60 protein-coding genes and 2 pseudogenes are annotated in these 46,145 nt (G+C 63.5%); 29 read left to right on the top strand and 33 right to left on the bottom strand.

Translation table 11 applies throughout. The features are described from left to right. From KYX69_RS19870 to KYX69_RS19790, 18 genes and pseudogenes are all read left to right on the top strand, one after another. Positions 1 to 411, top strand: a pseudogene (locus tag KYX69_RS19870) (hypothetical protein); the annotation flags it as partial. Positions 412 to 470: 59 nt separating this feature from the next. Further along, positions 471 to 776, top strand: a complete 306-nt coding sequence (locus tag KYX69_RS19865; RefSeq protein WP_300500706.1) for a hypothetical protein — start codon at positions 471 to 473, stop codon at positions 774 to 776. 109 nt (positions 777 to 885) lie between these two features. Then, complete coding sequence (locus KYX69_RS19860; protein WP_300500704.1) at positions 886 to 1,167, top strand: hypothetical protein; 282 nt, start codon at positions 886 to 888, stop codon at positions 1,165 to 1,167. Then, on the top strand, positions 1,164 to 1,391 hold the full coding sequence (locus KYX69_RS19855) for a hypothetical protein (RefSeq protein ID WP_300500702.1): 228 nt from the start codon (positions 1,164 to 1,166) through the stop codon (positions 1,389 to 1,391). Before KYX69_RS19860 ends, KYX69_RS19855 begins: the two co-directional genes overlap by 4 nt. Continuing rightward, the gene (locus KYX69_RS19850) at positions 1,388 to 2,098 is read left to right on the top strand and encodes an exonuclease domain-containing protein (protein WP_300500700.1); all 711 of its coding nucleotides are present in this window, start codon (positions 1,388 to 1,390) and stop codon (positions 2,096 to 2,098) included. The genes KYX69_RS19855 and KYX69_RS19850 overlap by 4 nt, the downstream gene beginning before the upstream one ends. Beyond that, positions 2,095 to 2,316 carry a hypothetical protein gene (locus KYX69_RS19845; RefSeq protein WP_300500698.1) on the top strand — a complete coding sequence of 74 codons (222 nt, stop codon included), beginning with the start codon at positions 2,095 to 2,097 and terminating at the stop codon, positions 2,314 to 2,316. Before KYX69_RS19850 ends, KYX69_RS19845 begins: the two co-directional genes overlap by 4 nt. Continuing rightward, positions 2,313 to 2,777, top strand: a complete 465-nt coding sequence (locus KYX69_RS19840) for a hypothetical protein (RefSeq protein ID WP_300500695.1) — start codon at positions 2,313 to 2,315, stop codon at positions 2,775 to 2,777. Before KYX69_RS19845 ends, KYX69_RS19840 begins: the two co-directional genes overlap by 4 nt. Continuing rightward, positions 2,774 to 3,067 carry a hypothetical protein gene (locus KYX69_RS19835; protein ID WP_300500692.1) on the top strand — a complete coding sequence of 98 codons (294 nt, stop codon included), beginning with the start codon at positions 2,774 to 2,776 and terminating at the stop codon, positions 3,065 to 3,067. Before KYX69_RS19840 ends, KYX69_RS19835 begins: the two co-directional genes overlap by 4 nt. A gap of 233 nt (positions 3,068 to 3,300) precedes the next feature. Beyond that, positions 3,301 to 3,492, top strand: a complete 192-nt coding sequence (locus tag KYX69_RS19830; protein WP_300500689.1) for a hypothetical protein — start codon at positions 3,301 to 3,303, stop codon at positions 3,490 to 3,492. A 151-nt stretch (positions 3,493 to 3,643) separates the two neighbouring features. Further along, positions 3,644 to 3,889 (top strand): hypothetical protein, encoded by a 246-nt coding sequence (locus KYX69_RS19825; protein WP_300500686.1) that lies wholly within the window; start codon positions 3,644 to 3,646, stop codon positions 3,887 to 3,889. 10 nt (positions 3,890 to 3,899) lie between these two features. Then, positions 3,900 to 5,033, top strand: a complete 1,134-nt coding sequence (gene dnaN / locus KYX69_RS19820) for a DNA polymerase III subunit beta (protein ID WP_300500683.1) — start codon at positions 3,900 to 3,902, stop codon at positions 5,031 to 5,033. A gap of 1 nt (position 5,034) precedes the next feature. Beyond that, on the top strand, positions 5,035 to 5,517 hold the full coding sequence (locus tag KYX69_RS23230) for a GcrA family cell cycle regulator (RefSeq protein WP_367280216.1): 483 nt from the start codon (positions 5,035 to 5,037) through the stop codon (positions 5,515 to 5,517). Then, complete coding sequence (locus KYX69_RS19815; protein WP_300500680.1) at positions 5,514 to 5,885, top strand: hypothetical protein; 372 nt, start codon at positions 5,514 to 5,516, stop codon at positions 5,883 to 5,885. Before KYX69_RS23230 ends, KYX69_RS19815 begins: the two co-directional genes overlap by 4 nt. Next, positions 5,882 to 6,289, top strand: coding sequence for an ASCH domain-containing protein (locus KYX69_RS19810; protein ID WP_300500677.1), 408 nt, complete (start codon positions 5,882 to 5,884; stop codon positions 6,287 to 6,289). The genes KYX69_RS19815 and KYX69_RS19810 overlap by 4 nt, the downstream gene beginning before the upstream one ends. Next, positions 6,286 to 6,558 (top strand): hypothetical protein, encoded by a 273-nt coding sequence (locus KYX69_RS19805; RefSeq protein WP_300500674.1) that lies wholly within the window; start codon positions 6,286 to 6,288, stop codon positions 6,556 to 6,558. The genes KYX69_RS19810 and KYX69_RS19805 overlap by 4 nt, the downstream gene beginning before the upstream one ends. After that, positions 6,555 to 6,833, top strand: coding sequence for a hypothetical protein (locus KYX69_RS19800; RefSeq protein WP_300500672.1), 279 nt, complete (start codon positions 6,555 to 6,557; stop codon positions 6,831 to 6,833). The genes KYX69_RS19805 and KYX69_RS19800 overlap by 4 nt, the downstream gene beginning before the upstream one ends. Then, a complete protein-coding gene (locus KYX69_RS19795) occupies positions 6,830 to 7,096 on the top strand; it encodes a pyocin activator PrtN family protein (protein WP_300500669.1) in 267 nt (88 codons plus the stop codon). Before KYX69_RS19800 ends, KYX69_RS19795 begins: the two co-directional genes overlap by 4 nt. Positions 7,097 to 7,356: 260 nt before the next feature. Then, on the top strand, positions 7,357 to 8,511 hold the full coding sequence (locus KYX69_RS19790; RefSeq protein ID WP_300500666.1) for a site-specific integrase: 1,155 nt from the start codon (positions 7,357 to 7,359) through the stop codon (positions 8,509 to 8,511). Here KYX69_RS19790 and KYX69_RS19785 read toward each other — a convergent pair. From KYX69_RS19785 to KYX69_RS19745, 9 genes are all read right to left on the bottom strand, one after another. Next, the gene (locus KYX69_RS19785; protein WP_300500663.1) at positions 8,420 to 9,217 is read right to left on the bottom strand and encodes a glycosyl hydrolase 108 family protein; all 798 of its coding nucleotides are present in this window, start codon (positions 9,215 to 9,217) and stop codon (positions 8,420 to 8,422) included. The genes KYX69_RS19790 and KYX69_RS19785 overlap by 92 nt on opposite strands. A 475-nt stretch (positions 9,218 to 9,692) precedes the next feature. Further along, a complete protein-coding gene (locus tag KYX69_RS19780) occupies positions 9,693 to 11,009 on the bottom strand; it encodes a virulence-associated E family protein (RefSeq protein WP_300500660.1) in 1,317 nt (438 codons plus the stop codon). Between the two features lie 227 nt (positions 11,010 to 11,236). After that, positions 11,237 to 12,118 (bottom strand): CHC2 zinc finger domain-containing protein, encoded by an 882-nt coding sequence (locus KYX69_RS19775; protein WP_300500657.1) that lies wholly within the window; start codon positions 12,116 to 12,118, stop codon positions 11,237 to 11,239. A gap of 76 nt (positions 12,119 to 12,194) precedes the next feature. Then, on the bottom strand, positions 12,195 to 12,602 hold the full coding sequence (locus tag KYX69_RS19770) for a VRR-NUC domain-containing protein (protein ID WP_300500654.1): 408 nt from the start codon (positions 12,600 to 12,602) through the stop codon (positions 12,195 to 12,197). Further along, complete coding sequence (gene ssb / locus KYX69_RS19765; protein WP_300500651.1) at positions 12,602 to 13,120, bottom strand: single-stranded DNA-binding protein; 519 nt, start codon at positions 13,118 to 13,120, stop codon at positions 12,602 to 12,604. The genes KYX69_RS19770 and ssb overlap by 1 nt, the downstream gene beginning before the upstream one ends. Before the next feature lies 1 nt (position 13,121). Beyond that, on the bottom strand, positions 13,122 to 13,613 hold the full coding sequence (locus tag KYX69_RS19760) for a hypothetical protein (protein ID WP_300500648.1): 492 nt from the start codon (positions 13,611 to 13,613) through the stop codon (positions 13,122 to 13,124). After that, the gene (locus tag KYX69_RS19755) at positions 13,610 to 15,028 is read right to left on the bottom strand and encodes a DEAD/DEAH box helicase family protein (RefSeq protein WP_300500645.1); all 1,419 of its coding nucleotides are present in this window, start codon (positions 15,026 to 15,028) and stop codon (positions 13,610 to 13,612) included. The genes KYX69_RS19760 and KYX69_RS19755 overlap by 4 nt, the downstream gene beginning before the upstream one ends. Continuing rightward, the gene (locus KYX69_RS19750) at positions 15,025 to 15,249 is read right to left on the bottom strand and encodes a hypothetical protein (protein ID WP_300500642.1); all 225 of its coding nucleotides are present in this window, start codon (positions 15,247 to 15,249) and stop codon (positions 15,025 to 15,027) included. The genes KYX69_RS19755 and KYX69_RS19750 overlap by 4 nt, the downstream gene beginning before the upstream one ends. 4 nt (positions 15,250 to 15,253) lie before the next feature. Continuing rightward, positions 15,254 to 15,484 carry a hypothetical protein gene (locus KYX69_RS19745; protein ID WP_300500638.1) on the bottom strand — a complete coding sequence of 77 codons (231 nt, stop codon included), beginning with the start codon at positions 15,482 to 15,484 and terminating at the stop codon, positions 15,254 to 15,256. A 185-nt stretch (positions 15,485 to 15,669) separates the two neighbouring features. Between KYX69_RS19745 and KYX69_RS19740 the strand changes: the two genes are divergently transcribed. From KYX69_RS19740 to KYX69_RS19710, 7 genes are all read left to right on the top strand, one after another. After that, positions 15,670 to 16,281 (top strand): helix-turn-helix transcriptional regulator, encoded by a 612-nt coding sequence (locus tag KYX69_RS19740; protein WP_300500635.1) that lies wholly within the window; start codon positions 15,670 to 15,672, stop codon positions 16,279 to 16,281. Positions 16,282 to 16,491: 210 nt separating this feature from the next. Further along, the gene (locus KYX69_RS19735) at positions 16,492 to 17,352 is read left to right on the top strand and encodes a PD-(D/E)XK nuclease-like domain-containing protein (RefSeq protein WP_300500632.1); all 861 of its coding nucleotides are present in this window, start codon (positions 16,492 to 16,494) and stop codon (positions 17,350 to 17,352) included. Next, complete coding sequence (locus tag KYX69_RS19730) at positions 17,352 to 17,579, top strand: hypothetical protein (protein ID WP_300500629.1); 228 nt, start codon at positions 17,352 to 17,354, stop codon at positions 17,577 to 17,579. The genes KYX69_RS19735 and KYX69_RS19730 overlap by 1 nt, the downstream gene beginning before the upstream one ends. Beyond that, entirely contained in the window at positions 17,548 to 18,477 is a 930-nt protein-coding gene (locus KYX69_RS19725; RefSeq protein WP_300500626.1) for a recombinase RecT, read from the top strand. The genes KYX69_RS19730 and KYX69_RS19725 overlap by 32 nt, the downstream gene beginning before the upstream one ends. Beyond that, positions 18,477 to 18,686, top strand: a complete 210-nt coding sequence (locus tag KYX69_RS19720; protein WP_300500623.1) for a hypothetical protein — start codon at positions 18,477 to 18,479, stop codon at positions 18,684 to 18,686. Before KYX69_RS19725 ends, KYX69_RS19720 begins: the two co-directional genes overlap by 1 nt. 34 nt (positions 18,687 to 18,720) lie before the next feature. After that, positions 18,721 to 19,110 carry a hypothetical protein gene (locus KYX69_RS19715; protein ID WP_300500621.1) on the top strand — a complete coding sequence of 130 codons (390 nt, stop codon included), beginning with the start codon at positions 18,721 to 18,723 and terminating at the stop codon, positions 19,108 to 19,110. Positions 19,111 to 19,201: 91 nt separating this feature from the next. Beyond that, entirely contained in the window at positions 19,202 to 19,570 is a 369-nt protein-coding gene (locus KYX69_RS19710) for a hypothetical protein (RefSeq protein WP_300500618.1), read from the top strand. Here KYX69_RS19710 and KYX69_RS19705 read toward each other — a convergent pair. The 7 genes from KYX69_RS19705 to KYX69_RS19675 all read right to left on the bottom strand — a co-directional run bounded on the left by KYX69_RS19705 (position 19,545) and on the right by KYX69_RS19675 (position 29,209). Further along, positions 19,545 to 19,940 (bottom strand): hypothetical protein, encoded by a 396-nt coding sequence (locus KYX69_RS19705; RefSeq protein WP_300500617.1) that lies wholly within the window; start codon positions 19,938 to 19,940, stop codon positions 19,545 to 19,547. The genes KYX69_RS19710 and KYX69_RS19705 overlap by 26 nt on opposite strands. Next, positions 19,937 to 20,140 (bottom strand): hypothetical protein, encoded by a 204-nt coding sequence (locus tag KYX69_RS19700; protein ID WP_300500614.1) that lies wholly within the window; start codon positions 20,138 to 20,140, stop codon positions 19,937 to 19,939. Before KYX69_RS19700 ends, KYX69_RS19705 begins: the two co-directional genes overlap by 4 nt. Positions 20,141 to 20,191: 51 nt before the next feature. After that, positions 20,192 to 20,380, bottom strand: a complete 189-nt coding sequence (locus KYX69_RS19695) for a hypothetical protein (RefSeq protein WP_300500613.1) — start codon at positions 20,378 to 20,380, stop codon at positions 20,192 to 20,194. A gap of 138 nt (positions 20,381 to 20,518) precedes the next feature. Continuing rightward, positions 20,519 to 21,028 carry a hypothetical protein gene (locus KYX69_RS19690; protein ID WP_300500611.1) on the bottom strand — a complete coding sequence of 170 codons (510 nt, stop codon included), beginning with the start codon at positions 21,026 to 21,028 and terminating at the stop codon, positions 20,519 to 20,521. Positions 21,029 to 21,037: 9 nt separating this feature from the next. Beyond that, positions 21,038 to 21,748 carry a hypothetical protein gene (locus KYX69_RS19685; RefSeq protein WP_300500608.1) on the bottom strand — a complete coding sequence of 237 codons (711 nt, stop codon included), beginning with the start codon at positions 21,746 to 21,748 and terminating at the stop codon, positions 21,038 to 21,040. Continuing rightward, positions 21,748 to 22,497 (bottom strand): hypothetical protein, encoded by a 750-nt coding sequence (locus KYX69_RS19680; RefSeq protein WP_300500606.1) that lies wholly within the window; start codon positions 22,495 to 22,497, stop codon positions 21,748 to 21,750. Before KYX69_RS19680 ends, KYX69_RS19685 begins: the two co-directional genes overlap by 1 nt. Before the next feature lie 46 nt (positions 22,498 to 22,543). Continuing rightward, positions 22,544 to 29,209, bottom strand: coding sequence for a hypothetical protein (locus KYX69_RS19675; RefSeq protein WP_300500708.1), 6,666 nt, complete (start codon positions 29,207 to 29,209; stop codon positions 22,544 to 22,546). Positions 29,210 to 29,283: 74 nt separating this feature from the next. Here KYX69_RS19675 and KYX69_RS19670 point away from each other — a divergent pair, with 74 nt between their 5' ends. Further along, entirely contained in the window at positions 29,284 to 29,637 is a 354-nt protein-coding gene (locus KYX69_RS19670; RefSeq protein WP_300500603.1) for a hypothetical protein, read from the top strand. Positions 29,638 to 29,893: 256 nt separating this feature from the next. Beyond that, the gene (locus KYX69_RS19665) at positions 29,894 to 30,490 is read left to right on the top strand and encodes a Rha family transcriptional regulator (protein ID WP_300500600.1); all 597 of its coding nucleotides are present in this window, start codon (positions 29,894 to 29,896) and stop codon (positions 30,488 to 30,490) included. 29 nt (positions 30,491 to 30,519) lie between these two features. On the opposite strand, the gene KYX69_RS19660 is transcribed toward KYX69_RS19665, so the two are convergent. The 14 genes from KYX69_RS19660 to KYX69_RS19595 all read right to left on the bottom strand — a co-directional run bounded on the left by KYX69_RS19660 (position 30,520) and on the right by KYX69_RS19595 (position 42,468). Next, positions 30,520 to 32,712, bottom strand: a complete 2,193-nt coding sequence (locus KYX69_RS19660) for a hypothetical protein (protein ID WP_300500597.1) — start codon at positions 32,710 to 32,712, stop codon at positions 30,520 to 30,522. Between the two features lie 9 nt (positions 32,713 to 32,721). Next, positions 32,722 to 33,228, bottom strand: coding sequence for a hypothetical protein (locus KYX69_RS19655; protein WP_300500595.1), 507 nt, complete (start codon positions 33,226 to 33,228; stop codon positions 32,722 to 32,724). A 4-nt stretch (positions 33,229 to 33,232) separates the two neighbouring features. Then, positions 33,233 to 33,709, bottom strand: coding sequence for a hypothetical protein (locus KYX69_RS19650; protein ID WP_300500593.1), 477 nt, complete (start codon positions 33,707 to 33,709; stop codon positions 33,233 to 33,235). After that, positions 33,690 to 35,780: a hypothetical protein gene (locus KYX69_RS19645; RefSeq protein ID WP_300500590.1), complete on the bottom strand. Its 2,091-nt coding sequence runs from the start codon at positions 35,778 to 35,780 to the stop codon at positions 33,690 to 33,692. The genes KYX69_RS19650 and KYX69_RS19645 overlap by 20 nt, the downstream gene beginning before the upstream one ends. Beyond that, positions 35,780 to 36,388 carry a hypothetical protein gene (locus KYX69_RS19640; RefSeq protein ID WP_300500587.1) on the bottom strand — a complete coding sequence of 203 codons (609 nt, stop codon included), beginning with the start codon at positions 36,386 to 36,388 and terminating at the stop codon, positions 35,780 to 35,782. Before KYX69_RS19640 ends, KYX69_RS19645 begins: the two co-directional genes overlap by 1 nt. A 56-nt stretch (positions 36,389 to 36,444) precedes the next feature. Further along, a complete protein-coding gene (locus KYX69_RS19635; protein ID WP_300500584.1) occupies positions 36,445 to 36,588 on the bottom strand; it encodes a hypothetical protein in 144 nt (47 codons plus the stop codon). Between the two features lie 19 nt (positions 36,589 to 36,607). Then, positions 36,608 to 37,084 carry a hypothetical protein gene (locus tag KYX69_RS19630; RefSeq protein WP_300500581.1) on the bottom strand — a complete coding sequence of 159 codons (477 nt, stop codon included), beginning with the start codon at positions 37,082 to 37,084 and terminating at the stop codon, positions 36,608 to 36,610. Positions 37,085 to 37,342: 258 nt separating this feature from the next. Further along, positions 37,343 to 37,834: a hypothetical protein gene (locus KYX69_RS19625; RefSeq protein ID WP_300500578.1), complete on the bottom strand. Its 492-nt coding sequence runs from the start codon at positions 37,832 to 37,834 to the stop codon at positions 37,343 to 37,345. A gap of 68 nt (positions 37,835 to 37,902) precedes the next feature. After that, positions 37,903 to 38,316 carry a Bbp16 family capsid cement protein gene (locus tag KYX69_RS19620; RefSeq protein ID WP_300500575.1) on the bottom strand — a complete coding sequence of 138 codons (414 nt, stop codon included), beginning with the start codon at positions 38,314 to 38,316 and terminating at the stop codon, positions 37,903 to 37,905. Positions 38,317 to 38,383: 67 nt separating this feature from the next. Next, a complete protein-coding gene (locus KYX69_RS19615) occupies positions 38,384 to 39,421 on the bottom strand; it encodes a major capsid protein (protein WP_300500572.1) in 1,038 nt (345 codons plus the stop codon). 3 nt (positions 39,422 to 39,424) lie between these two features. Beyond that, positions 39,425 to 40,249, bottom strand: a complete 825-nt coding sequence (locus KYX69_RS19610; protein WP_300500570.1) for a hypothetical protein — start codon at positions 40,247 to 40,249, stop codon at positions 39,425 to 39,427. Then, positions 40,227 to 40,568 carry a hypothetical protein gene (locus tag KYX69_RS19605; RefSeq protein WP_300500567.1) on the bottom strand — a complete coding sequence of 114 codons (342 nt, stop codon included), beginning with the start codon at positions 40,566 to 40,568 and terminating at the stop codon, positions 40,227 to 40,229. Before KYX69_RS19605 ends, KYX69_RS19610 begins: the two co-directional genes overlap by 23 nt. After that, complete coding sequence (locus KYX69_RS19600; RefSeq protein WP_300500565.1) at positions 40,568 to 42,256, bottom strand: portal protein; 1,689 nt, start codon at positions 42,254 to 42,256, stop codon at positions 40,568 to 40,570. The genes KYX69_RS19605 and KYX69_RS19600 overlap by 1 nt, the downstream gene beginning before the upstream one ends. Next, positions 42,256 to 42,468 (bottom strand): hypothetical protein, encoded by a 213-nt coding sequence (locus KYX69_RS19595; RefSeq protein WP_300500561.1) that lies wholly within the window; start codon positions 42,466 to 42,468, stop codon positions 42,256 to 42,258. The genes KYX69_RS19600 and KYX69_RS19595 overlap by 1 nt, the downstream gene beginning before the upstream one ends. 81 nt (positions 42,469 to 42,549) lie before the next feature. Between KYX69_RS19595 and KYX69_RS19590 the strand changes: the two genes are divergently transcribed. Then, positions 42,550 to 42,687 (top strand): hypothetical protein, encoded by a 138-nt coding sequence (locus tag KYX69_RS19590; RefSeq protein WP_300500559.1) that lies wholly within the window; start codon positions 42,550 to 42,552, stop codon positions 42,685 to 42,687. A 60-nt stretch (positions 42,688 to 42,747) separates the two neighbouring features. Here the strand turns inward: KYX69_RS19590 and KYX69_RS19585 are convergent, their stop codons facing one another. The 3 genes from KYX69_RS19585 to KYX69_RS19575 all read right to left on the bottom strand — a co-directional run bounded on the left by KYX69_RS19585 (position 42,748) and on the right by KYX69_RS19575 (position 45,234). After that, the gene (locus tag KYX69_RS19585) at positions 42,748 to 43,077 is read right to left on the bottom strand and encodes a hypothetical protein (protein WP_300500556.1); all 330 of its coding nucleotides are present in this window, start codon (positions 43,075 to 43,077) and stop codon (positions 42,748 to 42,750) included. A gap of 77 nt (positions 43,078 to 43,154) precedes the next feature. Then, complete coding sequence (locus KYX69_RS19580; RefSeq protein WP_300500554.1) at positions 43,155 to 44,678, bottom strand: terminase; 1,524 nt, start codon at positions 44,676 to 44,678, stop codon at positions 43,155 to 43,157. Beyond that, positions 44,632 to 45,234, bottom strand: a complete 603-nt coding sequence (locus KYX69_RS19575) for a terminase small subunit (RefSeq protein ID WP_300500551.1) — start codon at positions 45,232 to 45,234, stop codon at positions 44,632 to 44,634. Before KYX69_RS19575 ends, KYX69_RS19580 begins: the two co-directional genes overlap by 47 nt. A 349-nt stretch (positions 45,235 to 45,583) precedes the next feature. On the opposite strand from KYX69_RS19575, the pseudogene KYX69_RS19570 reads away from it, so the two are divergent. Next, positions 45,584 to 46,145 (top strand): annotated as a pseudogene (locus KYX69_RS19570) (hypothetical protein); the annotation flags it as partial.

Below are 46,145 nucleotides of genomic sequence, written 5' to 3'. Positions count from 1 at the left end.
GGCTATCAGGGCGCGGCTTCGGCGACCGGCACTCGGGGCGCGGCTTCGGCGACCGGCTATCAGCGCGCGGCTTCGGCGACCGGCTATCAGGGCGCGGCTTCGGCGACCGGCACTCGGGGCGCGGCTTCGGCGACCGGCTATCAGGGCGCGGCTTCGGCGACCGGCGAGCAGGGCGCGGCTTCGGCGACCGGCTATCAGGGCGCGGCTTCGGCGACCGGCGAGCAGGGCGCGGCTTTCTCAACTGGCATCTACGGCAAAGCCTTAGCTGCCGAGGGCAACTCCATCCACCTTGACGAGCGCGACCCTTACACCGGGGCAATCTTGCACGTCTGGGCAGGCATCGCGGGGCGCGACGGCATCAGGCCTGGCGTTTTCTATACCCTTCGCGACGGCAAGCCGGTCGAGGCCTGACGCTGATCTCTGCCGCCTTCGCGGGCGGCAGCATTGAGCGCCAGGATGAGGACCCGACGATGCAGCTCGAACATACGATTTACATGAAGCTAGGATCAGCCGAGCTCGCTATCGCCGTCGATTTTACGGTGACGCGAGGACGGCCGGCGAGCGGTCCAACCTACGACTGCGGCGGCGAACCCGCCGAGCCCGCCGAAGCGCAGATCGTCGCCGCTCAGGCTGTGATCGTCGAGCCGGCGGTTCCGGCCCTGCGCCGGCCGGAGAAGCGGGAGCTTAAGCCCGTGCCCGATTGGATGCTCGCCCTGATCCGAAACGATCCCGACATCAACGCCGATTTGCTCGAAGCGGCTGGAGCGGACGCATGATCGCCGATCTCGCGCTGATCGCCATCACGATCGCCATCGTCATCGGCGTGGCGATCCATGGCACGCGCCCGCTGCCGAACCGCAATGACGACTGGACAGGGGAAGACGAATGATGATCGACACCGCGCCCCAGGCGAGAGCCGCCCAAGAGGCCCCGCGCTGGATTTGCTCCGACGAGATCGAAGCCTTGCTGATCCGCGTATCGCGGTTCGCCGAGAACAACGGCGCGCGGAAGATGGTCGGGTTCCGCCGCTGCATCTCCAGCCTCAACACTGCGCTTGCCGCCCGAGGCCGCACGAGCAGGAGCATATCGGTCGCGATGGCCTTGCGCCATTTCCACAGCTTGAATCGGTCGATCATCGAGCGCAATGCGCGGAGGCGGAAGTCATGAACGGGAAGGTAGCCGCGCCGCTCAGCGCGAGAGCACAGAAGCTCTATGCTCGCGTCCAACAGGGCCACTTCTATCGCGCCTACGAAGATCGTCTCCCGAAGGCGATGAAAGAGCTTGAGGCGCACGGCCTCGTCTCCATCGCGGGGCGGGTTGTTGTCACCGCTGCTTGCTACGTCCCTACGTCCGGTTACACGCCGCACGTCAACGAGAAGTTCGACCGATGAACGGTGCAGCACCGATAATGTGCCGCGTCATCGACCTTGAGACGACGGGCCTGCCTGAGAACGAAGCTGCCGAGATCATCGAGTTCGGCCGGTACGATGTGCGCGAGGCTGCGCTTGGCGATCCTTGGGTGACGCTGATCCGGCCGCGTGGCCCGATCCCGCCCGAGACGAAGGCCGTCCATCACATTACGGAAGACGACGTGAAGAACGCGCCCGAGGCCCGCGACGTGTGGGGCTCGTTTTTCGAAGGCATGGCCGATGGCGATATCCTCGTCGCGCACAATGCCAAGTTCGAGATGCATTTCCTGGGCGAAACCGGCTCGCGCTGGCGCTGGATCGACACGTTCAAGGTCGCGCGTGTCGTCTGGCCTGATGCACCGGGGCACGGAAATCAGACGCTGCGCTACTGGCTGGAGCTACCCTGCGATCGTGACGAGGCGTGGCCGCCGCACCGGGCTTTGCCTGACGCCTATGTGACGGCGCATCTCCTGATCCGGCTGATGTCGGAAAAGACGATCGAGGAGATGGTCAAGATCAGCCTGTATCCGGCGCTCGCGCACAAGATCACGTTCGGCAAGAAGCATAAGGGCTGGCTCTACGCCGACACGCCGACCGATTACCTCCAGTGGATTCGCGACCAGTCCGACATGGACGAAGATACGAAGTTCTCGGCCGGCTACTGGCTTAAGAAGCGGGGTGCGCGATGAGCACCGCCGCAACCACAGCCCGCGCCGTCATGATCGGCGATCGGTTCTTCTGCGGCTTCAACCGCTCTGGGGCAGTCCGCACCGCGTGGTGCATCGCGGGCGCTCGCCTCTTCCAGGCGCGCGGCACAGACCACGAGATAGACCCCGTTCTGTCTCGACTGGAGAAGGCCAGGAAGCGGCCCGCTATCGTCACCGTCACCGTCGAGGGCGCGCGATGACCCAATCCGCCCGCATGGCCCGCGAAGACGCCCTGACGGAAGCACTTCGCGTCGCAGATACGGCGATCGGCAGCGAGCGCCCAGAGCCCCAAGCTTTCCGCATCATCGCTGCGATTCGCGAGCTGCGCGACGCTGCGCCGGCCCGCGTCACCAGCCTGAGCCGGATCGACTATCTGGAGCGCGTGCAGCGTGACGCACGGATTGCCTGGGGCGGGCGCTGGCAGGGAAACCGCACCGGCCCGGAGCATGACGCCACTGCCGGCGTGGACACGCCTCTAGGCCGCCTCCGCGTCGTTGTGTGGCGCAGGCCGTGGAAGGGCGAGAGGCGCGGCCAGCGCATCGCCTGGGCCGGCGAATACTACCTGAACGACGAACCTATCACCGTCGCCGAGATCAAAGCCGCTGGGCTTGCGCAACGGCCCACGACGCGACGCCGGCAGAGGAAGGATGGAAAGCCATGACCGAGGAGACCACTGCCCCGCTGACGCCCGCCGAGTGGGGCATCGCTGCCGCTTGCCTTGAAACCTGCGATCTGAACGATTGGGCCGGCTGCGCGACTTGGACGTTCCTGCCCGAGATCACAAAGGCGCAGCGTCAGATGATCCGCAGCCTGGTCGCACGCGGCCATATGGCGATGACGCGCGGCGGCACCGATGAGGACGGCCAGCTTATCGGGGGCACATTTTACCATGTGACCAGCCAAGGCCGCGCCGCCCTTGCTTGGACCCCGCAGCGGGAGCTTCCCCTGTGAAAAAGCGCCCGATCTCCGAACAGGAGCGCGAACGCGAGCGCTGGCGTCTGCGAATGCCCCGGCGATGGGGCAAGAAGAACACCCGGCCTCGCTCGCTCTGGCTTTTTGAGGTTCACCGGACGAGGTGGCGCAATCGAGATTTACCACTCGACCGGCGCATCGCTCGCGCCGCCCGATACCAGACTTAACCATCTGTAAACCATCCTACCCCGCACAGAACGGAGAGGATCAACATGGACATCGTCAGCACCCTTCGCGCCTGGAACGATATGAAAGCCCTGTTCTTGCACCGCGAGGATCGAGAGCGCCGCGAGCGCGGGTTGCCGCCACTGGAAACCGAGTTCGAGCAGGAGGCGCAGCGCTTCCGCGAAGCCTTCGACCCGCCCGCCCGGCCCATCACCATCGCGCACTTGACAGCGGTTTAAACTCGCCCATAGTGTTGTGATATTCACAACGGACGCATCACATGGCAACGCCCGATATCGTCATCGTCCTCACCCCGTTCGCGCTTCTTTTTCTCGCGATGTTCGGCGGCTTCACCTGGGATCACGTCGTCGCCGCGAGGCGTGTCCGCTGATGTCCGCGCACATCACCGTAAACCCGGCGTTCGAGTCGCTGAGCGCCGCGGTGAAATCGTTGCCGCTCGGGAACTGTCATCTCGAAATCGAGATCGCCGACACGCGCATCACGATTTTCGGCGACGAGCGGCACGCGGCCGGCCTGGGCCAGATTGCCGCGCTCCTCAAACAGACATTCGCCCCGCGCCCGGTTTCGGAGATGCCGCCGCGCGAGCCCGCAAACCCCGACGACATTTCGTTCTAGGAGAGCCCTGATGGATTTCGTGACCGTTGAGGGCCGCACCCTCAAGCATGCCCTGCGCCCAATCGTTGACGTGATCGAACGCCGCGACACGATCCCGATCCTGGGCTATCTGCGGCTCTCGCTCAGCGGCAGCACGCTTAAGATCGAGGGGACCGATCTCGACATCACGGTCATCACATGGATCGACGTGATCGACGGAAAGGGTGAATGGACGATCTGCCTCGACTCTCGCACGCTGGACGGCATCGCGGGCGTGGCCGGCGTCATGCCCGTTCGCATCGAGCGCCCCGCCGAAGACAAGGCAGGCGAGAACGCCAACATCATCCTTGGCGACGGCGACGCCTCCTATGAGCTGCCGACGCTCCCGGTCTCGGATTTCCCCGACATCCTCTCGTCGGGATTTGACAGCGCGATCGACAAGTTCACCAACGGCCAGCTAGCCGCTTGCCTTAACAAGGTCGATTGGTGCATCTCGACCGAAGAGACGCGATACTATCTCAACGGCGTGTTCTGGGAAATCGGATCGTCAGGACGGCGCTTCGTCGCCACGGACGGACACCGCCTGTCAACCTGCTGCTACAGCCCCGACCCAGGCAATAACCCCGGCTACATCATCCCCCGGAAGACGGTCGCGATCCTGACCAAGCACCTTGCCGGCAAGGATGTGGAAGTCTTCGGCGACCTGGGCAAACCGACCGCGCTGGAGTTCCGAGGCGGCGGCTTCGTGATCCGATCGAAGATGATCGACGGGACGTATCCCGACTGGCGGCGCGTCGTTCCGAAGACATCGGAGTTCACCTTCGCCATGAAGCGCGTCGAGCTGATCGACGCGATCAATCGCTCGGCCGTCATCAGCAGCAAGGAGCGCGGCCGGGCGATCCGCTTCCACAACCACGAGGGCCGCATCGCGATCGAGCGGAAGAGCCCTGACTACGGGACTGCGAAGGTGAAGACCTCTGCCGCGTGGCCGACCGTCGATAAACGAGCCGCCCCCGATTTCGGCTTCAACGGCGGCTATTTTCTCGACATCGCGCGGAACTGTGAAGGCGATCTCTCTGTCGAGATGACAGACGCCGGCTCTCCTTTCAAGATTAAGGATGCGGACCCGACGATGACGCGCATCATCATGCCGATGCGGGTTTGAAATGCCGCTCCCCGACTGGAGAAAGATGACCCCCGCCGAGCGGACGCAGGCCGTGTCGCCTCTCCGTGCTGAGGGGTTGACCGCAACCGAGATTGCGGCCCGCTTCCAATTCGTGACGCGGAGCGCTGTTCTTGGGCTGCTTCACAGGAACCGCGCAACGATCGCAGCCGCACCCGAGCGGAAGGCCAAGCCGAAGCCGCCACCGAAACCCAAACCAAAGCCGCAAAGAGTGAGCCCGGCCGAAGGCCCGCGAGAGCTGCCGCCCGAGCCGGCTGGGCAGAACGCCAAGCCGTTTCTGGCGGATGGCGGCGGCTGTAAATGGCCGCTCTGGGATCGGCCCGATGCGGTCTCCAAGCTCCTCGTCTGCGGCGAGGCGCGCGCGGCCGGTCAAGTCTATTGCGCGCACCACCACATGCGCGCCAGGGGCTCCGGGTCGCAGGGCGAGCGCTCTGCCGTCCGTGCGGCTATGAAGGCTCGGCTATGACCCCCTTCGCCTCCGTCGCCCTCTTCCGCCGGAACGGCTCCGTCGTGTTCAAGGCCCCGCGCAAGGAATCGAGCGCGGAGAAGACCCAGGCGCGGAAATCGGCGTCGCGGTTTTGGAGCGGGTCGATCGTTGAGCCCGACAAGCTCACCAAGCTCGTCGTGCTCGCGGTGGGCGGCGGCCTCGTCCTGATCGGCGAGCGCCAGCCCGGCCGAGCGTGGATGGAATACCGCATGACGCCCGCCGAGGCGGCCAAGCAACCGCACCTTGCCGCCTGCCTCTCAGAGCTAGGCGTTGACGCTGATCAGGCCCCGCCGCCGCTGCCTGACACGCTGGAGATCAATGGGGCGATCTACAGGAGGGAGATATGATCCACCCGGATTTGCCGCTGAAAGCCCTGAGCATCATGCAGCCGTGGCCGTGGCTGATCGCTCACGGCTTCAAGGACATCGAGAACCGCTCGCGCCGCACCCACTATCGCGGCCCGGTCGCGCTGCACGCCGGCAAGAAGGCGGATCAGGAAGCTTGGGACGATTTCGTCGCCGGCATCCACCCCGTCACCGGCGAGCCAGCACCGCATTTCGACCATGACAAGACGGTCGACCTTCGCGGCGGGATCGTCGGCGTCGCCGATATCATCGACTGCGTCGAGCAGAGCGCGAGCGAATGGTTTGTCGGCCGCTATGGCTACGTCCTCGCCAACGCGCGGCCGGTTCCGTTCGTCCCCTGCCGTGGCGAGCTTGGCTTTTTCGACTGGAGGCGGAACCTGTCATGACCGAGATACCGGCAGACGTTTTGCAGTCGGCTCGCGAGGCCATCGCCGCGCGCGTGCATGAACCATCGCGCGGCCAGTACCTTTCGGGTCAGCACGACAGCTTCGCCGTCATCCAGGCATGCGCCGCCGCCATCCTCGCCGAGCGCCAGCGCGCCGCCCGCGTGGTGGCGAACCACAACCGCAAGGGCCGGGAGTGGATACCGGACAGCCTATGGGGCTCGCTTACACGCGAGGCCGTCAGGCGGATCGAATCGGGAGAGCCCGCATGAGCGAGATACCGGCAGACATCACCGAAACGGCAAAGCGCATCGCCGGCTTGGAATGCCGTTGCACAGAAGGATGCGGCGATTGCGCCGATGGCCGCGCTGAGATTATCGCTGCTGCCATTTTTGCCGAGCGCGAACGCTGCCGGAGAATTGCGAAGTTCCACTCCCATCACGCGCTTTGGGCTGGCCTGCTGCCTTATCCTTGGGACGTGGACACGGAGAAATTTGGGATCGGCCTCGCACAGAGAATCAGCAAATCGATCGGGGGCAAGCCATGAACACAGCCTTCCTTCTCATGGCGCAGTACGACGGCCGGGCCGTAATCCCCGTCGAGGACGTGTGTCGCGACTATTTTAGCCACATGACGCCCAAGCAGCTCCTGCACAAGACGACGGCCGGCGAGATCGATTTGCCCGTCATCCGAATCGAGGCAAGCCAGAAATCCGCGAAGGGCGTCCACCTCCAAGACCTCGCCTCATACATCGATCGCATGCGGGCTATCGCCCAGAAGGAATGCGATCAGCTCCACAATCGGCGTTGAACATCCCTATAACATCGCGAGATCGCAACGCCGCCAGCCCCGTGTTTGGCGGCGTTTTCGCGCTGTTCGGCACCATCCATCATGGGTGCAGTCGAGAATCGCCATGACGACCAAGCGCCTGTCATCGTTGTCTTTCCTTAGAAATATCGTTGCGAACCTGCTGCGCTATCGTGTGATAATCGCCACGTTTAGAAACGTATGGCGTTATAAGGCCGCATCTCTTATAACCATGTGAGATCGGCAACAAGGTTGTTATAAGCATGGGCACCATCGTTGAGCGAGCCAGGGCGAATGGCTCGACCGCATTCCTCGCCAAGATCAGCATCACGCGCAACGGCAAGATAGCCCACCGCGAGAACAAGACCTTCGATCGCCGGGCAGCCGCCGCCGCATGGATCGCCAAGCGGGAGGAAGAGCTACGCGCACCCGGAGAGATCGAGCGAGCGAAAACCGCTCACATCACCCTAGCGGATGCGATCGACAAATACACCACCGAGAGCCGAGGCAGCATCGGGAGGACCAAGACGCAGGTTCTCAACGCAATCAAGGCGCACCCGATCGCCGACATGCCATGCGGCAAAATCTCCAGCCCGGACATCGTCTCATTTGCCCGCGACCTCTCGGACGGCCGGAAGCCCCAGACCGTTGCGAACTACCTGTCGCACCTCTCTGCCGTCTTCACCATTGCCGGGCCGGCATGGGGCTACGCGCTCGACCCGAAAGCCATGTCCGACGCCTTCATTGTCGCGAAGCGCCTCCGCTACACCAAGAAGTCAGCCGAGCGGAACCGCAGGCCGACGCTCGATGAACTCGACCGGATCATGACGCACTACGAGGACAGGCAGCGGCGGCGGCCATCCATGGCCCCCATGCTCAAGATCGTCGCGTTCGCGCTGTTCTCGACCCGGCGGCAGGAGGAGATCACACGGATCGCCTGGGCCGATCTCGATGAGGCCAACAGCCGTGTCCTCGTGCGCGACATGAAGAACCCCGGCGACAAGAGCGGGAACCATGTTTGGTGCGATCTGCCGCCCGAGGCGCTGGAGATCATTCAGGGCATGCCGAAGGCTGGACCGCTGATCTTCCCCTATACGGCCGACGCCATATCCGCGAGCTTCACTAGGGCGACGGCCTTTCTCGGCATCGCCGATCTCACGTTCCATGACCTGAGACACGAAGGCGTGACGCGGCTGTTCGAGATGGGCCGCACGATCCCGCAGGTGGCCTCCGTTTCCGGCCACCGATCTTGGCAGAATTTGAAGCGCTACACGCACATCCGCCAAGCCGGCGACAAATACGCCGGCTGGAAATGGTTCGACCTCGTCAATCGGCCGATGCCGATACCGATTCGTATGCTTCCGAGCGCGCCTTGTTATGGCGGGCCTTCACCAGAAGAGCAGCCGCCAGCGCGGTGACGACAACGATGATCGAGACGATGAGCAGCCAGTTCGGTTCGGCGCTGACCATCGCCTCACCGCCAGCCGCGCCGCCGCCGCCGGCCGCCGACAGACCAACGCCCTTGTTCTGGGCCTTCGCTGTGTCGCCGGCCTTCTTGCCTTCCAATTCGAGTTCACGCCGAGCCGGGGCCGAGAGACTGCCGCCGCGCGCCAGATACATCGCGACCGCCTTGGCCTCGACATCCGCGATGCGCCGGCCCCAGCCCTTGCCGAAGGTCGCCCAGGTCTTGAGCGAGCGCACGAAGCCGAGGCGCGAGGCGCACAGCTTCTGAATCGTCGCCTTCCCGTTCGCCAGCACCGCCGCCTTGACCGTATCCGACCCGATCCGGCCATCGGCCGAGACACCGAGAACAAATTGCAGTGCCTTCGCCGAGCGGCTGATGCCCGAGTTCACACCATAGTCGAACGTCGCGAGATCGACGCCGAAGGGCAAATCCTCGCAGCGCAGCGGGTTCCAGTAGTTCGCGCCATAGATGGCTTCGGCCTCTACCTTCGTCAGCGCCTTGACCTCGGCTTTTGTCACCGGACGCTTACGCCAAGCCGAGAGCGTCGCGAGCGTGATCCCGAGATTGGTTGCGCCGCCGGGGTCTTTCGGATGATCGACATATCCGCCCTCGTGCGGGAACGTCACCGCCAGACATGCAGCCCGATTGCCCTTCGCCATTTGCTTCGCTCCTTGGTTGGGAGCGACAACCATCCCGGCAGAAGGTTGGTGCAGGCGAACCCCCGAAGCGGGACACTCCTGCCAATCTCGCCGGACTGGATTGGTGAAAAATGGCTTTGATCGACCGGGAAGACCGGCGCTGGACCGCTTAGGGGATTGGGCTCACAGCCAGCGAAATCAAGGCAAGTCGGGGATGAGGGGCCGCACCGGAATGAGCCGGGCGCGGCCCTTCTACCGTTTGAAGACCAACACGGGCGGGATCGCCGAGCGCACGACAGGGCCGACGAGCATGAACGATATGCCGTGCGTCCCGAGATCACGCCGAGCCGCTTCATAAGCCGCCGCGTGCTCCTCCATCTCCCGCGACAACGCCCTCTCAGCAAGACGCCGCCACCGACTGGCCGAGCGCCACTCTTCGCGCGTCATGGTTCGAGGCAGCGCCCCAGGCTGGAAAGAGAGCGTCGCTATCTTCATGTCACCAATCCGCTGCGGCATCGGCCGGCTTCTCTGGGTCAAAATCAGGATGATAGAACGTCGTCTGATCGTCGCCGCCGCTGCGATCCCGGCGGGCCGTCCAACCCAGCTTCTTCATGATCCGGCCGACGCGCCCAGCGTGCCGCCAATCGACATCCTTATGCGCGATGCCGAGTTCCTTGAAAATCTGGAGCTGCGTCATCTTGCGTTCGGCGCGGAGGATCGGCGCGATGATATCAACCCAAACGTCAACATCGCTGCGCTTCTCCTGTTCGGCCTCGACCGCGCCTCGCTCGTCTTCCTGCATCCACCACGGGACGCGGTTTTTGTATAGTTCGACAGCTTCCGCCCAGAGCTGATCGCGATCCTTCTCTATCGCCTCGATATCGATGCTCCCGACCGTCAGAGGCCAGAACCGACGAGCGCCCGTCACGTCCTTGAGATAGGCGTTGCCCTCCGGGTTGATCGTCCCGAGCAGCACGACCCGCCGAGGCGCTTCAATGATCGAGCGCCCGTAGGGCGGCCGGAAGCGATCGTTCTGGCTGGAGAGGAACTTCTTGACGGCGCTGGTTTCAGCCGCGCCGAACCGATGCATTTCGCCGACCTCAAGTCCCCAGACGCCTTGCATTTCCATCTTGGCATCTTTCGAGCCAATGTCGGACAGCTCGTCGGTGAAAAACTCGTCGCTGTAGAGTTTCCGCAGCGCGGTCGATTTCAGCGCGCCTTGCGGCCCCTCAAGGATCGGCATCGTGTCTACCTTGCAGCCCGGCTCCAGGCCGCGCGCGACGCTGGAGATCAGCCACCTCTTGCCGACCGCCCGCGCGTGAACGCCGTCCGCGACCCCCATGTAATAGGTCAGCCAGCCATCAAGCCGCTTCACGCCGTCCCATTTCAGGCCTTCCAGATACTCGCGCAGCCGATCAAAACTCGAATGCTCCGCGACCGTCTGAATCACCGCGGCGATATTCGAGGCCTTCGGCGTCATGTGCATGCCCTCAAGCCACATGACGGCCTCGCTATAGTCGCGATCTTGTAGCGTGCGCGGCTTCCATGATGCCGACCGCTCTTCCCAGGGCGGTCGGCGCTGGAGAACGACGCGGAGCTTGAAGGCATCCCAGGCCAGGACGCCGAGCATCGCCGGATGATTTTCGAGGAACAGCGCCCAATTCTTCGTGACGCCAGGCTTCGTCTTGCCCTCCTCATTCGTCACAAGCCCGAGCTGCCAGCTATCGTCCGCAACGACCGTCTTGCGCGTCTGAATGTGGGTGACGGTCGCGCTCTCAGGTTGCTCTTGCTGCGTCGTCCGGGCCTCGCGCACGGGCTGCGACTGGCTCTGGGCTACCGGAGGGCCGGCAGGAGACGACGGGCGCTCCTGTGGCTCCTCTGCCGGCTTCCCGCCCTTGGGCGGCGTCCATGGGCGCACGGTTGACCGCATGAAGGTATCGAGATCGGCTTTCGACCAGCCGTCCGCAATCGCGTCTGCCGCGTCCCAGCCCTTCGGCGGGATCGCGCCGGCCTGCCAATCCGAAAATGGATACGGGGTTCTCACGCCTGCACGCTCGCCATGCCGACGACGCGCGCCGTCGCATCGAGCTTCACCAACAGAGCCGCGATCTCGTCAGCGGTGGCGAGGCCCGGCGCGTCGGCGTCAGGCCAGATCACGACGTTGCGGCGTGCCAGCGGGCTCCAGTCGGAATGCTTCACGCCCTGCGTTCCGCCCGCCCACGACACGACCGTTCGGCCCGTGGCCTGCCTCAGCGCGTCACAGCACTTCTCCCCCTCGACCACGATGACCTGTCTCGTATCGCCAAGCAGCTCGACGCCGTAGAGCGGGCGCGGCTTAGGGAACGGAAACCGCGACCAGCACTCCTTGCCGTTCGGCAGGCGAACCCACATCACCATGGGCGTCTCTTTCCCGCCGTCAGGCAGATCGTGCCGCAGCACATAGCCGAGGGGCTTGCCATCCGCCGTCCGATACGGATGCACCATCGACGGCGAGAACGAGCCCCATTCCCGATCGCTGTCCGCGCGCTTGGGATTGTAGAGCGTGACCTTGCGGCCAACGGCGATGCCGCTCGTGGGCTCAAGCGGCGTGATGCCCGCATAAGCATCCCGCGCCTCGATCTGACGCGGCGCGACGTTCGGCCCGGCCTTGCCGCCGCCCAGAATGCGGATCGCCTCCTTGACTTCGACGCCCTTGATCCGGCCAACGAAATCGAGCACGTCGCCGCGCTCGCCGCAGCCGAAGCAATGGAAACGCTCGACCTTGTCCTTGCCCGTGAAGATCGTAAACGATCCGGTTTCTTCGGCATGGAACGGGCAGCAGCCGACATGCTCGGTCCCGTCCTTCGACAGTCTCACGCCGAACTGAGCGGCAATACCGGGCAGAGACACTTCGCCTCTGATGCGCTCGATATCCGAAGCCATAGCCCGCGCTGCCCTTCATAGAGTGTTGCGTTAATCACAACACATCACATCGATTCTTACAAGGCTGGCGCGCGACTTATCCGCAGTCGCCGTTCAGGATTTTCGCAAGGTCTTCGTCGGATCGAGCGACGCCCGCCCGGCCGCCAGCAGAGTTGACGGCCTTGACCCAAGCGATCTGTTCAGGCGTCGTCCGTCCGTCTTCCTTGACCTCAACTTGGGCGTACAGGGCGATGGTTGAGCCGACCATGTCAGCCGTCACCACGACAGGAGCCCAACCGCCAAGATCGGACATGCCCTTGAACCCCGCCTTGAAAGGGCGGGCGTTCCTGATCAGCACGTCGCCCTTGCCGACGCGCATCATGCGCGGCGCATGGAATTGCTCGGCTTTCCCGACCCAGGCGAGCCCGGTGTTCTGGCGGAACAGCCGCGCCCCGAGTTGAGAGGCGCGGATTTGCAGCCGCCGCATGAGATCGGATTCAGACATCAGAACGGGATATCGTCATCGAGCCGCGACGAACCGCCGCCGAATCCGCGTTCGCCGCCCGAGCCACTGGAGACGGGCGCGCGCTCCCCAGACTTCGCGCTGCTGTTGCCCGGCCGGCTGGCGTTGTCGTTAGGGTCGCGCGCCGCGCCGCCGCCTGGGCTCCCGAGCATGATCAGCCTGCCATTGAAGCCTGTCAGGACGATCTTGGTGGTGTACCGCGCGTTCTCCTGGGTTTCCTCGTCGCCGCGCTTGAACCACTTTTCGGTCTGCATCTCGCCTTCGATGAGAACCTTGTCGCCCTTCTTGACGTACTTCTCGACCACATCGACCAGCTTGTCATTCCAGATGACGACGCGATGCCATTCTGTGCGCTCGCGCTTTTCGCCGTCTTTCGCGGTCCAGCTCTCAGTCGTTGCGACCGAGAAATTCGCGACACGCGATCCGCCCGATACGTCGCGGATTTCGGGATCGCCGCCGAGATGCCCGATGACGGTTGCCCTGTTGAGTGACCCTGCCATTTTAATGCTTCCCCAAAACGAGACGATATCCTTGGCGATACCCGGTGTTTTCGATGGAGACGCCGGAGCCGGCCAAGCGGCACCGGAGGTTGTGAAGACAGGCCTTGAATGCCGCGTACATGCGGCCAGGAGCGGGGCCGCCATCGGGGTCATCCGCGTACATCGCATCGAAGATGCGCTCAGTCGGGACAGGCCGCCCCTTGGCCTTCCAGACGGTTCGAAGAATGGCCTGTTCAGTCGGCGGCACGCGGTAGTGATCGACCACGATCTCAAGCGTCGGCGTCGAAACCATCGCGTTGCAGCACGGGCAGGCGATCGGCTGGAAATATTCCGGCCTGGGCATCTTGCTAGGCGGCAGCTCTTTCCGAGTGATCTGCTTCCGCCGCTCTTTCTTGACCGGGCGAGCGGGCTTAGGTGCGCCGTTGAACAGATCAGCGACATGGACTTGCGCCATCTGCTCATAGCGAGCCGCGCCCTTTTTTGAGGCTGTCATCGCTGCCCCCGCTGTTCGGCGCGTAGCTTCGACTGTCGCGCCGTGAAGATATGGGCCGCCCATTTCTCGGGACTGCGATAGCCGCGTGCCGTCGCCAGATTGACCAGATCGTCAAGCGACTTCGCCAAGCCCTGTTCGCGCAGCCTGTTGCGGCGAACCGCGTCAAGATCGACCTCCTCAAGATCGCCCTCGACTTCATCGAGCAGGCGGCCTTGCCCCGAGGCCTCGCGCCCCTTGACCGGGTAGACGAGTTTGCATTCTGGGCATTTTGGCGCAGGTGGATGCGTCGCAAAGCATGACGGGCACGTCATCGCCTCAACCTCGCGATCAGCTTTCTTGCGCCCATCGAGCGACCATTCGCGCTCGTCGTCAGGGAAGCCATGGCGCGAGAAGCCGCCAACGAGATCGAGGAGAACGGCCGGCTCGTCTTTCTTGCGGAGACCCCTGCCCCACTTCTGGAGCACGCGCGCCAGCGACTGCGAGGGCGCATAGTCAAGCACTGCCTCGATCGTCACGTCGCGATCCACCTGGGCCGCGAGATCGAAGCCCTCGCAGAACAGGCCGCAATTCACGATCAGATCGATTTGCCGATCTGCGAATCCGACGAACGCCGAGCGCCGATCCGCCTGGGGTGTGTTCCCATCGAGCGCGACGGCCACGATGCCGTTCGCGCGGAACTCCTCCGCGAGCTGTTCGCATCGGGCGATCGACGGCGCGAACGCTATCGTCCGCTTGCCCTGGGCATATTTCCGCCAGTGCCGCACGGCTCCAGCCAGCACCGCCTTGCCGGCCATGATCTCGTCAATCTCGGAGGAGACAAACTCCCCATTGCGCGAGTGGACCCCAGACAGATCGAGCCCGGCAGGCGAGAACGCGCGATATTTCGAAAGATGGCCGTTGTCGATTAACCATCGGACGGACGGCCCCATGACCATCGTGTCCCAAACATCGCCGAGCGGCTTGCCATCCAGGCGCTCAGGCGAGCCCGTGTAACCGATCAGCCGCGCGCCCGTTTCCTTGTAGTGCAGCGCAACAGTCGCCCAGCCCGTAGCCGCGCTGAGGTGCGCTTCGTCCACCATCACATAGTCGGCAGGTATCTTGCCGAGGCGGTTTCGCAGCGTTGCGATCGAGGCGATGTAGACCCGATGGTAGGGGTTATAGTGATGCCCGGCCGCGATGTACGAAAACGGAATTTGGAACCGTTCAAAAGTCTTTGCCGTCTGCACGATGAGATCGACGCGGTGGACGCAGAAAATGACACGCTTGCCTGCCGCAAAGATCAATTTGATCAGAGCCGCTGCGAGCACAGTCTTGCCGAACCCCGTTGGCGCGAATGCCAGGACGGAGGTTGACGACCGTAGTGCCACGCGGAGCTTTGCCCGCACATCCTCTTGGTCAGGGCGTAGCGTGATCATCGCTGCGTCACGATCTTTCTGATGCGGTCCTCGAATGGGGCCATGCGATGGAGACGACTGGCGATGAATTGCAGTTCCTGCACATCATCAGCAGTGAACAGGTGCATCGTGCTCGCCGCGATCGTGCCGTCGCGGCTTGTGCAATGCGAAACAATGTAGTCGATGAAATCGGCCTGCTCCGCGATGGTAGCCGGCCGTCTTGCTTCAACCGGCCCACCCATAGCGTCACCGCTGCGTTGGCAGAAGATCAGATGCGGTAAGCTTAATATTCAGCTTTACCGCCGCATCGATAAGAAGCGCTTGATCGTCGCCGTTGATGAAGCCCTTATCATCTTTCAGAGCACGACTTACCTTGGAGCGATGCTTCCCGATGGTCCGCGCAAACTCGGATTGCGACATCCCGAAGCGGTCGAACGCCCGCCGCCATGGCGTCTTGCTCTGCTCTGCTTTCGTCATCTGCGAAGCTTCCCGTGGTGCGTGATTCGCAACGCTACGTTGCGATTTTCACATCGTCAATAACGAGGTGCGGCCATTTACCAGATTTCCGCTTCGACTAAGCCCCGCTCATTGCGACTTGTTGCGGAATATGCAACAAGCGCGGCCTTATTCACGACTAGGCTGAGGAAATGGCCGCTACAGAGATGGATGGTGAGTGGTTCCGCAAACTCCTGCGGGACCGCAACAAATCAACGCGCGGCTTGGCCCGACACTTGGACATCGACGGTTCCGCCGTTTCCCGCATGTTCTCCGGTCAACGGAGAATGAAGATGGAAGAAGCAAACGCAATCGCCAGCTTCCTCGCCGTCCCCGTCAGCGAGGTTTTGAAGCACGCGGGCGTGTCGATGGACCTTGACGGCCTCCCGACGCGCATCCTGCTCGCCGCGATCATCGGCGAAACCGGAAACATCGAGCGGCTGAAAGACCCTCGGCCGCTGCCTCAATCGGTCATCGACCGGGCGCATGCGGCGATCTCTGGGCATCGGAACGGAAGCATCGTCGCTGCCCAGGTCCGAGCGCCGAACGGCCCTCTTGCCGTATTTGACGATGCGGTCGCCCTTTTCGCCCACACGGACGAAGTCGAGGCCGCCGCGATCGGCGCGCTCTCGATCTGCCGAACACATGACGGCGAGCAAATCCTTGCCCGGATCGAGCGCGCCAGAAAGACCGGCGAAGCCAAGATCGTGCTGACATCCGGCAAGGTCATAGAAGTGATTCTGCATACTGCGACGCCAGTTCTCGCTATCATTCCATAAGCGCCGACCAGCCCGACGCGAAGGCAAGGGGCTGGTCACGCCAGCCCCGATCGCTAAAATTTAAATCAAATTGTTGCGATATTGTCAACAGCGATGCGGATGGCGCATCGCAATTTCCTTAGCTGAATTTCTGAAATCCTGACTTGACGAGCGCACCATGTTGCGCTTAGCGTTGTGCTTACCGCAACGCAACACAGCAGGACCGCAGCAATGACCGTCGCGCCAAAGGTCGATCCCAACATCAAGCCCGGCATCTATCTGGGCACGCCGAACGAAAGCTACCACGCCGGGCCGGGCATTTCGAAATCCGGCCTCTGGACGATCCAGACACAGTCGCCGGCTCATTACAAATTCGGCGAGCGGGAGGAGAGCCATGCGTTCGACTTCGGCGAAGCCTGCCACCTCGCCATTCTCCAGCCCGACGAGTTCGAGAAGAAGGTTCTTCGCGGCCCCGAGGATCGGCGCGGCAACAAGTGGAAAGACATGGTCGAGGGCTGCGCGCTTTCTGGCAAGCTCCTGCTGACCGGCCCGGACTATGACTCCGTTCTCGCGATCCGCGACGGCGTGCATGCCGACTCATGGATCAACGGCATCATCACCGGCGGCAAGCCGATGATCGAGGCTTCCGGCTACTGGCGCGACGAGGAGACAGGCGCGCTTTGCCGCTGCCGTCCCGACCTCTACCGCGAAGACCTCGGCGTCATGCTCGATGTCAAATCGACGGTCAGCGCCCATCCCGATGCCTTCTCAAAGGCCGTCGTCAACTACGGCTATCACGCCCAGGAGGCGCATTATTCGGACGGCTGGCGCGCGAACGGCAAAGCCGTCGAGGGCTTCGTTTTCCTCGCCTGGGAAAAGAAAGCCCCGTTCGCCAAGGCCGTCTACGAGCTGCCGCCGTCGATCGTGGAGGAGGGCCGCGCGCTGATGCGCAAGGCTCTCAACACCTATGTCGAGTGCGAGAAGACCCAGACATGGCCGGCATACGGCGACGGCGTCCATGAGCTGTCCTTCAAGCGATGGGCCTATCAGCTCACCGAAGCGCCGGGCATCGACGGCGAAGCGGCTGCATGATGAACCAGTTCATCCCCGCTCGCCGCAGCGCGATGGACCCCGAAACAGCCGCCCGGACCTTTTGGTGCGCGGCCTCCTACTACCGCCGCGTCCACGATCGCGACCGCTCCATGGCCGTCGCGATCCTCGCCGACCTCATAACCAAATCAACCGGCCGTCCGCAGATGCGGGCCGCCCAGCTCCTGAGAGAAATCAATGGCACAAGCGAACCACCTGCCAGCGCTTAAGACGGACATCGCCAAGATGCACGGCGAGTTCGCGAAGGCCCTGCCCGGTCACATCACACCGGATCGGTTTGTTCGAACCGCTCAGACGGCAATCGCGCTCACGCGCAACATCGAGAAGGTCACGAACCCGGCGTCGCTATTGGCCGCGTGCAGCAAGGCCGCCTCGGATGGCCTGATCCTCGACGGGCGCGAGGCCGCGCTTGTGGTCGATTACAACGGCGATGTGCAGTATCGACCGATGATGCGCGGGCTCCTCAAGCTCGCCTACAACTCCGGCGAAATTCGCGGGATCGTCGTCGAAGTCGTCCGCAAGGGCGACGTGTTCCGGCACAGCCCGACGAAGCTTTCGGAGCCGATCACGCACGAGATCGACCACGAAGGCGAGCGCGGCGACCCGCACACCGTCTATGCCCTCGCAGAGCTACGCGAAGGTGGCATCGTTCACGAAGTCATGTCCGTCGCCGACGTGAACCGCATCCGCGATCGATCGGACGCCTACAAGGCATTCAAGGCTGGCAAGATCAAATCAACGCCATGGTCCACCGACTGGAGCGAGATGGCGCGAAAGACCGTGTTCCGCCGCCTGTCCAAATACCTTCCGAGCAGCACGGATCGCGACCGCTTTCAGCAGGCCGTCGAGCGGATCGATGACGACTATCGGTTCGAGATCGACAATGACGATCCTGCCGGCGAGGCCAAGCCCGCGCCCGCAGCGAAGAAGCGCGGCGGCGCGGCGGCGGCACTCAAGGACGTGACGCCCAAGGCCGCCCCGCAGCAGGCCCGGCAGGAGCCGCAGAAGCAGGCCGACCCGCCCCATGACCCTGAGACGGGCGAGATCATCGAAGGAGGCGATTACTTCGATGGCGACCCCGGCCCACAGCCTGGGGATGACATCTGATGTCTGACGAACTGAAAACGCCCGAGTTCGCCCGGATCGAAATCAAAATGTCGGGCAAGACCGGACTTCGCAAGGCCGCGCAAGAGCTGCGCGGGCTCGCCGACAAGCTGGAGGCAATCGGCAAGGAGAGCATGCCGGATGCCACATCGGACTTCCTCGCATGGGGAAGCATCAAGGCCGTCTCCCAAAAGCTCCGGGCCGGCGCGTAACCTTAAACCACAACCCACGAAGGACACCGCCACCATGGCAAACCAGACCGGAATTGCGATCTCGATCAAAGCCTTCCTCCCGACCGGCAAATCGCTCGATGAGCAGTTCGCCGCCCTGACGCTGGTCAAGACCGCTCACGAGACGGGCGACTATTCGGCCCTTCTCAAGGCCGCCAACGTCGAGGACGTGAAGACCGAGCAGAAGACCCGCCGCGTCGAAGACGCCCCGCCCGCCGCGACCTCAGCCCCCGAGCCCGAGCCTGCGCCCGCCGAGGAGCCCGGCAGCGCCGCCGAGCCCACCCCCGAGGCGCAGCAGGGCGACGGCGGCGAGCCCGCCTCCACCGCCAGCGAACCGACCGACGAGCCGATCGCGGACGAGAAGGTTCCCGGCTTCCTGCGCCGCACCAAACCGAAAGCCGCTTGACCACAACGATGCGATTATCGCATCTCGTGTGAGATAGTCACACCGCGCCGTGTACACGCGGCGCGGTGCTGCATTCAGGAGGCCCATCACCGTGACCGCCAGCGACATCGCCTGCTTGGAATGCGAAACCGCCGTCAGCGACGCGCGGAAGGGCCAAGGCTTTTGCTGCGATGCTTGCCGCTCCGCTTTCAACAACCGGCGGAAGCGTCGCGGGGCCGACGCCTACGATATCTTTCGCGCGCTCAGGCGCGAGCGCTCGACTGCGAAGCGGCTCAACCTTTGGACGGAGCTATGCCGTCTGGAGCTGAAATGGCAGATGGAAGACGAGGCAGAGCGGCCCGGCCGCCGCTCCTATGTCCCGCCTGATCAGGCCCTTGCCAATCTCTACGACAAGGGCGCGCTCCAACGCGGCGACATCCTCGTGAACTCGTATTTCAGCGGCCGATCTTCCGCGCGATGAGCGCGCCCGCATCCCCGAGCACGATGGCCGGAATCAGGATCAGCGCCATGTCATGGATTTTCGCTGGCACGTCGATGACGACGAGCGACAGGCCAAACCATGGGTTCACGATCTGCACGAGGTAGATCGCCGCCCACCACAGCCCGAACGGTACGACGATCAGCCAGCGGCCGAGCCGAGTTGCGCTCCAGCGATCGGCCGTCTCCGCGACCGCGATATCGCGCGCGGACTCGATCCGCTTGATCGTCTTGTCCGCTTCGATCCGCTCAGCGTCATTGGCGGCCGATAGCTTCGCCCGGTAGGCGTCGAGCAGCGGGCCGGTGAATTTCTCCACCACCCCGCCGGTCAGCAGGCTTAGAAGCCAACTCACTTCGACCATCCGAAGCGACGCGCAAGAACGTAGAAGGCCTCAGCAGCCGCGCCGGCCGCGAGCCCGAGGCCAACTTCCACCATGCCAGCGATGTCGGGATCGGAGGTGACGTAATCGCCGAGATCGGGCGACAGCAAGCCCTTGGCGATGAGGAAGCCCGCGACGTAGCGCAGGGCGATGCGGATCAGAACAGCGGTCATAGCGGGGCTCCTGTGATCGGAGCCCGAGGATGGCCGGCAGGCGGTTGCCGCTTAAACGCCTGGGATATTCAGCCCGCCGCCGAGGATGAACTTGACGACGGCGGCAATGAACAGGAGGGCGACGGCCCAGATCGCTTTCACGAGATGGCCGTTCAAGCGCTCGACCATCGTCTCAATGCGGATCAGCGTCGCATTGATGTGCGGGTTCTGCGCTTCCAGAGTGACGACGCGCTCTTTCAAGGAACTGATCCTTTCATGAAGCTTGTCAAATTCAATCCGAACGTTCTGATCCATAACGCCGAGGCCCCGCATTGGTTCGCGCGGCCTCTGTTCTAGTCGCTGACGGTTGCCGCCACCGGCCTTAGTCACGAGCCGCGATCACAACGTCGCAGCGAATGCCCACAGGCCGTCGAGTTCTTCATCGCTCCAGCCCATGCCAGCCGCCAGCGCGATCGTCATGGGATGCGTGCGCTCGAATGTCTGCGCCGATCCGAGGAACATGATCGCCCGCTGACGATCGATCTCCTCGGGCAAATCCTCGACCGCCTCTAAAAGATCGGCCGGGATTTCCCCGCGCGCTCCCCAGGCCTGCGCCTCGGGCCATGTGATGCGCCCGGTTTCCGCCAGCGCCTGGGCAAACTGTCGATCGGTGACGGCGGCCGGGATTGCGCCAGGATCGGGCGCGGGTTCGGCCGGCTGGTCGATATCCGCAGGCTCAATCACCCACGCATCGCCATCCCAGCGCGCTCGGTTGCCCTCTCCGAATGTCGGCGGCTCTTCGACGACACAGCCGCCCGGAATGAGGAACACGCCGGGCTGTAGCGGGCTTTCGTCTGCCTCGGCATAGCCTATGAGAACGCCATCGGGCCTTGTCTGATAGACGCGCATGTCAGCTCCTCAATATTTGACGCACATCAGCAGCGTGAGATTGCGCGGTCGCGTCTCCGTGCCACCCGTGCTGTTGATCGTGATTCCAGTCACGCTGGAATTGGTGTTCTGGTTACCATCACCGATCGGCCCGAGCGTCGCGCCGTCAACCGCGATCGATCCGTTGAGCCCGCTGCCGGGCTCTCCGATCAGTGTATGTGAGTGACCTGGGTCAGTGTACGAGTGCGTGTGCGATTGCAGCGCCTGGGCCTGCATTGACCAAAGCGACCGCCCGGTATCGATACCGCGACCGTCATCCCAGCCGCGTACAAATTCGCTGCGCCCTTCGGGCACTACGATGTATCCACCCGTCGTGCTCCTCGTGCCGGTCGGATTGGCCGGGTTCGTGCAGCGATACCCCCATTCAGCAGTCGCATTGTTGGCATCGCCACAATAGATCGCAGTGTCGAGATCGGCATAGATGGAGCGATCGACCGCCGCCATGTTTGCCTTGAGCCAGCCTGTGGGAGCCGTGTTGCGCGCAAATCCGATCACCGCCCCAGGTCCGACACGGGCAGCATCCACCTCCGAGACGAGAGCATGCGGCACGCCGCCGGCCACGCCGTTCTGCACGACCAAACGATGATCCGTCGTGGACACGATAGCTTCGCCGGACGGTCCGGCGTAAACCGCGATCTCGGCGTTCGTGCCTCTCGCAAGCCGGCGTGGAGTGCGTGCCATCAGATGGTTCCCCAATCTTCGGAGCCGACCACGTCCTCACTCAGGAGGCCGAAGTCATAGATTGTCGCTCCGATCAGATCGGCCAGGGCCTCGGCGTCCGCCGCGCTTATCCGCGCCTGTTCGGCCCAATGGAGCGCGGAGCGGCCATCCGCCGTTCCAGTCACGGTCGCATCGACGGGCTTCTCTGCCCACTCACGGGCAAGACCGACCATGTCGGGAACAAGAGCGACCTGATCCGCGACGCCCGCGACGGCCACAACCTCGCTCGCCACGCCAGCGACAATCGTGATGCTGTCAGCCACGCCGCCGAGCGCGACGATCGCGCCGACCAGCCCGCCAAGCTCCGCGCCATCGGATGAGGCCGGGATCGTCACGGCCCGATCGATCTGCTCTTGCAACTGCTGGTCGCGCATGGCGGCGAGATCGAGCGCCGCCTCGACCGTCTCCGCGTAGTACGCGCCTTGATTTTCGAGATCGGTATCCTGCCGAAATGGCACATCGCGGATCAGCGTGATTTTCTCGCCGACGATCGGCGTAGCCGAGACAGTGACGTAACCGCCGCCCGCATCGCCCACACCGGAAACGGTGAAGCCAGAGCCGAGCGCAAGGACTGTCTCGATTCCAAGCGTACTCGTCTTGATCACACGAATATGAGTCTCGTCGATAATACGAAACTCGTAATCGAAGACGTTTGTCGCCCCATTGCCGTCATACGGCCCGGACTTGTTGATTTGGCTGGAAACGGTCATCGCGACCCTGACTTTACGTCGATCGCAACAACCTATCCCCGGATGGTTAGTTCTTGGATTTGCCCATTTTGCCCAAGGCGTATTCCAGCGGCGACACATCCGAACCCTCGGACTGCCGCCACGCGGCGTCCACCGCGCGATTGATCTGCGCAGCAGGCAAGCCAGTCGCCAGCCCGGTCGCGGAAATGATCTTCTTCACGGAAGAAAGCTTGGCCTCGTCTTCGGTCGCGCCAGCTTTCAGCAGTTGCGCCGCGCCGACGAACCCGCCGAAAGCATCCTTGATCGCGCTGCCGTATGCACCGCCACCATCGTAGCCTTGCAACGCGCTCGCACCGTCGCGGATGAACGGCATGGTCCCAGCCACCGCTAGGCCGGTTTCCTTCGCCAAGAACCGCAGCCAGCCTTCGTCCTCTTCATCATCGCCGCCGGGCAGCTTGCCCTTGACGGCGGCCATCAAGACGGCCTCCAAGGTGAACAGGAACGCCATGTCGAGCGTCCACGAAAGCGCCTCCTGCGCGGACCTCCCGCTCACGCCCTCGTCACCGATGACGCGCTTGGCCTTCGCCGTCCGCTCATAGGCCACGTTGAACTTCGCGAACATATAAGAGCCCAGCGTCGTGAACAGACGCACCACGTCATTCTGTCGCGCCGTGCGCGACGCCGACCCGCGCTCGACCGCTGAGCGATCGGAGAACAGGCCCGAGGCCTGAGCGCGCTTCACCACATCGTCAGCGTGCGCAATGGCCTTGGCCTCGTCGTTTCCGAACCGGCGCAAGCCCTGCTGATAACCGGCCATCCATGTCGGGATATCGACGATGAACCACTGCACTCGCGTCATCAGCCAGAAGCCCAACTTGCCGGCAACGTAGTTGCGGGCTTCGTCCCAGCGCGACATGATCGGACCCGTCTTCGGATCGTTGATCATGTCGTAAATGTCCTTGTTGAACGTGGTTCGCCGCGTGGACATATAGGGCGACTTCGCCGCGATCTCTTCCCCGATGCCCGGCCGGAACGACGCTTGGACGCCGCGCGCGAAGTCCCGCTTACCAACCACGACCATCGTCTGAGCGACGCCCGTGACCTGCATCAGGACCGTCGAGAGATTGAACGCCAGCTTAGCTGCGGTGAAGTTCGATTTCAGCGTTCGAGCCGCCCGGCCGACGAAATCCGCCGACCTGATCTCGCCTTCCGCGACATCCTTGAGCCAGGTTTCGAGCGCGTCGAAATCCGCTTGGCGGCCGGCTTCAATGAACGCATCGCGGACCTCTCCGCTCTGGAGAACGCGCCAGGAGTTCGCGACGGGCTCGCTCAGCTCCAGATCGTAGATCACCTGATTCACATGGCGGTGCAGAACCGACATATCGAGTTCGACATCGCGGCCCGAGGATTCGGCGCGGGCCTTCGTATGCCCGTTCCGCGTCTGGGCTTTGCCGAACCGGCCGGCTTGCAGCGATTGCGCGATGTCCTGTGCCGCGTCGTCGCGAGCGAGCGACGATAGCCGCGCATCGTACTTGATCGGGTAGTACCCACCGCGCAGCATCTTGCCGCCGATCTGGATCGGCGAGGCCTCGACCCAATCCGGTTCAACGCCCGTGGTCCGCCTCTCGCGCGCGGCGATATCGTCGCGGAACGACCCAACGTAATCCCAAACCGATTGCACGAAATCCGCATCGCGGGCATCGAGCGTCGCCAGAACGGCCGCAACCTGATCCTCCGTCAGGGAGCCGCGCACACGGCTATCCGTCAGGCGTTGGCGGTTGCCCTCGTTGCCCAGGTTTAGTGCGACCGCGATGCGCTCCCACTTCGACAGGGAATAGCCCAGCGCGGGCATGTGCTCGCGAACCGCCATCTTGCGGCGCTCGTCCTTGGTGTAGACCTCATACAGCGCCTCAAGGTCCGTGGCCGCCTTCTGCTTGCGAACGATCAGGCGGCTCATGGCCGCATCGATCGGGGCCTTGAGATTGCGATAGGCCGGGCCGAGATCGGCAAAGCCGTCGATCTCGCGCAGGATCGTGCCAGCGTTCAGGATCAGGTCGATGAACTGCCGACCCGCATTGCGAATCGCTTCGCCGCGCGTCCCAACCCGAGACGGCGGGCGCTTCTTCACGTTCGCATCGAAGGCCGCCGTAATATCGGCCACGACCGTTTCAAGCTCCCGCTGCTGCTGAGCATCAATCAGTTTGTCCCAGCGCGTCGCCATGTGTTCGAGGTTCTTCAAGGCGTCGATGACGCCGCGTAGCTCCTCGACCGGAATCGTCTTGTACGGCGCGCGCGCCGACTTCATCAGCACATCTTCGGGGATCGCAAGCTCGTTCTCGCGCCCGGCCAGCTTCATCGCTTCGACGAAGGCGACAAGCGAGCCGCGCCGCTGCTCCGCAACGGACGACATGCGGCGGAAATCATAACGCTCAAGAATTTCGTCGATCGCGCCCAGATAATCCACCTGGGCATTCTCGCGCCGGCCAGCGCCCGCGATGCGCTCGCGCGTCGTCTTCTTGCCGAGTTTGCCGACGAAGCGCTCTGCCTTTTCAACCTCCTCAGTGACGGCGCGCGCTTCCATGTAGAGCGCATGGTTCAGGAGCTGCCGCCGCTTCGCATCGACCAGCTTGGCGACATTCTCATTGTAGCCGGCAAGGTGCGCGGTGCGGGAGACGCCCTTCGCCTCGAACTCGATATCGTTGCTTTCGAGCATGGCGTTGCGGCGATCGATCGCGGCGTTCACCTGATCGACGGTCGCGTTGCCCTTTGCCGCCGCCCTCGCCTTCGCCTGGAGCCGGCGCGTTGCGGCCTGGAGCCACACCCCATCGCGGGCCAGCATCGCGCCCAGGCGGCTCGCCTCCTCCGCTGCCTTGCGCCCTGCCGAGAGGAAGCGGTTGGCGTTCATGGCGTCGCGAACGCGCATCCGTGCGATCGTCTGGCGAGCGGTGGCCCGCGCCTCCTTCGCTGTCATGCGGACGCCACCGCCCGCGATCTCGGAGATGGCTTTCAGTTCGGCGGCGATCCACTGCCCCCGCTTGTCGCCATGGACCGCGTCGAGCGCTTCCGCCTCGACCGTGCCGTCATTGAGCACGTCGCCATGGCGCTCGTTCATGATCCTGCCGGTTTCGGCCGCGATGGCATCAGTGCGCTTGGGCGCGGCTTCCATGGCGCGGATCATCTCGTCGCCGCTGTCAAAGCCGAACCACCCGGCGGCCTCGTCTGGCGAGATGCCGCCCTCGACCGTGTACACGGTCTGCTTGCCACGCGGCAGCGTCTTGAGGATGCCTTCGCCGTACTGGTCAACGAGCGCATCCTTCGACAGTCGGATATCGGGCATCGCTTCCGGCTGGCCTTCGCCGAGCCAGCGCCGATTGCCCATCCACTCGATCGCGCGGAACATCGGATAGGCGTTGACCTCGCGCTCGACTTCCTCGCGAACGGCCGCCTTTTCGTCCTTGAACCACTTCTGTCGCTCGCGCCGGATCGGTGCCATCGTCTCGCGCAGGAGCTTCGCCTTGGCGTCGTCTTCCGCCTGGGATCGCAGCTTGAGGAAGCGGTCGAACTCTTCCGGCGTCAGGCCCATTTGCTCAGCGGTCGCGAAGACGTTCTGAGAGCCGCCGGCTTCCTCACGCGCCTTGGCGATCTCTTCGTCGTTGGCAAGCATGCGATCGAAAACCGCACGCACCTCGTCGGACGGGTTGACGTTGAGCCCGGCCAGCCGGCGATAGATCGAAAGCAGCCATGCCCGGAATTTCTCGAACGCGCCGCGAAGCTCGATCGAAGGAGCCTTGCCTTCCATGAGATAGGCTTCGAACGCACGAGCCCATTGCTCCTGCATGCCCACGTCGATCGCGGCATCTTTCATCGCGTCGCCCGTGGTGCCAAGATCGAGCGCGGCGATCACGTCGGCTTCCGTCACCGCAACATCAGGCATGACGCGAACGGCGTCCTTGGCAACTGCGCCGGCCTCAGCCCGCCACCAATCCTTGACGGCAGCGAAATCGGCCGCCGCGTTCGTCTCCCCTCGCGCAGCCATGTCCTGCATCACGGTCAGGAAGTAATGCCCGCTCTCATGGATCATGGTGGACAGATCGGCGGCTTCGAACAGCCGGATCACCGTGTCGCCGTTGCCGACGCCGGCCGCCGGGAACTGGACCGAACCGCGAGGCGTGCCGGCCATGTTCTGGAACAGCAGCGGGGCCGCCTGCCCATACGCCTTGCCGGCCTGTTCCTCTGCCGCCGTCAATGCCGCCTTGATCGAAGCGTCATCGTCATCGAGCGAGACGCCCAGGCCCACAAGATAGGCCTCGATCGCATCAAGCTCTTCGTTTGCCTGAACGGCCGGGTCAACATCATCCTGCGCCGAGAACTGGCGTTCGCCGCGAAGCTCCGTGTCGATCGCGTCCCAGAGCGCAAGCGTGATGTCGGGAACCTCCGTCCCCGCTTCCATGGCCGCCCGGTAGGCATTCGCGACAGGATGATCGGCGAGATAGCCGGCAGAGACGGCAGCGGCGGCCACATCGTCAGCGCCATGCCGACGCCCGTTCGAGCCGAACATGTCGCTCACGCCCGCAGCAAGGCCCTTCCGAGCGAGGCGCAGGTTCTTCTTGCCCTTGCCCGGCTTGATCACCTCAGCGTCACGCGACCGCAGTTCGCCGCCCACGTCGTTGATGCCGCCGTAATCCGAAATGAACTCGAGAAGCGAGACACGCTTGTCCTTCACGACCTTCCGCGCGCGGGCCTCTGCGAGCGTCCGGTTCAAAGCATCGGTATCGCGAAGCTGCATGCCCTGCGGAATCGCGCCCTCGACCTGGGGCAGCGGGTATCGGGCCATGAACTCGTCAATCCCGAGCCCGGCGCGCTCAGCCATCACGCGATAGAACGCGGGATAGAGCGTCGCTTCCGAGGTGGCGACATCGGTGGATCGCCCGGCCGCGCGCAGCCGCGAAACCATCGTGTCATAGATTTCCTGCTCGAATGAGCGGAACTGCTCGTCCTCCTGCCGCTGCGTCTCCGCGACCTCCCAAGCCTCCTGTAGAGCGTCCTGGGCCTTCTCATTGAACTCTGCCGCCTCCCGAGCCGTCATCTGGTCGGGATCGAAGCGCATGTTCTCCATGAGGAAGGCGTCATGCGGAGACCCGGCGATCTTCGCCGCATAGGTCGCGGTCGGGATCTGCAAATCGCCGCCGGCCGCAAGCGCGGCGTCGAGATCGTCCCGCGTCACGCCGTCAAGCTCGTCATCGATCAGAACGAAAGGATCGACGCCCTGCGACTGGAAATACTCAACGAACTGTTCGGCCGGGACATAGACGTTCTCGACCGGCCCGTTTGCCGTGGCCTGTTCAACGAACTGGCGGAACTTGTCAGGCATGCGGCCACGCACGACCGAGTTCTGAGCCTGCCCTGACAGCTCCGCGAACATGGCCTTGCGGCCCTCCGCTTCCACAGCCTTCGCGCGGTTACGCATGAACGCGCTGCCGCCTGCCGACGCGACCTCGACCGGCGCAGCGACGAATTCGGCCAGGCCCTCGACCAGCACCTTAGCAAGATTGAACTGCTGACCCGAGGCGACCTGAGCACCGGCCTCACCACCCGCACCGAACGCCGCTTGCGTCAGGGCTTGAAGCACCATGTTGCCCACGGGCGACGCCGCGAGCTGCTGCCCCGCCACGCCGCCGGATAGTCCATCCATAGCGCCGATGATCAGGCCGCGCGTCGCGCCGCGCTGATTGGCCTTCCGCATCAGCTCTGGATCACGAATCGCAGCCAACGCGCCTTCCGGCGTCGATACGTCAACCCCGTTCTCGCGCATGAACTCGACAGGCGCCGTTCCGGCCTCGATCCCAGCGGAGTACGTTCCCATCACGCCCGCGCCGGCCAACGGGTTGCGCGTAGCGACATTCACGCCAATCATCACTGCGATCTGCGGCGCGCTCTCGACCGCTGTTTCTCCCAAGAACGACACGAAGCCCGCCGGGTCGGCGCTGATCGACGCGATAAAGCTGCTGAAATCCGTGCCGAGATCGCCGCTCGGCTTGAGCGTGCCGAATGCCTTCTTGTAGCGTTCTCCGGCAGGCGACATGGGGATCGAGGCGATGCGCTGCGCAATCTGCCCGGCCTGCTGTTGGTAGAACGCGGCGGCCTTCTCCTGGTCATTCCCGAACGCCTGGGCGAAGCGCGACGTTGCATAGCGCGCGCCGGTCCATAACAGATCGACGGGATCGACCGGCTTGTTCGCGGCGACCTTGCCATCTCGATCACGGATCGCCGTCTGATCCGACAGGATATCGCCGAAGCCGCGCGACTGGTCCGCAAGGCGCTGCGAAGCTTCCGAGGCCATCCACTGATTATAGGACTGCGGCACGCGGCTGAGGCCACGCGAGATCGCGTTCTTGCCAGCGCCCGCCGCCGTCTCCCACCACGACAAGCCTTCGAGATCATCGCGCGCGATGGCGGCGTTCTCGGGATTGCGCAGCCACTCCGTCAGGCGCGGCGACTTCGTCAGGATCGTGGTGTTCTTGGCTTCCTCGATCCGACGCTGAAATTCGTTGCGATACTCGCGCACCATGGGCAGCGGAGGCGTGGGGCTTCCCGTCGTCTTGCCGAACTCGCTGGCAAGCGTCAGATCGCCGGCCACTTCGTCAGGCTTGGCATCGACCGCGCCGAGGACGACATTAGCCACGCCAACGCCAGCCTGTTGCTGCTTCGCTTTCCAGGCGTCATAGTCCGACATCGTGACCAAGGCCGCGTTCCCCTATTGAAAGGGGCGACGCTAGCGGTGGATGGTTAGCGCTGGGGATCGGCAATATGAACTCGATTGAGCAAACGCTGACGCAGAACCTTCTATTCGTCTACGCTGCCGTGGGGATCGTGACCTTTTTCTGTTTGCGTTACATGGCGCAAAGGTTCCGGCCAAGCTTCTTGGCCACCCTGTCTTTGGCTGTCGCCGGCATCCCGGTTTCCATCCTGATATCGAGCGCAATCGTGCTTTTTACCGCGCTAACGCTTGAGCCACGCTCCACGATGAGCGCAGCTAGCGGGAATGTCATGGGCGCTGCTTCGTATTTTTTGGAGACCGGCGGTGAATTCGCTCTGGCAGGCGTCGTTGCGATAGCAGCTTTCATCGTCACGCAATTCCGAAGGCGCGCTGCCACAGCTTGACCGTCTCAACATGTTGCGATATTCACAACTCTTGACGGATCGTGAGGACGGCAGCATTTTAGCGTTGGTGCTGAACACACCTTCCGTCAGCGGACGCCGCCCGATAGCGGCTTCCCATTACAGAGATGCCGGGTAGCGCGTCGGCTATACAAGACCCTTCGGGGGAAGGTCGCGGGCCGTCTGACGGCGGTGTTCAAGTACCCGGCTCCTGCCTGAACAACAGGAGATGCCATGAACGAACCGTCAGGAAACCATCATGTCAGACATCATCACCACGATCCCCTGCCACCTTCGCACCGTGCGCGGGCTTGAAGAGCCGCGCGTCTTCGCCCGTAATGGTAAGGTTCTTGCGAGCAGCGAGGATGTTGCCGCCTTCTTCGGCAAGCAGCACAACAACGTGCTCCGCGATATCCGAACCTTGATTTCAAACGATAATTCGTGTGCGCTCAATTTTGAGTGGACGCAACGCGACGTGGCCATGCCTACCGGCGGCAAGCGCCAAATCACCATCTGCCACATGAACCGGAACGGCCTCACACTCCTCGCCATGGGCTTCACCGGCAAGCGGGCGATTGGCTGGAAGATCAAATACATCGAGGCGTTCAATGCGATGGAAGCCGCGCTCTCCAAGCCGCAGCAAGTCTATGACGACGAGCCAGCACCAAAGGCCAAGCGCGCTCCGCAGCCGATCGACCAGATGGACAACGCTCTTGATCTCGTGATGACGGCCGAGGCCGCCCTGCGTTCCAAGGAATGGCTCGATGCCGATGTCATCGCAGCGGTCAGCGGGACCCTGGGTCAGGCGCTCAAGCTCTTCGCGCCGGCCAGGACTGCCCTCAACCGCATCGCTTGACGGGAGGCGGCCCGGTTCGCGCCGGGCCGCTACCGCTCCAGCACCACGCGCTCGTACCGTGTGATGATCTCCTCTTCACTCGGCTTCCGGCCAAGCTCGCGTTGCAGGTCCGTCGCAATGCCGCGCCGAAGGTCAATCGGGATGTCGGAATACTTGACCGTCACATCGACCGTTGCGTTATCCGGCCGTGCCGACGACTCGAACAGCCGCTTCTTTTCGGTCGAATCCAAGAGCATGCCCGGCGTCTTGATCACGACGGGCAGGAGCAGCTTGTTGATCATCGACTGAATTTCGAGCTGTGTGGGCGGCCTGTCCTTGTTGGCGCGCTTGTGCGCGTCCATCTCGGCAGCAAGCGCGTTCTGGAATTGCGCGATCCGCGCGTTCTCCTTCGCCGCCGCCTCACCCTTCTTGCCCGTCGCCGTGATGCCAACCGCTTCGAGTTGCTGCGTCGCCTGGGAAAACGCCGTCGTCAGGTTCAGGCCCTCTTCGCGGGCCTTGCGCTGATCGGTGAGGGCCGTCGTCTGGAGGCCGGTGAGTTCCTTGATGGCATCCTTCGACAGCTTGCCCCGATAATTGTTCAGGTCTTCGGCCGCGAAGCCCGCCGGATCGGAAGCCGCGTAGCGCCGCATATCGTACAGTAGCGTTTCATCGCTCTCGACAGAGCGACCCTTCTTCACCGTCTCAATGTAGCCCCAAGCCGACGAGACGGCGGCCATCCCCGCCGCCTGCCGGATTTCCATTGGCACGGTATCGGGCGTCTGCCCTTGATCAACATATTTCCAGAGTTCGGCCTTGGCCGCTCGCTCGCGTGCCTCGTTCGCCTTGTTCTGGACCTCAAGAGCGGCGTTGATGCGCCTCCGCGTCCTGTCCTGCACGTCAGGGTCTTTGATCCCGGCAAGATAGCCCTCCAGCCCGGTGAAGTAGTCCTGCGCCTGCCGCGCGGCAGCGTTCACGTTCCCGGTCGCGACCGCGTCGGCTTCCCTGTCCCGCCGGCCGGTGTTCACGCCGTTGTTGTGCCCGGCGAGCCCCCGGATCGCTGCTGCAATTTCGGCGGGGCCGCCCGTCGCGATGGCGTTGCCGACCGCGAACGGGAGCGACCCGTAATTGTACGCGACCGAGGTGACGGCGGCCTGCGCCGGAGCTGACAGGCTGTTCCACTTCTCAGGTCCGACCGAGGCGATGATGTTGCGCTGGTGGACACCGATGCGGCGGTTGAGATCGCGCGCAGCATCCTCACGGCTTACGGTCATGCCCTGCCGCGTCGTGACGACTGAGCCGTCTGGCAGCGTGACCGTGTCCGAACCGAAGCCGACGCGATGATGATTCATGTCCCAATAGGTCTGTTCGCGGAACCCCTCGAACCCCGCAATCATGTTGAACGTGATGCCGCCGGGTTGCGCCGAGGTGCCGGCGGCCCTTCCTGTCCATTCCGCCGCGTATCGCTTCGAGTGAGCGTCCTTGATCTCCGTCTCAAGGCTCTTCTGGAGTTCGTACTGATGCGCGCCGGTCATGCGGCCCGCGTTGTCCTTCATGTATTTTTCGGCGGCCAGAGGATCGCCCTGGGCGATGCGAAGCGTGATGTTCTTGTGGACGCCCGACGAGAACTCGGCTTCCCGCTGTTTCAACGTATCGGCATCCCAGCCCTTGAGGGCGCCCTGCTCTCGAATTTCGAGGATGCCCGCCGCAATGTTCTTGTTGACCTGATCCGGCCGGTTGAAATTCACGAGCGCATCGTTCGCGAACGTCTCGACCCGCGCCGTCGATGCCTCGGCGAACCACGTCTTGCGCGCGCTGGCGGTGTGCGTGATCGAGCTTTGCAGCACCGAGTTAAGCCGAGCCTGCGATGCCGTCTGGTAGGCCTTGGCCGCCCCCGGCGTCAGGCCTTGCCCGAACTCCTTCCGCTTCTCTTCCGCCTCGCGCTCGAACGCCGCGCGGCCATCGACCGCGTTCTTGCCCTCCAGCGTCATGAAGCCGTTTTCGCCGTACTGGCGCTCGCGCGCCCACTTCGCATAGGCGTTGTCGGCCTCCTTGGCTCGCGTAACGTCCTCAAGCTCCTTCACAGCGGCGATGGAGTCGCCGACGTTGTCGATGCCCTTGGCGAGGCCCTGCATGCCCCGCCCGATGTCGGAGCCGAACGCTTCCGGCGTCGCGCGCACGTCGATGTCCTGCCGCAGCGCGGGGCGCAGTGAGATCGTCTGCTGATAATCGGGAACGCGAACCATCCGCTTACCTCACGAGATCGAGCCGATGGAAGACTTCTGATATTGCCCATAGGCCTTGCCAGCGCCCGTCAACACCGTCCCGGCCGCCGCGAGATATCCGCCCGTCAGCGCGCTCTTGGCCTGGGATCGGGCGAGCTGAGCCCCCGCCCGTTTGTTCACGGCGTCAACGCTGTGCTCGTAGCTCTCGCGATAGGAGTTAGTGCGGATCGTCAGCGCATCGAGTTCGCCCAGGACAGCCGTGTCAACGATCGTGTCGAGCGGAGAGCCGAACGAGGTATCAACGCCGTTCGCCGCCATCGCTGCGACCTGAGCGCCCTTGATCTTCGCGACCTCCTGCCGCTTGCGCTGCTCTTCAACCTTGCCGCGCTCAACCGCGTCCTTGGCGCGGCGATCGGCGAGCGTCGCGTTCATCTCGCCGATCTGGGCATTGTATTTCGCCGCGGCCGACGTTGCCTGCGCCTGTTGCACCTGACCGACCGCACCGAGCGCCGTAGCTCCGATTGTCAGGATCGTCATCAGTTCACACATCGGGCGACCTCAGCTCAAACAGATGGAACTCATGGCCCCGAACCGATATCGGCTCCGAAAGGGTAAACCCCAGCCAGCGGAGCCACCGCACCGACGCCCGGTTCCTCGCATCCACGAAGTTCTTCAAGGTCGGATAGCGCGCCAACAGTTGATCCCGCCAATCGACGGAGCCGCGCAGGAACGCGACGTAATGGCGCTCGACCGCATCCGTCCCGAGGAGCCAGGGAGCGCCGACGCCGGCAAGGATGTTGATGTCGCCCACGCCGAACATCACTTCCGGCACGCCATCGACCAGGGCCGTCCGCGCGATCGAGGACTTGCGCAGCGAGAACGCGAGCGCCTGGGCAGGAGTTTTGCCCGACGCTGCCGCGATCTCGTCGCGATCGGCCTGCCGCATCCGCCGGGCGATCGTGCGGATGTGCGACGCCCGAGCCGGAACGATCTGGATGTCAACGGCCGATCGTGACATCGGGCATGATCGCAAGGATGGTCATCGGCAGCGGATCGAACTGCTTCACCCACATCGTCCCCGAGGTGTTCCAATCCCATTTCGGCGTGATGGTGATGTCGCCGGTCAGAGCTTGGATCGCTTCGTTCCAGGCCTCTCCCGCCCGCTGCTTGTATTCGACCAGATGCGGGCTGTTGCGGTCGCCGTCGCTTGGTCCGATGAAGATGCCGCGCGTCTGCTCGACCCGTAGCGTGACCTCGCTAACGGACTTCGTGCGGCCTTGGACTGTGCCGAGGCCGGCGACTTGCCCAAGATCGAGATCGAGCGTCTGGAGAGCGGCTTCCATCGGCAGGCCGACATGGATCGTGGACGCGGCGTTCGGCAAGACGACGCCAACGCCGCCGGCCACCGGCCCGACCGTCAAGCCACGGACGACATTGCCGTCAGCCAGAGCAACGACATCCTCTCCGCTGAGGTGATCCAGCCCCGTCACGGTTGAGATCGGCGACCCGCTGTAGCTCAGCCCGGAATCGACGAAGAAGGCATCAGAAACCGTGGCAAACTCCCGCGTATGCAGCCGCTCGATATAGCGCTTCTGCACGCCGTCGATCGTGCGACGAACGATGAAATACGGGACATCCTCATTGCCTTCGGCGACGACTGAAACGTCTTCGAATACCGCGCCGCCATCCGGGCCGCTCTCATGGCGCGTCCATCCCCAGACCTCATGCTCTTTCATGTAAGTCAATGAAACGAGCGACCCGTCATCGAGAACAACCCAAGCTATCGAGTGCGGGGCCTGGGCATAGGCCCAAGCCTTGATGCTCTTGTTCATGAACAGATGGCGCGCAAGGATGGTCAGGTCTTTCCCGACGAAGCTATCTTCCGCGTATTGATAGGAGAAATCGCGCACGACGCCGCCGCGCGCTTGAGCGAACAGCACGGTATTGCCGACCACGATTGGCTGCACGCGCGCAACGCCGCGATAGCCTTGGTTGTCGATTCGGATGGCTGATGGGGAGATCGCGTCCGACTGCGATCCGCCGCTGACAACCCATTCCGCGCTTGATGTCAGCAGCATCAGGCCGCGCATCGGGAGCATGGACCTGATCTCATTGACCTGACGGGCCTTGATCCGGAACGTCACGGCATCGCTCGCTTTCGACGGCTGCGAATAGCCGAAATTCTCATAGCTCGCCGACTGCGACATCCACACCGCCTGCGGCTCATTGATCGTCGAGGCGAATGCAAGGCGTTGCTCAACGAATGTCGAGCAACGTGGGAAATTTCCGTCGCTGTTGAAGGGGTTCCGAGCCGTCTGAGGCGTATCCGAAAGATCAGCCGTAATATTCTCGTCTTCGAAGGTTAGACCTGATGTGCCGCCGATGTAGCCAAAAACGCCATTGTCTTCCTTGTAGACGATATACCGGCTGGCCCCAGGAACAGCCGACCATCCGATGCCGTTCTTGTTCCCCGTCACCGTCAAATCGTTGTTGGCGTATTGAGGGCCAGATGGGAGGCTTTCTTCTCCAGAGGCGTCGCTTACTGCCGAAACGACGTATCCGTAAGTTGTGCTACCTGATCCAACGAGAGGATTCGCCACGACTGAGACGGGGGGCGAAATAGACGGCGCGAACGTCACGTTTGCGATCGTCCAGTTATTGTCCGCTATACGCGAGAGCTTCTTAACTGGATGAAGCGGGTGGGTGATATACATCACATCTGCTTCTTGCGTGAAGACCAACCCGTCTAGATGCTCCGAATAATATGTCGTCGCGACCTCATACGGCAAACCGCCGGAAAGGATAAGCCCTCCGTTGCGATAAACACGGAAGTAGAGCTGCCCAAATTCGAGTTGATAGGACTGTTCGGTGTTGAACTGGAACGGAACGAGCCGCGAGGTGTTCGCGCTTACCTTCGTCTCTCCGATGAACTCCAGACCGGCCCGGTTCGAAACGCCGCCATGCGGATGAATGAACAGGTTCAGCGCCGTCCGCAGGCCGCTTCCGTACTTCGCCAGATCGACGCGAGCGCCGAGGCCGGGCGAAAGCTCTCCCGAGGTGAACGACGGCTGGTAAGCCCGCAGAGCCATCAGCCACGCCCCGCCAGGATATCGCCGGCATGGTCGGAACTGTGCCGCGTCTCGTTCGCGTCGGCGGCCTCTGCCATCGCCTGCATCCGCATGGCGAGTTGATAGGCGTCTGCCCTCACCTTCGGATCGCGCGTCATCGGCATCGCCAGCCTGACGGCAAGGTGCCACGCCAGCGCGTCGATGAAGAGCGGCGAAAACCGCGTCGGGTCCGTCAGCCTGCGCGTGTAGCGCAGGACCGCAGGCGACAGGTCGCAATAGACCCTGCCGCCCTCGATCTCATGCGGATGCCGCACCGACGCGGCTGCGTCGCCGTCTTGAGGCGCGGGGTTCGTCTCCGAATAGACCGGCTCGACCCAGCGCGCTTTCAGGCAGTCCGTGGGCTTGACATAGGCATAGCCCCATTCGCCCGGCCGGTCGTTCGCTACCTGGGCAAGCGCAACCTTCGCCCCCGCGAATCGCCACGGATAGACTTGGAGGAGCGTATCCCTCGTGTGGTCATAGAACCGCCGGCACGCCGTCGCCTCCGCGCTCGGCTCCGCGATATCGCTGATCCCAGGCTTGCCCAGGTTGGCGAGCGCGAGGTTGCAGATGAAGACGACAGAGGACATGCGCGCAGACTGGCGCGCAGATGGTTAGTGCACGAACAGGCCTGCGCCTGGGATCGTCAGCGCCCGGCGCGCTGCCCTTCGGCATGCTGTGCCGCCCGCCAGACGTTTTCGCCCATCGGCTGCGGCCGGCCGGCGCAGCCCGCATAGAACAACGCGAGGAGAACCGCGGCGACAAGACGCTTGTTGCAAACGAGTTTCATTCTGGCCTCCCGGCCTCTGTTAGGCGAGTGGATCGGATGTATCGACGGATGCAGGCGAAAGGGCTTTCCAGCCCACCCAATCGTGGATCGCGTCGCCGTAAAACCGGGGATAGTGAGCATACCGAGCGCGCACGGTGGCGAGATCGGCCAGCGCGGCGGCCTTGGTCTGCTTGCCGGCCGTGTCGGCGTAGCTGACGCCTGTGCCCGGCCCCGTATGCGTCTCGACCGCCGTGGCGAGGCCAGCCGCCGAGGCAGGCAGCTCGTAGCCGATCCGCGTGATCTGATTCAGCGGGTTGGTGTTGTAGTTCATGATGACGATGTCGTCGGCGTTGGCCGAAAGATGCAGGAAGACATTCTGCGTCACGCCGCCATAGGTGCAGACGACGGGCTCGCCGAAATAGTCGTCGAACCATGTCGGCAACGCGGTCCCGAGCAGCAGACCAACCGCGCCGAGCCGGGAGCGACAGCCGGCATGGGTCGCGACCCAATCCCGCATCAGGAACTCGCGGTCGAGCGCTTGCGTGCTCTGCCATGCGCCGGAGCCCGGCGTCGTGCTCAGTGCCGACGCGCTCCGAGTTCACACCCATGGCCTCAAGCTGCTTCTCTTCGAGGTACAGCGACGGGTAATAGCTATCGCTGTCAGCGCCGGCCGGCTTGCTGAGATCGCTGTATTTCTGCTTGAGGCTGGCGAGCTTCATGGGCGGGGCTCCAGAGCCGAGGGCGGGCGAAGAGCGGCCCGAGCCGCCCATCGTGGTCAATCGACCTGGGAGGGCTCCTGCGCCCCCGGAGCGATCCAGTCTGGAGCCGTGCCAAGAGCTGCCGTCACACCGTTGCCCTGCGGACCCGCAGCGGCCTCGGGGGCCGGCGCGTCACCGAACGGAGCCGGCGCATTCGCCTCGACATAGGCCGTGATGATCTTGTCCGCCTCGGCGGCGTTCGGCACGTTCGCGCCGGAGATCGCCTTCGCCAGCGCCTTGCGTTCGACCGCGCTGCCATTGCGCCAGTCGGCAGGGACATTGACGGGCTCAGCAGCGCCGGCAGCGGGCTCGGGAGCCTTCGCGCCGCCGACCGCGCCATCGCCGTCATGATCGCCCTTGCCGCCGAATGCATGGCGCGGATCGAGCTTGGCCCAGGACGGCCGGCGATCCTTGTCCTTCCAGAGATCATCCGGCACATCGAACGATGCGCCGAGATCGCGGATTTCGCCTCCGAAATAGCCGCGCTGCGTCGCGATGACTTTCACCATGTCCTACCCCTGTTCGCTGGAGGCGACGGCCCGCAGGCCGCCGTCCCGTTTCAGCCGGCGACGGCCGGTCAGCCGTTGCTCTGGTTGCCCATGGTGACGCCGGCCGTGATCTTGCCCGTGGTCGGGGCCGTGCCGGTGATATCGTAGTAGAGGCGCATGTAGCGCTCGTTCGTCCCGCGCGTGACGTACTCGGGAACGATCACCTTGCCCGCTACAAGATCGGCCAGGAGGATCGCGCCGGAAACCCACACCGTCTTCGCCGAGGAGAACGCCTCGTTGTCGTCGGTCTGGAGGGCGAACGTCATGCTCGTCAGGTTGTTGAACGTCTCGACTACCTGAATCAGCAGCGGGATCGGCTTGCCCTTGCCGATGTCGCGGACCATGCCCGACTTGATCGGGCCGAGATCGATGGTGTTGGTGGACGCGGCGTCGGCGGTGATCGCCTGGGCGTCCGAAAGCAGCGTCGTGCGGTCGAAGATCATGGAATGCCTCTTGTGTCGGCCTTCCGGCCAGCGATGGGGAACGGCCCGCCGAAGCGGGCCGCGATGATCAGAGCGCGACGGACGGGACGAGCGCTTCGGTGTTCAGGATCGCGTCGGTTTCGCGGATCGGAATGCCGCGATAGGTGCGGACCTCCTTGCCCTCGACCTGGGCATGGCCGAGCCCGGTATAGTTCGGGTTGGCCGCCAGGAGCGCCCGATCGCTCGACTGAGCGTCGAGGATTTCGAGCACGTCGCGATTCATGTAGATCGCGATGCGGCTGGAGATCGCATCGCGGCGGCGCGACTGGAGCCGATACGCCGCCTTTCGCAGCAGCGCCCAGAGATCGACCGAGCCGGCCCGCATGTCGGAAACGTCGATGTTCGCGACGCGCGCGTTGTATCGGTAGTCCTTGACGAACAGGCCGACGTGCTGGCGGAACAGCGTTTCCTTGACGTAGTAGGGGTTCCCGCTCGCGTCGGTGACGCGCTGCTCGCCCTTGTCCTCGATGCTGACGCCGGCCTTCGTGTTCTTCGGATAGAGCAGCGAAGTCGCGTGGTCGCCCCAGGTTACGAACCAGATCGAAGTATTGTCGGAGCCGGAGCCGCCGCCGTGGATGACCTGATTGGCAGCGTTGGCGACGCCGGCCACCGGGGCATTCGAATTGTAGGCGGCATAGCGCGCGGCGAGGCCCTTGAACTTCTCGGGCGTGGTCGCCGTGTCGTGGTAGAACACGCCGGCCGCCATCTCCTGCGACATCGCCTCCAGATAGGGCGCGCTGTCCACGAGGCGCTGCCGGGCCGGGTCCGAGGCCAGCGCGAGCAAGCGGGTATCGACCGCCGACGCCGCCTCCAGAAACCCGGTCGTGTCATCGACCTGCTGGAGCGTGCTCTTGGACTGCGGAATGCCCTGATAGAGGCGGCCCCAGGCGACGGACGGCAGGCCGGTGCGGATCATGTGCCGATGCACGGCATCCATGTTGCACATCGTCGCGATGGCGTCGTCGAGGATCGGGTTCTGCTGCGAAAGCAGCTCCACAACGGTCCCCTCGGTCGAGCCCCTGTAGGCGTCGATCAGGTTCGGGAAGGTCTGTCCGATGGTAGCCATGTGTTATCCGCCTTTCGGTGCGTCGCTGGGGAACAGGACATGCGCAGGATCGGCGGGTTTGCTCGATCCTCCGGCACCTCCTGCGGCGGGGTTGTCTTCCTTGATCATGGCCCCGACTTTCGCCATGAAACGGATAAGCTCGGGATGGTTGCCGCCTCCACTCGCGTTCAAGTATTCCTTGAGTTCGGGAGTGCCGAGGCGATCGACGGCGCGGCGGGAAGTCTGAACCGTTGCTTCCCAATTCGTGCCGCCGATCTCCTTGTCGGCTTTCGCGTCATCGGCCCACTTCTGGAGCGTGTTGCCCCAAGTCTCGCCCTGCTTCGCGGCGCGCTCCTGCTGGACCTTGATAAAGTCGTCGGTGAGCGCCTGAGCCTGCTTCTGGGTCAGGCCGAGTTCCTTGAAGCGCGGCGAGACGGCGGCGAGCAGTTCGGAGTCCACTTCGACGCCTTCGGGCATCGTCAGCGCGTACTTGCCGTCTTCGGGCACCTTGTCGGCGGCATCGGCCTTCGGATCGGCCGGCTTCGTCTTGTCGTGTTCGGCCTTGGCGGCGGCGTTCTCCGCGTCCGACTTTGCCGGGTCGTTCTCGTATTCCTTCCAGTCTTCGGGCTTCGTGCCCTCGCCCGCCGGCTTGTCGCCTTCCTTCGGCGGATCGCCGGCAGGCGGATCAGCGGGCTTGTTCTCGTTCGGGAACAGCACCGTCTCAGCCGGTTTCGGCTCGCCACCCGCGTCACCAGCCTCGCCGCCGGCCGTGCCCTCACCCGCCGCATTGCGCAGGATCATGCCGAGGGCGCTGCCGCCCAGGAGCTTAAGCTTCGTCATCGTCGTCATTCTCCTGATTGGCGCTGCGGGATGCAGCGATGGTCATGGCCTTGAGATCGGCGACCGCGAGCAGCAGTGCCGGATAGGTTCTCGGATCGATTTCATCGAGCTTCTGAATCAGACGCCGCCCGCTCGACTGCCTGCCGAGCATGTAGTTCGTGGCGTTGTTCTCGCCTGCGTAGGCGTCCTCATAGATCGCGCACTGTTCGAGCATCCAGAACAACACGCGCTGCCCCGAGGGCATGGCGATGATATCTTTGAACGCTTGGTCCACGGCGAGCCGTTCGCGCCGCTGCGTTTCGGTCAGGGCTTCCGCCGCGTCGAGCATCACGCGATCCCGATCTGTTGGAGCAGCGCGCCCGCGCCTGGGTTGTTCTGAGCACCGGCCAGGACGGCGGCGGCCTCAGCGCCGGCTTTCGCGGCGGGCGCAGTCGTCGCCAGCATCTCCGCGTTCTCTGCGGCGGCCTGCTTCTGCGCTCGCGCATCGCGGATCGCGGCGACCTTGTCGTCTGGCACGACGGCGGACGGCGGGACGCCGAGATAGTCGAAATATAGGTCAATCGCCTCGTCGGCATCGAGCTTGTCGAGCACGTCGGGCTTGACCGCCGCGAGTTGCCCGGCGAACGCATAGCCGCGCTCGATCGCGCCGGTCGCCACGGCCTTCTGCGCCTGGGCAAGGATCGACGTGTATTCGATCTTGAGTTCCTGTCCCTTGAGATCGGGCGGCGGCGGCGGTAGCTCGCCACGGCGATTAAGGATCGCGAACGCGCGGTCGATCGTGGGCTCAAGCTGCCCCGCGTAGACGTTTTCCAGAACCGGCCCGAGGGCGAGGAGCTTTTCTTCCTTGCGCTCCGCGATCTCGAACGTGTTGCGAGGCTGGATGCCTTCCATATTGGCGAGCATCAAGAACAGATCGGCGTAAAACGCGCGATTGATCATATCCTTGACCTCGCGAATATCGGCCGCAAGCTCCGCGATGCTCACGCGCACTTCCATCGCGGCGCGATAGCCCTTGCCTGTGGGATCATCGACATAGGTGATCGAGCCCGGCAGGAGCGACGCGGGGTTGTTCCGCATGCTCGTGGGGCCGGTCATCGGCGGCCTGACGAGCTTGTCGATCGCTTCGAGCTTCCGCGTCTGTTCCTTCTGGAGCATGCGGACATCGCCAAGCGCGATCTGCCCCGGCGACGTGCCATAGTGATCGTCTTCGGTTAGCTCCCAAGCGGGGCCGATCAGCGGGTTTTCATCGAACCCGGATTCCTCCAAGAGCTTGCCTTCGCCGCCCTGATCCTCCCAATAGTTCGAGAGGAACGGCTTGTCTTGCTTGGCGATCGAGTTGGGATTGCGGACATGGCGCGGCTCGATTGCGTGCCAGATATCGAACGCCTCGTCATATTTCGAGGTGTCATAAAGCGTGCGGATGCGGTCGCTGACGTTCTTGTAGCCGAAGCGCTCCACGATCCGCTGCACGCTCCAGCGGAACTGGCGATACAGCGTCGTCAGCCGGCCGGTGTGATCGCGGGCGATCCAGAACCGCCCATGCACGAGCTGCTGCATGCGGATCACGGACATATCGTCTTCGGCGAGAATGCCGACCGATTGTCCGAACTGGCCGAGATCGCCGTAGCCGGTGTGGAACGCGCTGTAGAGGTTCGACGACTGAAACACCTCGCGCATCCGCTGCTCGACGGCCGCGAGATAGGCCTTGACCGGCGCGAAGTCTTTCAGATCGGGATCGTATGTCGTCAGCCGGAACCACGGCCGGGCCGGCGACGTGATGCCCGAGTGCATCCCTGACTTGAGCGTGCGATGCGCGAACGTCCCGGCGCTGTCGATGATCTTGTCGCGGCTGATGAAGCCCTCGCGCCGCGTGTTGAGGCGCAGCCGCGTCGGCTCGATGAACTCGGCAAGCGGTTGCCAGACCGATTCCCACGGCTGGCGAACCTGCCTCAGCTCCTCCGCGCGACGACGGTGGTAGGCAATCTGCGTCTCGTAGCGGGGCGCTGGCGCGTTCATCACTGCCCCAGAAGGGTTTTCTTGGCGGTGGCCGCCGTCTCGGTGACGCCGAGGCCCGAAGTCAGGATCGTGTCACTACCGGCGCGGGCGCGATCCATCGTCCTGCGCCCGGTCGAGCTGCGCACGGCCCCCGAGTCGGGGGCCTTCGTCTGAGCCGGCTCGGGAGGCAGGACCGGAGCGGCCTGGGCTTTCGGCGCGGAGAATATGCACATCGATCGATCACCTATTGCCCGAGGAGGGTCTTGCCGGATGTCGGCGCTTGCTCCTCGACGCCGAGGCTCGACGTGAGGACCGTGCTGCTGTTGCTGCCGAAGACCGGCGCGGCAATCTGGCCGCCCGGCTGCTTCTTCGATGCGGCGGATTTCGCGGACGATGCCGCCGACCTGGACGCCGCCGATCCGGCGCGCTCTTGCCCTGTCGCGCCGCGGTAGATGTCATCGCCGAAGGAGCGAGGGAGGCCGCCGCCACCACCTGGGACCGAGCACATCGCGTCACCCGACCATTATGACGGCGAAGACGAAGGCGAACGCCGCCGCCGTCGCGAGCGCGTAGAGCGCGCTGGAGAGCCGGGCTCGCCTCGCGCCGTAGGGCATCTGGTCGATTAGGCAGGATGCGCCGATCGGTATGGCGGCGACGACGGCGAGGATCGCGAAGAGCGGGCCGCCGATCTTGAGGTAGGCCGAGATATGCGCCGCGAAGATCAGAGCGCAGAACAGCCGGCCATTCGCCGCGATGTTACGCGCGGTCGCCAGCGCCAGATTGTCTTGCGCCGCGATTTCGAGAAGCTTGAGCTTCCGGGCGTCGGCTTCATCCGGGTCCATGCTCGATCCGGCTCCGATGGGTTGCGATCCTTCATCGCTACGCCCCGGACGGTTGCCGCTCAGAACTCAGACGGAACTCAGGCGAGAGGATCGTAATCGACGACAACCATCGGGCCGCCGCCCGAACTGCGGCCCGCACTGCGGTCGCGCTTGGCGACGGGCTCCGCGAACGTCAGCATCAGCGCATCGCCCTTATTCGGCGACGGCAGGCCGCGCTCTTTCATGTCTTCCTTGCTTTCGAGCTGAATCTTGCCATCGAGCCGAGGGACCGTCTCAGGACCGATCAGGTCTTGATAAAGCTCCTCGTCATGGGGATCGATCGCGCCGCCGGCTTTGATCCAGCGCTTGCCCGTGCCCCACATTTCGGCGCGCTTGTTGAGGAAGCCCGGATCGATGGGCTTGCCTGAAAACCAGATCAGCCGCCACGACCGGCCCATGACTTGCCCGGCGCTGACGATGCCCGTGCCATAGCCCGCATCCACGAACACTGCATCCGCCTTGTGCTCGTCTTCCAGCCTCGCGATCAGGTTGGCGACCTCAACGTCATTGTCGTTCCGCTGGAGGCTCGCGAGGCTCTTGGAGTAGAGCCCTTGCCTCAGCACGATTTCGAGCTTGTCATCGCCGGTCCAAGCCGGATCGACGCCGATGATGACAGGAGCGAAGCTGTACGAGCCTGGGCGAAGGTGAACGTTGCGGGCCTTATCGACATCGTCGGCGCTGATGAACTGCATGGCTGACTGACTCGGGAATTGGCCGCGCACACGAACCTTGACGAGATCGCTATCCTCGCCGTGGTCATCCACGAGCCGTTGCAGGTAGGCTTTGTTCGTGCCGGGTACGGTGCGGCTATCGATCTGCCGAGGTATCCAGCGATGACGGAAGCGGCGGAAGCATTCGCGGAAGCGGCCTGAGTTGCGCGTTGGGTTGCCGAACACGACCCAGATGATCACGGTGTCTTCGTCGGTTAGCGCGCCTTCCGCGACCTCCCAGACCTTGTCGTGAATTTTCGAAGCCTCGTCGAACAGGAGCAGGATGATCTTGCCCTTGTTATGCAGGCCGGCGAACGCCTCCGTATTGTGCTCAGACCATGGGATGAAGTCTTGCCGCCACTGGTCGCCGTGCTGCGGATCGCGGCTCTTGATCGACATGGCTTGCACGTCGAACCAATGCGCTGTCAGCGACGTGCGAAACCACTTCCCGATTTCAGGTGCAGTCTTCGTGCGGAGCTGCCCTTCGGTGTTCGCCGTCGTGACGATGCGAGCATCGTCCCAACAGCTCATGGCCCAATTCGAAAGCATGCCCATCTCGGCTGACTTGCCGATGCCGTGCCCGCTGGCGACGCTGATTTGCAGCGGCTGGAATCGCGTCGCTGGATTACTCAGATGGTCGCGGATGATGGTGTTGATATCGTCCTGCCACTCACGAGGCCCGTCATAGCCCGCCAGCGCGCCGAAGCCCCAATCCCAGGCCACATGCGACCAGCGCCGAGGATCGAACCGGCATGAGGCGGCCAGCTCAATAATCTCGTCGTTGATGTCGCGCTTGGCGGCCGGCTTAGCCATCTCGCTTGCCAGCCCTCGCCAGCCGATCGGCGAGCGCATCGAGCCCGATGACTGCCACCTGATCTTGGAAGGCGTTCACGCGGACGTGCTTGCCGATCAGCTCCAGGCGGCGGATGCGGTTGTCGAGCTTGATCTTTCGCGTCTGGCCGATCTGGATGCGATCCTCGCCATGCCCTTCATAGAGGGCGTCGATCTCGATGCCTTGGACGAGGCCTTGCCGCCATATCAACGGCCATTCATGGACCGGCAAAAGATCACCGGTCTCTTTATTGTATAGATCGGCAATATCGGCCGTCGCTTCATCTGCGAGCCGCTTCAATACCCAATTGGCATCGACCTGCGTTGCTTCCTCGCGCTTAGCTTTGGCGGCGTCGATTGCGGCCTTAATCTCAGGTTTCTCAAGGTTCTCCGGGCCGATGACGTGCGCCGTCTTCGCCGAGTATCCAGACCTTATCGCCGCCTGAGTAGCGTTCAAATCGAGCAGGTATTCTTGAACGAACCGCTCCTGTTTCGGCGTCATAGATAAGCCCGCGTGTTTCCACCCCGGATCATGGGGCTGACCGATCCATACATCGCAGATGATTGCGATTTTCACAACGCCGATCGTTAGCGCTGGCGGCCCCGAGGTTTGCAAGGGGTTTTCTAACGAGACGAAAAGATTTTAAAACGGCGTTCCTGGGGCGGTTATATACAGGGCTAAACGGTTGAGGCCGTTTATAAAGCTGCCTACTCTCCCCTATTAGAATTTTTTGGCATCTCTTATAAACTCCTATGTCTCTGGTTAAGTTATTGATATAATTAGATAAAGAGTGACAGATAGGTTTTTAAGATGGTTGAAGCCACGCAATAATCTGCGAAAATCGCAACAGGAGCGAGATTGAGGTTTGCAATGACGTTTTTATGTGGTGTTGTGATTACCGCAACGACCGCATGGGAGCGCAACGATGACGACGAAGAAGCAGAAGCCCGAGGCTGCGCAGACAACCGCCGATCCTGTCACGATCTCCATCAAGGGCTTCGACAAGTCCCTTGCTTGTCGCGAGTATCAGTTTGAGCTTGGAAAGACCTACCAGCATGACGGCGCGGTCAAGGCGTGTGCTGGCGGCTTCCATGCCTGCCCTGTCGATCACCACCCCCTGTCTGTGTTCGAGTTCTATGCGCCGGCCGGGAGCCGGTATGGCGAGGTCGCGCAGTTCGGCGAAACGAGCGCGAAGGATACGAAGCTCGCCTCTGCCAGCATCACCATCAATTTCGAGCTGACGCTTGGTGATCTCGTCAAGCGGGCCTGGGATTACGTCTGGAGCCGCGCGACGCTGGAGGAAGGTTCGACGGCGACCGGCTATCAGGGCGCGGCTTCGGCGACCGGCGAGCAGGGCGCGGCTTCGGCGACCGGCTATCAGGGCGCGGCTTCGGCGACCGGCTATCAGGGCGCGGCTTCGGCGACCGGCTATCAGGGCGCGGCTTCGGCGACCGGCACTCGGGGCGCGGCTTCGGCGACCGGCTATC

This window comes from Sphingomonas sp. (assembly GCF_030145815.1).
GTDB lineage: Bacteria > Pseudomonadota > Alphaproteobacteria > Sphingomonadales > Sphingomonadaceae > Sphingomonas.
The sequence above is the reverse complement of the archived record's forward strand: the minus strand, read 5'-3'. Positions and strand labels throughout refer to the sequence as shown.

What these genes read in the sequence shown, in the direction of transcription:
- KYX69_RS19865 (WP_300500706.1), top strand. Translation starts at nt 471, where the DNA reads ATGCAGCTCGAACATACGATTTACATGAAGCTAGGATCAGCCGAGCTC.
- KYX69_RS19860 (WP_300500704.1), top strand. Translation starts at nt 886, where the DNA reads ATGATGATCGACACCGCGCCCCAGGCGAGAGCCGCCCAAGAGGCCCCG.
- KYX69_RS19855 (WP_300500702.1), top strand. Translation starts at nt 1,164, where the DNA reads ATGAACGGGAAGGTAGCCGCGCCGCTCAGCGCGAGAGCACAGAAGCTC.
- KYX69_RS19850 (WP_300500700.1), top strand. Translation starts at nt 1,388, where the DNA reads ATGAACGGTGCAGCACCGATAATGTGCCGCGTCATCGACCTTGAGACG.
- KYX69_RS19845 (WP_300500698.1), top strand. Translation starts at nt 2,095, where the DNA reads ATGAGCACCGCCGCAACCACAGCCCGCGCCGTCATGATCGGCGATCGG.
- KYX69_RS19840 (WP_300500695.1), top strand. Translation starts at nt 2,313, where the DNA reads ATGACCCAATCCGCCCGCATGGCCCGCGAAGACGCCCTGACGGAAGCA.
- KYX69_RS19835 (WP_300500692.1), top strand. Translation starts at nt 2,774, where the DNA reads ATGACCGAGGAGACCACTGCCCCGCTGACGCCCGCCGAGTGGGGCATC.
- KYX69_RS19830 (WP_300500689.1), top strand. Translation starts at nt 3,301, where the DNA reads ATGGACATCGTCAGCACCCTTCGCGCCTGGAACGATATGAAAGCCCTG.
- KYX69_RS19825 (WP_300500686.1), top strand. Translation starts at nt 3,644, where the DNA reads ATGTCCGCGCACATCACCGTAAACCCGGCGTTCGAGTCGCTGAGCGCC.
- dnaN (WP_300500683.1), top strand. Translation starts at nt 3,900, where the DNA reads ATGGATTTCGTGACCGTTGAGGGCCGCACCCTCAAGCATGCCCTGCGC.
- KYX69_RS23230 (WP_367280216.1), top strand. Translation starts at nt 5,035, where the DNA reads ATGCCGCTCCCCGACTGGAGAAAGATGACCCCCGCCGAGCGGACGCAG.
- KYX69_RS19815 (WP_300500680.1), top strand. Translation starts at nt 5,514, where the DNA reads ATGACCCCCTTCGCCTCCGTCGCCCTCTTCCGCCGGAACGGCTCCGTC.
- KYX69_RS19810 (WP_300500677.1), top strand. Translation starts at nt 5,882, where the DNA reads ATGATCCACCCGGATTTGCCGCTGAAAGCCCTGAGCATCATGCAGCCG.
- KYX69_RS19805 (WP_300500674.1), top strand. Translation starts at nt 6,286, where the DNA reads ATGACCGAGATACCGGCAGACGTTTTGCAGTCGGCTCGCGAGGCCATC.
- KYX69_RS19800 (WP_300500672.1), top strand. Translation starts at nt 6,555, where the DNA reads ATGAGCGAGATACCGGCAGACATCACCGAAACGGCAAAGCGCATCGCC.
- KYX69_RS19795 (WP_300500669.1), top strand. Translation starts at nt 6,830, where the DNA reads ATGAACACAGCCTTCCTTCTCATGGCGCAGTACGACGGCCGGGCCGTA.
- KYX69_RS19790 (WP_300500666.1), top strand. Translation starts at nt 7,357, where the DNA reads ATGGGCACCATCGTTGAGCGAGCCAGGGCGAATGGCTCGACCGCATTC.
- KYX69_RS19785 (WP_300500663.1), bottom strand. Translation starts at nt 9,217, where the DNA reads ATGGCGAAGGGCAATCGGGCTGCATGTCTGGCGGTGACGTTCCCGCAC.
- KYX69_RS19775 (WP_300500657.1), bottom strand. Translation starts at nt 12,118, where the DNA reads ATGGCTTCGGATATCGAGCGCATCAGAGGCGAAGTGTCTCTGCCCGGT.
- KYX69_RS19770 (WP_300500654.1), bottom strand. Translation starts at nt 12,602, where the DNA reads ATGTCTGAATCCGATCTCATGCGGCGGCTGCAAATCCGCGCCTCTCAA.
- ssb (WP_300500651.1), bottom strand. Translation starts at nt 13,120, where the DNA reads ATGGCAGGGTCACTCAACAGGGCAACCGTCATCGGGCATCTCGGCGGC.
- KYX69_RS19760 (WP_300500648.1), bottom strand. Translation starts at nt 13,613, where the DNA reads ATGACAGCCTCAAAAAAGGGCGCGGCTCGCTATGAGCAGATGGCGCAA.
- KYX69_RS19755 (WP_300500645.1), bottom strand. Translation starts at nt 15,028, where the DNA reads ATGATCACGCTACGCCCTGACCAAGAGGATGTGCGGGCAAAGCTCCGC.
- KYX69_RS19750 (WP_300500642.1), bottom strand. Translation starts at nt 15,249, where the DNA reads ATGGGTGGGCCGGTTGAAGCAAGACGGCCGGCTACCATCGCGGAGCAG.
- KYX69_RS19745 (WP_300500638.1), bottom strand. Translation starts at nt 15,484, where the DNA reads ATGACGAAAGCAGAGCAGAGCAAGACGCCATGGCGGCGGGCGTTCGAC.
- KYX69_RS19740 (WP_300500635.1), top strand. Translation starts at nt 15,670, where the DNA reads ATGGATGGTGAGTGGTTCCGCAAACTCCTGCGGGACCGCAACAAATCA.
- KYX69_RS19735 (WP_300500632.1), top strand. Translation starts at nt 16,492, where the DNA reads ATGACCGTCGCGCCAAAGGTCGATCCCAACATCAAGCCCGGCATCTAT.
- KYX69_RS19730 (WP_300500629.1), top strand. Translation starts at nt 17,352, where the DNA reads ATGAACCAGTTCATCCCCGCTCGCCGCAGCGCGATGGACCCCGAAACA.
- KYX69_RS19725 (WP_300500626.1), top strand. Translation starts at nt 17,548, where the DNA reads ATGGCACAAGCGAACCACCTGCCAGCGCTTAAGACGGACATCGCCAAG.
- KYX69_RS19720 (WP_300500623.1), top strand. Translation starts at nt 18,477, where the DNA reads ATGTCTGACGAACTGAAAACGCCCGAGTTCGCCCGGATCGAAATCAAA.
- KYX69_RS19715 (WP_300500621.1), top strand. Translation starts at nt 18,721, where the DNA reads ATGGCAAACCAGACCGGAATTGCGATCTCGATCAAAGCCTTCCTCCCG.
- KYX69_RS19700 (WP_300500614.1), bottom strand. Translation starts at nt 20,140, where the DNA reads ATGACCGCTGTTCTGATCCGCATCGCCCTGCGCTACGTCGCGGGCTTC.
- KYX69_RS19690 (WP_300500611.1), bottom strand. Translation starts at nt 21,028, where the DNA reads ATGCGCGTCTATCAGACAAGGCCCGATGGCGTTCTCATAGGCTATGCC.
- KYX69_RS19685 (WP_300500608.1), bottom strand. Translation starts at nt 21,748, where the DNA reads ATGGCACGCACTCCACGCCGGCTTGCGAGAGGCACGAACGCCGAGATC.
- KYX69_RS19680 (WP_300500606.1), bottom strand. Translation starts at nt 22,497, where the DNA reads ATGACCGTTTCCAGCCAAATCAACAAGTCCGGGCCGTATGACGGCAAT.
- KYX69_RS19675 (WP_300500708.1), bottom strand. Translation starts at nt 29,209, where the DNA reads ATGTCGGACTATGACGCCTGGAAAGCGAAGCAGCAACAGGCTGGCGTT.
- KYX69_RS19670 (WP_300500603.1), top strand. Translation starts at nt 29,284, where the DNA reads ATGAACTCGATTGAGCAAACGCTGACGCAGAACCTTCTATTCGTCTAC.
- KYX69_RS19665 (WP_300500600.1), top strand. Translation starts at nt 29,894, where the DNA reads ATGTCAGACATCATCACCACGATCCCCTGCCACCTTCGCACCGTGCGC.
- KYX69_RS19660 (WP_300500597.1), bottom strand. Translation starts at nt 32,712, where the DNA reads ATGGTTCGCGTTCCCGATTATCAGCAGACGATCTCACTGCGCCCCGCG.
- KYX69_RS19655 (WP_300500595.1), bottom strand. Translation starts at nt 33,228, where the DNA reads ATGACGATCCTGACAATCGGAGCTACGGCGCTCGGTGCGGTCGGTCAG.
- KYX69_RS19650 (WP_300500593.1), bottom strand. Translation starts at nt 33,709, where the DNA reads ATGTCACGATCGGCCGTTGACATCCAGATCGTTCCGGCTCGGGCGTCG.
- KYX69_RS19645 (WP_300500590.1), bottom strand. Translation starts at nt 35,780, where the DNA reads ATGGCTCTGCGGGCTTACCAGCCGTCGTTCACCTCGGGAGAGCTTTCG.
- KYX69_RS19640 (WP_300500587.1), bottom strand. Translation starts at nt 36,388, where the DNA reads ATGTCCTCTGTCGTCTTCATCTGCAACCTCGCGCTCGCCAACCTGGGC.
- KYX69_RS19635 (WP_300500584.1), bottom strand. Translation starts at nt 36,588, where the DNA reads ATGAAACTCGTTTGCAACAAGCGTCTTGTCGCCGCGGTTCTCCTCGCG.
- KYX69_RS19630 (WP_300500581.1), bottom strand. Translation starts at nt 37,084, where the DNA reads ATGCGGGATTGGGTCGCGACCCATGCCGGCTGTCGCTCCCGGCTCGGC.
- KYX69_RS19625 (WP_300500578.1), bottom strand. Translation starts at nt 37,834, where the DNA reads ATGGTGAAAGTCATCGCGACGCAGCGCGGCTATTTCGGAGGCGAAATC.
- KYX69_RS19620 (WP_300500575.1), bottom strand. Translation starts at nt 38,316, where the DNA reads ATGATCTTCGACCGCACGACGCTGCTTTCGGACGCCCAGGCGATCACC.
- KYX69_RS19615 (WP_300500572.1), bottom strand. Translation starts at nt 39,421, where the DNA reads ATGGCTACCATCGGACAGACCTTCCCGAACCTGATCGACGCCTACAGG.
- KYX69_RS19610 (WP_300500570.1), bottom strand. Translation starts at nt 40,249, where the DNA reads ATGACGACGATGACGAAGCTTAAGCTCCTGGGCGGCAGCGCCCTCGGC.
- KYX69_RS19605 (WP_300500567.1), bottom strand. Translation starts at nt 40,568, where the DNA reads ATGCTCGACGCGGCGGAAGCCCTGACCGAAACGCAGCGGCGCGAACGG.
- KYX69_RS19600 (WP_300500565.1), bottom strand. Translation starts at nt 42,256, where the DNA reads ATGAACGCGCCAGCGCCCCGCTACGAGACGCAGATTGCCTACCACCGT.
- KYX69_RS19595 (WP_300500561.1), bottom strand. Translation starts at nt 42,468, where the DNA reads ATGTGCATATTCTCCGCGCCGAAAGCCCAGGCCGCTCCGGTCCTGCCT.
- KYX69_RS19585 (WP_300500556.1), bottom strand. Translation starts at nt 43,077, where the DNA reads ATGGACCCGGATGAAGCCGACGCCCGGAAGCTCAAGCTTCTCGAAATC.
- KYX69_RS19580 (WP_300500554.1), bottom strand. Translation starts at nt 44,678, where the DNA reads ATGCGCTCGCCGATCGGCTGGCGAGGGCTGGCAAGCGAGATGGCTAAG.